Below are 57671 nucleotides of genomic sequence, written 5' to 3'. Positions count from 1 at the left end.
GGTCTGGTTGTTCCGGTCGTGCGTGACGCGGACCGCCTGAGCTTCGCAGAGATCGAGAAATCGATCGTATCCCTGGCTAAAAAAGCGCGCGACAACTCGCTGTCGCTGGATGAACTGCAAGGCGGTACATTCACGATCACGAACGGCGGTACATTCGGATCGCTCTTGTCGACGCCAATCCTGAACGCTCCGCAAGTCGGCATCCTGGGAATGCACAAAATCCAGCTTCGTCCGGTAGCAATCGACGCAGAACGTTCGGAGAACCGTCCGATGATGTACATCGCCCTCACTTACGATCACCGTATCGTTGACGGCTCGGAAGCCGTACGCTTCCTTGTAAAAGTAAAAGAAATGCTTGAAGATCCGGAAACCCTGTTGCTCGAAGGCTAAGAGAAGACGGGCCGTACCTGGTCATTATGACTTGGGTACGGCCCTTTTTTATTTTCTATTTTGGATAACCGTTTTTCAATTTCGCTGTCCAGGTAAGCAGCGCCATGATATCCTTACTAAATCCCGTTATCCTGTTCTCCTTTAAATCCTCCTCGATTACATATCTCACGCGATCGTCTTTCAGATTCCTGTATGCATAGGTAACTTCCCTATTTTCGAAAACCATTTTTTCTACCTGCTCGAGCTCCTCCGATTTTAACCCCTGCTTCTCTTGAAGGAACTTATCTATCGTACTTGAATCAAGCTCGATCGTTTTCAGGTCGGACAATCCATTCGCCTGATTTGGATTCGAGATTTTTAATACTCCACCGGTTCCCGCATTCAATACAAGCTCGTATCTTTGGTTGCTTGTCGAGGTAATGGTCAAATAAAACAAACCCTCGGGTACCTCTTTAAGCATCGCTTCTGCATCTTTTCTTTCATCCGATTGTATATTCTGCTCAACGAGCCCCTTAAGCGCGTTTATATCCACCACCTTCACTTCGAATTGAGCCTGATCGGCCGAAAGCCGCACTCCGAAATACTTTTCAAGCGCATTCAGCCCAAGTGACTTTGTGGATTCCACGGCAAGGACTCCCCTCGGCATAGCAATTTCATTATTTTTATTGTTTTCCTCGATTCTCTTAACCATTACGACATTCTTGGGGACGGGATTCATAAGGGATCCACAGCCGGTCATCAGAAGCAGCAGTGCAAACGCTAAGAAAAAACAGGCTAACTTGTTCATAGTGCTGCTCCTCTCCGGCTGAACGTGATACTAAACGTGGTTCCCTGTTCCGGTACACTTCTCACGCTTATTGCGGCATTGTGCAGCGTCGCTATGCTCTGGCAAAGCGAAAGCCCCAGGCCGGCGCCGTTGTTTCTCCTGGTTCGGGCTTTATCCGTCATATAGAACGGTTCGAATATGCGATCCAGATGCTCGCTTTCAATCCCTATCCCTTCATCTTCGATTTCCAGGATACAATTTGCGCCCTGACGGAATGTACGGATCACGATGCTTTGGCATTCCGACGAAGCTTTGATCGCATTGTCAACGAGATTAAAGATTAGAATCTTCATCAAATCTTTCTCCAGCGGCAGACGGGCTGACTCACAGCAAGTCTTTATCGCTATTCGTTTTTCCCTTGCTTTCATTTCCATTGCGGGTTTTATCTCCGCAAGGATCGAGCATATATCCGTATCCTCCATCGGATACTCGGTTCCTTCGAGCATGATTAAATTCATCAGCTTAAAGGAAAGGGATTCAAGCCGCTTTCCCTCGGCTAAGATCACATTTAATCCATCCAGCAGCTGGGCAGCATCTGTTTTTGCCGTTCGAAGGTAGTCCGCATAACCGATAATCGATGTTAATGGCGTTCTTAGCTCATGTGTAAAATTATCGATAAACAATTGCTTTTCCCGGTTGAGTCTCTCCAAATCTTTGATTTTATCCTCTATTACCGATGCCATAGTATTGAAATTGTTGGCTAATACGCCGATTTCATCCTTCGATCCTGATTCCGCGCGCTCGGAAAAAGCTCCGGCTGCGATAAACTGAGCCGTGCGAATTAGACGGTGTATAGGAGTGGTCAGCCTTCTGCTGACGATAAACATGATCATCATGTAAGCGGAACAAGCGACAATATCGACCTTTAGGTAAAATTGATACTGATCCATACGCTCCCGGTAAACGGATGTGATATCTTCCATATACGTAAATGTATATATTTTCCGATTTATTTCCGTAAGGTTGGACGTAAACAGGATGGTTCGGTTTCCGACATCCCGCAAAATATACCTGATTTCATCTGTATTCAGCTTTTCTGTTTCTGCCCGATTCATGGGCATTTCAAAGTCAATGTTGTTATAGACGCTTTTTCCTTTATCATCCTTAATCGTCATATAGACGCCTTCGTCACCAACCTTTCCAACGAATGCTTTAGCAATATTCGCAAGCACGTTTTCCTCGTACTGCTCGGAATCGTAAATAAGGACGACCGGCAATATGGCGTCTACGCTTGAATGAATATTCATATTCTGGCTTAACGCATTATTGATTTCGCGAGTGAGTATCTTCCCGTGATTTCGTTCAATGACGATAACGGAGGTGACATTGAAGATAAGGAAAAATACCAGAATCGAATACGTGAAAATCTTTAGCCAAAACCTCATGGCTAATCCTCCAGCCGGTAACCGATTTTGAAGACGGTTTTGATTCGGTCTTGCAATCCAAGCTTTTTGCGCAGCGACTTGATATGCATGTCTACCGTTCTTGTATCGCCGTAGTAGTCAATGCCCCATACTTTATCAAGAAACTGCTCCCTGGAAAGAGCGAGATTTTTGTTCTTAATCAGAACGAGAAGCAGGTCAAATTCCTTGGGTGTCAGCTCCACCGGCTCATCCTTTAAAGTCGCTATTCTTTTATTCGGATACACACGGACGTCATCAATGATAATCTCCGCATCTTCCTTGCCGTATCGGCGCAGCACGGTTTCAATCCGGGCAAGCAGTTCTATTCCCTCAAATGGTTTGACCATATAGTCGTCGGCTCCCAGCTTGAGGCCGTTTACTTTATCGAATACGGTATTTTTCGCAGTCAAGAAGATAACGGGTATCCCCTTTGGTCTGATTCTTTCCATTAGAGCAAAGCCATCCAGCTTTGGGATCATAACATCCAAAAGAACAAGATCTATTCCCCCTCCCTCAATCGCCTCTAGCGCCGCGATTCCGTCAAAGACCTGTACCGTTTCATAATGAACAAGAACGAGATTCATCTTAATAATATTTGAAATGTTCATATCGTCTTCGACGATCAGAATCCTTTTATCCATGACCAGCATCCCCACTTCTTCCGATTATCCGTTAATCCGGGCATTACTTATTGTAAATGCCAATTCTTAAAAAAAACGAAATATCCGGAATACAACATAATCCAATAATTAGGGAACGGTGCTTTTATCGAATCGCCTCCTCAATGAGTCCCGCGTAGGCTTCTGCTCCTTTCGGCTGCAAATGAACGCCGTCTTTCGTAAACCATTCCGTCTTGCCTTTGCTGAATGAATGCCAATCAATCAATTTCACATTGGAATGCTCATCGGCCGCTTCCGCCAGCGTCTTGTTCACCGTATCCTGCCAATCTCTCGGCACGCGGGAGTTCACCACATAGATTTGCTTGTCCTCTCCGATTGCATCCAGTAGCTCATCCAGCTTATTCGAACGAAACGGTCCATTCGTACCCAGCTCGATGACAATTGTACTTCCCAGTTGATGATCAGCCTTTAATGTATTTACTACATCAATTGCGTCTGATAATTGCCGGCTTACCTTGCCGTCGACCACGATGTTTGGAATAAGCTTTTCCAAATTTGGTTTTACGCCAACGATTACGGAATCACCAATCACCGTTACGCCTCCCGATTGTCCCTCATGCGTTGCTGATGAATGACTTGGTGCCTGTGTCGGTGTCGCCGTATCAGGAGTATTCGCAAAAGTTTCTTCAGTTGTTTCGCTTGGAAGGGCCAGTTTATTCTTTCCGGCACCTTCGCATGCTGTGTTTAGAAGCATAATCACAATTGCCATGCCCAAAGTGATTGTCCGATAAGCATTTTTCATTTTTTTAGAATTCATCGACTTTCTCTCCTTCTTCTTGTTTTTAAACCATGTGCCGTTACGAATCGGATTCTCGAGATAGCGGTAAGATAAGGAAGAAATAATTAGGATTATGACTAATTGAACAAGCTGGTACGGCAGGTTTGACTCCGCGCCGGGTTCCTTGGGGCCAGCCAGCACCTGCACCGGATAATGCCATAAATAAATGCCGTAGGAACGAACCCCGATCCAGCGAAGCGGCTTCCATGCCAATAACCTTCCTATTTTGCTGAACGGGCTCGCTGAAGCGACAATAACTAATCCGGAAGCAACGGATAAAACAAGCATACCGCCTCTGTACAGCGAATCGTCATATTTGTCTATGCTCGCTATCATCCAAATCGAGACGCAAAGTCCAATTGCCCCTATGACATCCAGCAAAACGCTTCCCTTTCGTAGGGGCTCGACAAGGCTGCGGCTAGGAATAAAAATCGCGAATGCTGCACCAATCAATAGCCCAAATGCACGCGTATCGGTACCGTAGTAGACTCTACTCGGATCAGTCCCGGGAATGTATAAGAACGCCATGGCTATAAGTGAAGCAGCCGCAACAGTCAATGTTGCTGCCAACAGCTTGCCTCGCGTCGGGAAAGGAATGAAACGGATCATCCCCCATATGAATAGAGGCCATAGCAGGTAAAACTGCTCCTCCACCGCCAGTGACCATAGATGGCCTATAGGTGATAACGGACTAAAGCTATCGAAATATGAAACTTGCCGATAAATCAGATACCAGTTGCTTGTATAGGTCAGGGCAGATAACAACTCCCTGTGAATACCGGATAATCGCCCGGGGTCGGTAAGCGCCAGATAGACGGTTACGGCAAGAAGCATGAACAGCATGGCCGGAAGCAGCCTTAAGGCTCGTCTGATCCAGAATCGGCCAAGGTTGAACCTTCCGGTGCATCTTCTTTCTTCAAGAAGCAAATCGGTAATGAGGTAGCCGGATAAGACGAAAAAAACTCCAACGCCAAGCAATCCCCCTGAAGCGGCAGGCCAGCCGAAATGATAAGCGATTACCGCGAATACGGCAATGGCACGCAGACCATCCAGACCAGGCATGTATCGGTTTTTCGTTTGCGGCATATTATTCCCCTCCGTCTCCAGCTTTTGCTCCGGTGGTATCCGCATTCGAACCAGATTGTTCGGTGTTATCACTATAATTCATGTCCTTGTCTACATCTAAGTTTATACCGCCAAATGCGTCGATCAACGATTTGAAACCCTGGAAATCCGTATAGACATAATATTGGATATGATTATCCCCTCCCATCAGCAGGATGTTAACGGGCTCTGTTCCGGTCCACTCGACGGGTTTCATGGATTCATCCTCTTGATGCGCGCCGATTTGAAGTTCATTCTTCGATGAGCCAAGATTATCGAGCGCCCGGTATACCCCCATGCTTTGATAACCGAAATAGCCTGAAGGAATTAGAACCAAGACAACGATACTAATCGAAATCATCCATTTCCTTCGAGCACTTGGTGCTTGCTTGTTGCTCACTTTATTCTCCTCCTTGTCTTACCTGATGCAGATACAGTATAGGACAGGGATGTATTCGCGATATGGAGGAGTTGTGATGAAGTTGTAAAGTCGCAAGATAAAATAAGACGTTCCTTAAGTCATTGAAATGACCAAGGAACGTCCCCTGTTTCTATGATGTTGGCCGCTTATGCCTGAACGACCTATAAAAAGAAAGGACTGCTGAGTCATCAGCAGTCCAGCCCTTCCAAATAACTCACGCGGAAAATCATGTCCTGATTGTAATTCCCGAAGCCTTTGCCGAACAACGTCAGACCGCCGACATGGGCGGCGTTGTCTTCGACGGCAATCCTGAAAACCCACTGATTGCGGTTCAAGCCAATCTGGTCGATTCCGACATCCGAAATTTTCTGACCATCGATGAAAGTACCGTTTTTCTGGACGCGGATAATTTTGAGCAGGCCGTACTGATTAACGAAATCCTGCCACCAGGTTGGCGTGTATTTCCCTTTTACGGCTCCGTAATCGCCAGGACTGGTCCACATGCCGATCCGAACACCGTTCAAGGTAAATACGATATCCGATGGCCAGTTCTCGTTGTAACCCGGCGCCTCGGAGCTGATCTCCAGCACAATCTCGAGCTCCTCTGGGCGCTGGCCCGGCAGCAGATAATTCGGGATCCGATATTCCACGTACCCTTTGCCGAACCATAGAATGCCGGCATTCATCCGCTCCGGCTCAAGGAAATACCTCGGGTCATCGAATTGGCCAATGACTTTCTCCGTTGTTGCGATACCGCAGGTCGGATACACCTCAAATTCGGTATAATGGCCGACCGGTATACTGATCTCGTGGGTTTTCTTCGGAGTAAAGCCGGGCTGCGGCAAATCAATCTGGATGCGAGAGGCCGCGATTTCGCAAATTTTATGCGTGCCACCCTGTTTTCTGACCATCTTCGTCTGGATAATTCCCGCCTGCTCGAGCTTGCGGACATGCATCGTTACGATGGCACTGCTCAGCCCAAGAGCGGCAGCCAGATCTTTGACATTCATCGGCTCAGCTGCAGCGGCGAGAAGATCCAGAATATTTAATCGCACAGGACTAGCCAGCGCTTCATAAAGCGGAAGCCAGGCTTGATCGGTATCCGCTTTGATTAACATGTTTCACATCCTGTTACTGAAGTTTAATTCGAATGACGTTCCAGGAAGCTTTGCTGAGAGAAGCTTCAATCGTGCCGTTTTGTTCAAGCTTTGCATTGCCGTTCGCATGCGGTTTCACGTTATCCGGATTTGCTGCCGTATTAACGGCTTGCAAGTCGTCATTCTCAAGGACAATATGCTCGATGACGCGGAACGAGCCAAAGCTGCGAAGATCGATGTCAAACGTTCTCGCATTGTCCAAATCGCGGTTAACCGCAAATACGGTTACTTCTCCAAGCTCCTCGTTATGAACGGCTACCGCTTCCACATAAGGTACATCGGTGTAATCCTTGGAGTCGTATTTATCCGATTTGAGCAAAGGAACCAATACCGTGCCGCGGCCGAACAGGCTTGCATGCATATACGGATAATAGATCGATTGCTTCCATGCGGCTCCGCCGTTCTCCGTCATAATTGGCGCAATAACGTTAACGAGCTGCGCGAGACAAGCCATTTTCACCCGGTCGGCGCGTTTCAGCAAGCTGATCAGCATGCAGCCAACCACAAGCGCGTCCTCATGCGTATAAATATCCTCCAGCTGCGGCGGCGCGATGGACCAAGGCTCGATCTTGCGGTCGCTCTCGTTGGAGTGGAACCAGACATTCCATTCATCGAAGCTGAGGTTAATGTTTTTCTTGCTGCGCTTCTTCGCTTTCACATAGTCGGCCGTGGAAATAACCGTCTGAATAAAGGAATCCATTCCTAACGATTGAGCCAGGAAGTTCTTCGTATCCTTGTCTCTATTTCCATAATACTGATGCAGCGAAATGTAATCAACGTTATCGTACGTCAGATCAAGCACGGTTGCTTCCCAATCCGGGAAGGTTGGCATGCCAAGGCCCGAGCTGCCGCAGGCCACGAGCTCAATCGTTGGATCCACCCAACGCATGATTTTAGCCGTTTCATTGGCAATGCGGCCGTATTCCACGGCTGTCTTTGCGCCAATCTGCCAAGGGCCGTCCATCTCGTTGCCAAGGCACCAGGTTTTAATATTATGCGGGTCTTTGTAGCCATGCTTAATGCGAAGATCGGACCAATACGAGCCGGAAGCATGGTTGGAGTATTCGATCAGATTGCGGGCTTCTTCCGGCCCGCGGGTGCCGAGGTTAACAGCCATCATCGCTTCGGTGTTTGCTTTTTTGCACCAGTCCACAAACTCGTTAAAGCCTACCAGGTTAGGCTCGATTGTCCGCCATGCCAGCTCAAGACGGCTAGGGCGGTCCGCAACCGGACCAACGCCGTCCTCCCAGTTGTAACCGGATACAAAATTGCCGCCAGGGTAACGGACGATAGGTACGTCTAATCCTTTTACAAGCTCAAGCACGTCCGAACGGAAGCCTTGCTCGTCTGCGGACGGATGATCAGGCTCGTAAATACCGCCGTATACCGCACGTCCCAAATGCTCAATAAAGGAGCCGTAAATTCGTTTATCTACTTCGCCTACGATAAAATCTTTGTCAACGATCATCTTTGCACGGTTCGTCATTAAAGAATCACCTCATGATAAATGTATAAATCAATATCTTTATTAAACATCAGCCAATGAAATAATTCAATAACGAATTCTTATATAGTTGAATTAACAAAATTATTAATTATATAGATTAGTTTCATTTTGAAATACCCATTATTAAGAAGTTCTATGTTGAGTCCGCAGCCGGTTTCGACTAAACTGGAATCAGAAGGTAATTTTTCGATATGGTTCGCCATTCTTGCAGGAGATGAAATACGCAATGCCCAGCAAAATTCGCTCATTCGACGATGCAGCCGGACATGTTCTACAGCTTTTGACCTCGTTTCTTCATGTCGACACTCTCTTTATCGCGGTTCAGGAAAGATCAAACCACCGGATCATAGCTGCTTATAACCGCAGAGACACCCTCGTGCAAGCCGGAATGACTTTTCAATCCGATATCAGCGTAATTATTGGACAACGTTCCCACTATATAGTTCCGATATCAACAAGCGATTGCGTTGTTCATGGCGCTCTTTATCTGGTTGACCGGGATTCCTTGTCCCTCAGCAAAGAGGAGCAGTCGCATCTGAATTCCCTAGCCGCATTGCTTGGTTACACCATAGATTTGGAGTTCGCAACCGTTACCGACAGTTTAACCGGGTTGTACAATCGAAGGTTTCTGGACGAGCTGTTCCAGCGGAACGTTGAGGCACCTCTAGGGGTCCTGTTTATCGATCTGAACGACTTCAAGCAGATTAACGATCAATTCGGCCATGAGTTTGGAGACCTGTTGCTCATTGAAATCGCCAAACGCCTGAAGCAGCAAATCCGGCACAGCGACCGGATCGTCAGGTACGGAGGCGATGAGTTTATTATCTGCTTCCAGAACTTAAGCGAGGATAACGGCGTTCGGACGGTACACGACAAGATCAACGCAGCTTTCCTGGATCCGTTTCTTGTTCAAGGCAAGCCCATTAGCCTATCGGCCAGCATTGGCATAAGCTCCAATCAAGACCGGTATACCAGTCTCAAGCAGCTGATTACCGACGCTGACCAAGCGATGTATCGAATGAAGCAGTTAAGAAAAAAACCTTGAAGGGAAAGCGCCATACCTAGGCGCCACACCTTCAAGGTTTTTTGTTTTGCTGCTAGCCGATGAGTCCGCCCACCGCTGTCCATATCCCGGTAATCAGGATGAGCCAAAGCGCGATTGTTTTGAACAGCTTGTCATTAAGCCGTCCAACCGCCTTGATTCCCATAATAACCCCGGCAATAAGCGCCGGAACCGCCCAGCCTACCGTCTTCATAGCCGTCTCGTTAAGCAGTCCTTCATACCTATACGTCCCTATCGTAATGATATTCAAGATCAGGGCGTAAGCCGTAATGTTCGCCCGGAAGGTCATCTTGTCGAGGCCTTGGTTAGTCAAAAATAGCGCCACCGGAGGCCCGCTCATCGAGATGCTCCCGTTCAAAAAGCCGCTTACCGCACCAACCGGCGCATAAGCCAGCCGGCCAAGCGGAAAGCTTTTTCCGCTCAGCATCAGGATGGATACGACGGCGACAAGCAGGCCTGCCCCAAGCTTCAGCGCATTCGCCGGAACATATAGCAAGGCATAGGTTCCAAGCGGTGCCGCGAGCAAACTTGCGGCCATAAGCGGCCAAATCTGCCTGATCCGGATATGCTTCCGGCTGCTGTACAGCACGGCAATGTTGGTTAATAGACTTAAGACAACAACGACGGGGACGGCCTGCTGCATCGGCATCAGCTTTACAAGCAGCGGCATAGCTATTAGAGCAAAGCCAAAGCTTGTTAATCCCTGCACAAAGCCTGCAAGCAGGACAATCATAAAAACAAATAGCAGTTCATCTAGATGCATAACGGAAGGAAAACTCCTGATTCTATTTAAGCAAGCGATAGACGACTTCAGCTGCCTCCGCGCGTGTCATCGATGCTGCCGGGGCAAACCGGTCACCGCTCCGTCCTTTTAACAGCCCTTGCTCATAAGCCCATTGTACAGAAGGCATAGCCCAATCCGCAATTGACGATTTGTCCAGGAACGGAAGTTCCTTGTCGGCATTAGAAGAAGCTGAGGCTGTTTTATGGAAAATTGCATAGGCTTTGGCCAGCATAACGGCCATCTCCTGGCGTGTAATCGAGCCGTATGGCACAAACAGCTCTGCCGAACGTCCTTTTACAAGACCCGCTTCATAAGCCGCCGATACGGCTTCGGCATACCAGGCGGCTGCCGGAACATCGCTAAAGCGCGAATCTTGACCGCCGGTACCGGACAGCTTTAATGCACGAACAAGGATGGCGGTGAACTCGGCACGGCTGATCGCGCGCTCCGGTTCAAAGCTTGCGGCAGCAGTCCCGTTAATAAACTGCTTCGCCGAGAGGGATCCGATCGCAAGCGCTGCCCAATGCGCGGCCGGCACATCCTTATAGGACTTTTTCACTTCAAGCAAACCATAGCTGCTGAAATGCGCAACCTCTGCCTGCCATACGCCATTTGCGAATTGCCCGCCAACATAATGGATGGATCCGTCTTCAGCGATATAATAAATGCCCGTCAATTCCGCGTTCCCGCTTTGCGAAGCCTTCATGCGAAGAGTCAACGGACTGCTGAACTTGGTCAGCTTCTCCACATTGCCGGCCGAATCGGTTACCGACAACTCAAAGTTATAAACGGTGCCAAGCGCTCGGACATCCGCGCCGGTGACGGCAAGCCTTGTATCCGCAGCCTCCCCTGTCACGGGCACGAGGCTTAAAGTAATCTTGCTGCCCGCCTCCGTCTTCAGCTTGCCAAGCAGCTCGGTTACGACCGCCGAAGGAATCGTGAGGGACAGGTCTGCGGCAGACAAAGTAACAGGCCCTTTCTTCAATTGATCATACAAGCCGGCTGGTAAAACGGCCTGCGTTGTTCCCGTCGGCAACTCTACCGTATAACCGCCCTTGCCGTCCGCAGCCAATTGGGAGGAAGTAACGGTAGCAACACCGTTCATGTTATCGCTTGATCCACCGCTATTGCCGCTGCTTGTTCCGCCGTTGCCGTTATTATCGCCGCCGGAGGGCAGATCTCCTACTCTCACCAGCGCAATATCGTCCACGTAGCCCCATGCACCAGCCGGAGCATCCACATCAAAACCAATGGATGCTTTGCCGTCACGAACTGCAATGATGCTTACCTTATAAGAATGCCAATCGTTCCAGCCGGTATTTACAACATCGGTGCTGTACGTTAATCCGCCGGATTTGGCGAACAAGCTTATCTTCTGCTCGTCGTATACGCCGCCGGAAGCCGATGCGCGGAGCTCGTAAATGCCGTTTTCAAGGTTCTCGAAAGACTGCGTAACCGTATGCTTAAATGCCGTGCCCAGCCAATAATTAAGCGCGTACTCGCCGGACTTGGCATTAGCCGCATTATGCTCGACCTTAACCGCTCCGCTATCCCCCGTAACCGTCCAAGGTACAAGAGCGCCGGTTTCGAAGCCTGGATTTTGCACGACGTTAACTTCTGCCGCTTCCACTTTTACCAGCTCAAGCTTGTCAAAATACCCCCATGCTCCTGCCGGTCCGTTTACGTGAATACCGACCTTTACTTGGCCGTCCGTAACCCGAATCTCTCCAATCGTATATTGCTTCCAGACGTTGTATCCGGCATTCGTTACCGGAGTGGAAAGCGTCTGTTCGCCGGTCTCAGCCGTCAGCGAGATCGTCTGGTCCGCATATTCGCCCCCGGAAGCATAGCCGCGAAGCTCATACGTTCCGTTCTCAAGACCCGTTACCGTCTGAGATACCTGATAAGCAAAAGCCGAGCCCGACCAATAATTCAAAGCGTATTCGCCAGCTTTTGCGTTGCCCGCGTTATGTTCGATTTTCACCGCGCCCGTATCGCCGGAAACCGTCCAATCCGCCAGCGTACCGCTCTCAAAGCCGCCATTTTTCAACAGATTCGGACTTCCCGTCACCGTCACTTCTACCGAGGTACGAAGATTCGTGCCCGCCACATTCCCTTGAACCGTAAACGTTCCCGGCGTACTCAACAGCTCCGGGTTATATTCCTCCCATTCAACCGATGCCGCCGTAATGGTCCCTTCGTTATAAAGCACCTTTGTATCTGCCGGCAGTATCAAGGCATCTCCCGTTGCAATCGTAACCGGTGTCGCCGGGTACACGAGGATCGGATCTACGCTTGCGATGCTCCCCGGTACATATTGGAATGCGTTAAGCGAGTCAAGCGCATTGCCGTCATAATCAAACATCGCCTGATTCTCCCATGCATTGCCTTCGCCTTGCTTCCAGCCAACGCCCGGCAGCCAAGCCGGCTCCCAGTAAAAGACCCCGAGTCCCAGTCCGCCTTGCACATGGGCAACGGTGTTCAGCACCGTCTCGGTGACAAGCTTCTGGTTCGCCACGGATGCTTCAAAGCCAACCAGCTTCGTTTCGTTCTCGCCAACCGTATTGGGATGATCATCGCCATTCTCAAGCGTATTGGCATACGACGTTTCCGCCACAACAATCGGCTTGCCGTATCTTGCGGCGATATCGTCCATATTGGATTTCAGCTGCTGGAACGTGCCGTGCCAGAACGGATAATACGACATGCCGATAACGTCATAGTCTACATTCCGCGCTTCCATTGCGTCAAAAAAGCTGCGGAACTTGCCGTTATTGCCGCCTTCCGCCAAATGCAGCATGATTTGCGTCGTTTGACCGTTTGGCGTAGTATCCCGTACCGCTTTAACGCCTTCGCCGATCAACCCGGCAAGGTTATCCATATTGCCGGTCGATCCGTCGGGCAGCAGCATGCCGCTGTTAATTTCGTTGCCAATCTGCACCATGTCCGGATAAGCATCCGCATCCGCCAGATCGCTCATGACATCCGCCGTATAATCATAGACAGCTAACTTCAGATCCGCAAAGCTGAGGTCCTTCCACGCCGCCGGCTTTACCTGCTGACCGGGATCCGCCCAGAAGTCCGAATAATGGAAATCCAGAAGCAGCTTCATTCCTGCCGCCTTCACCCGCTCCGCCATCGCTAGCACATGAGCCTTGTCATTGTAGCCATCCGCTTGCACCGGGTCATTCCAAAGGCGAAGACGGACGTAATTGACGCCATGATTTTTCATGATGGTCAATAGATCCTGCTGGATTCCTCCATCGTAAAACTTCACATTCTTATCCTCGAGCGCCTGCAAAGTCGAAATATCGACGCCTTTAATAAACGTATCGGGATCAGACAAATTGCTCTCCGCCGCCTCCGCTTTTTTCACCGGCCCAACGGCCAGCATCGATGTAAGCGCTAACGTAAATGTGAAAAATAAAAGAATGCTTTTTCTAGTAAGTAATTTCATTTATTTTCCTCCTTTAAAGGTTTTAAAAAAGGAGGAGACATTAGTCCCCTCCTACTACCGGTAAGAAGTGTCATAATAGAGAATATTTTTACGTAAGGAAAAGGGGTGTCCCCTGAGGAGCGTTAGCGTCCGCCTTTGTCTGCGGGAAATCTCCATTGGAGAGTAAATTCGAATTTCCTGCAGACAACAGTGGCCGAAGGGGATACCCCGTTCCGTCGTAAACGGATTCTCTTCAGTTTATTGAGCCGCCAAAAACGCATCGATCTGAGATTGCAGCTCTTTCTGCACCTTCTCGATACCCGCTGCTTTCAGCTGCGCGATCAGATCCGCTTGGCCTTTGTCGATGTCCTTGATCAGGCCGTACTCGAGCGGAATCGCGTAACGAAGCATCACGTTGCCTACGTTAGCTACTTCGTTCTTCACGTTGGCGTCATTGAATACAAAGGTCTCAAGCTTGAAATGGTAAACCTTCTTTTCCCAATCCGTTGCAATCGCGTCTGCTTCCGCCGGATACGATGCGTCTTTGCGGTTCAGAGGGGAGTTCGAGCCCCAGTTGGAGAAGCCGGTGTAGTTCGGCGTGCCAGGCAAAGCGTTAAACTTGTCATCGCCTACTGGCTCATAGTTCGTGCCCGCAATGCCGTACATGAACAGGTCATGGATTTCTTTATCGTTTTGCAGCAGGTCAAGCACCATGAGCGAGCGATCCGCTTTCTTCGACGTCGCATGGATCGCAAAGCCGTTTTGCGTCGAGATTGCCGCGATTTTCTTGCTGTTAGGCGTCAGATCCGCGATGGCCAGCTCAACATTCGGCTGCTCGCGTTTCAGTTCAGCAAGGTTCATCGCTACCGTACCCAGGTTTTGAGCGTAGGAAGCGGTTTTGCCGGCTTTAATATCCTGCCATACGTCGTTTTTGTTGGACACGATATTTTTGGACCATGCGCCGTTGTCAGCCAGATCTTTATAATAAGCAAGAAGGGATTTGAATTCCGGTGTGTCGTAAATGTTGAATACTTTGCCTGTTGCATCGTCCAGCTTGTAAGCAAGCGGCATGCTGTAGTCGACCAGGTTGAAATCATTCGCCTGCTCGAGCAGGATCTGGTCAAGCTCATGCCATTTCCAGCCGTCGGCGCCTTTGGCGTTAAAGCCGTTAATGCCTTTTTCGTTAGCCGCAATCGCCTTCAGGTAAGCCGCGTAAGTCTCAGGGCTGTTAACCGGCTCCAGGTTATATTTCTTGCGCAGATCTTCGCGGATCAGCACCGCTTTGTCCGTTACTTCCGGGTTGTTGTTCGGCACCATGAACTGCTTGCCGTTCACCTTGGACTGCTCCCATGCTACCGCAGGCATAGCTTTCATCGTTTGCGGCATAAACTTGCTGAGCATATCGTCGGTCAACTCCATGAAGCCGCCTTTGAGTGCTTGGTCGTTATAGAACGCCCAGTTAGCCGTATACGCAATATCGAAATCTTCGTTTGCCGCGAATTTCAGCGGGTACTTCTGCGTCCAGTCCGCCCAATCGAGGAACTCGGCATCGATGGTTGCGTTAACCTTTTCTTTCAGCTTTTTATTGATCTCCGCGAATACCGCGTCGTAATCAACAGGCTTGCCGCCAACCATCAGCATTTTGATCTTTAGCTCTTGCGAGGTGTCAACCGCGCCGGCATCAGCCGATGCCGCAGGAGATTGCGATTCCGCGGCAGGCGACCCTGTCGCTCCCGCATTTGTTCCGCCGTTATTACCATTGTTGCTGCCGCATGCACCAAGAACCGTAGCAGATAGGGCAAACGTTGCTGCCAGCATCATGACCGTTTTTTTGTTTTGCATGTGTGTATCCCCCTAAATAATGGTAGTCCTATATGATAACCAGGTCGCCCTGAGGTCATCCTAACCTTTTACTGCGCCAAGCGTGAGGCCTTGCACGAAATAACGCTGAATGAACGGATAAGCAAGCAGGATCGGCCCGGTAGCGACAATCGTCATCGCCATTTTCAGGCTTTCCGTCGGAATGTTGGTCGTAACGACAGCTCCCGAGGCAACCATCGCCTTGCGCATGCCATCCATATTGCCAAGCATTTTGTACAGATAATACTGAAGCGGCATGAGCTTCTCATCGCTCACGAACAGCAGCGCATTGTACCAGTCATTCCAGTAAGCCAAAGCGATGAACAAACCGATGGTGGCAAGTACAGGCTTGGACAGGGGCAGGATCAGCTGGACGAAAATGCGGAAATCCCCCGCTCCGTCGATCTTGGCCGATTCGGTAATCGCCTCCGGAATGCTGCTCATGAACGTCTTCATGACGATAATGTAGAACACGTTCAGCAGCATCGGGAGAATAAGGACGATCAACTTGTCTTTCAAATCCAGATACGTAACGATCAGCATATACCATGGTACAAGACCTCCGCTGAACAATGTCGTAAAGAAGAAGAAGAAAGCAAACTGGTTGCGCCACCTGAAATCTTTGCGCTGAAGGACGTAAGCCGTCATCGCGGTTATGAATAAACCGACTAGCGTCCCGGCTGCCGTCACCGCAATGGTGACCCCATACGCCCGGAGCATTTGCTCCGGATATTTAAACAGAATGCTGTAAGCATCCGTGGACCACACCGCCGGTATGAGCTGATAACCTTTCTCCACAATGGAGCTTTCCTGCGATAATGAGGATGATACTACAAGCAGGAACGGTATGAAGCAGATAACAGCCAAGAGCGATATAAAGTTGTATCCGATGACTCTCAGCAGCATGATGTCCGCCTGACGTTTAACCCCGCTTTTCCCCGTTTGGGCAATTGCACTCATCTATAATCCCTCCTAAAAAGAATTGTCACACAAATAGCCTCTATCTGCTGTTTGTGAGAATTCTTGCTTCGTAAGCATATGCTTTAGAACAAAGCATGATCTTTGTCGTATTTGCGTACCGCATAGTTAGCCAGCAAGATCGTTGCAAAGCCAAGCACGGATTGATAGAAGCCTGCAGCAGCCGATAAGCCGATTTCGTTCGAGGTCGTCAGCGACCGGAAGACGAAGGTATCGATAACGTCGGTTGAAGAGAACAAGAGGCCGTTGTTGCCGACCATGTTGTAGAACATCCCGAAATCTCCTCTGAAAATATTGCCGACGGCAAGCAGGACCAGAATGATCACGGTTGGGAACAGATTCGGCAGCGTAATGCGCCAGATCCGCTGGAACACGTTTGCTCCGTCAATTTCCGCCGCTTCGTACATCTCGTTGTCGATCCCCGTAATGGCCGCCAGATACATAACCGAACCGTAGCCAAGCGTTTTCCAAGCGGATACGAGCACGAGAATGACCGGCCAATAGGAAGGCGTGTTGTAAATATCAACCGGTTGCATGCCTACAGCCTTCAGCAGCACGTTCAGCGTACCCACGTCGTAGTTGAAGAGGTTGTAAGCAATAGCGCCTACGACAACCCACGAAATAAAGTAAGGAAGGAACAGCATCGTCTGCGTTAACTTGCGGAACCATTTGCCCACCGCTTCGAACAGGAAGATCGCCGCCGCGATTTGCAGCACGTTGTTGACGATGATAAAGGCGATGTTATACAGCGCCGTATTCCTCGTAACCATCCAGGCATTGCCCGATTCGAAGAAAAAGCGGAAGTTGCTGATTCCGTTCCACGGACTTCCGAATATGCCGCCCGTGTTGTTGTATTGTTTGAATGCAAGCACAATGCCGGCCATCGGGACGTAAGCGAACAGTATAAAAAAGAATACCGCCGGCGCCAGCATGAGCAGCAGCGTCTTGTTCTGAAAGGCGTAACCCCAAAATCCGCGTTGCTTCATTCGTTTTCTCCTCCTGTACAATCTCTCTGTCTTATACGTTAATTATATAAACCTCGCGGCCCCTCCAAAATTAAGCAAAACTACAAAAAGTAATACTTAATCTACGATTTTGGCCGGAAAGTTTAGTTTATAAGGGGATGAAAAACAAAAGCCCGCAGGCTTGGAAAAACAGCCGCAGGCTTATGAATGAAGGTCAATCGGGCTAGATTTTATGCTTCTTTCGGTATTCGCCTGGTGTCATGCCGGTAAACTGCTTGAACTGCCGGTTGAAATAAATGATGTTCTTGTAGCCGACCCTCTCCGCTATTTCGTATACCTTCAGACAAGGATCCGCAAGCAGCTCCCTGACGCGGTCCATGCGCCGTTCATTCAGCCAGTCGCTGAATAAGGTACCGGTCTCTTCCTTGAACAAGGTGCTCAAATAATTGGGCGTAAAATCAAAAAACGCCGCTACTTCCTTCAGCGTAATCTTCTGCTCCAGCCGCTCGTCCACAAACGCCATAATGTTATCGAACAGCTTGCGCTTCTGCTTCTGGCGCTTTACGTACAGCAGCTCGGACAGCTCGAAAAACCTTCTTCGCAGCCAGGACAGGATATCGTCGATCGTCTCGAACTGGAACAGTACGGCCGCCTTTTGCGCATCCCATTTCAGCAGCTCGTACAGATTTTCGTTTTGCTGCAGCAGATCGGCATGCAGCTTCGACGTTACCCGGATAATCAGGTCGTACGCATATTGCTTCTGGGATACGTTTTCGTTCTTGTCGAACAGCTTCAGCAGCCGGTCGTCTATCGCTACCAGATCGTAATCGAGAATGGCGTTCAGCATCTCTTCGACGTTCTCTTCGACATTGTTCTCCAGCTTGTCTTCTCTTGCCGTGCCGGATACGTCCTTGATTAGCCGGTTTTTGCCCAGCAGCCACTTCGCGCTAAGGGCCGCCTGCGCCTGCCGGTACGATTCGCGAAGCTCCTCCGTGTCCCGTGCGGAGCTGCCGGCTCCTGCCGTGATCGTTACGGGGAAGCTCTGGCGGACCTCGCCAACCAACTCCTCCAGCATGGCGTTAAACCGGTCATCGGAAATGGGAGAGAGAATAACGATCCGCTGATCATGGCTGACCAGCACCGTACCTCCGTCATGGTCGCCAACGAACTGCTCGATAAAGGAGGAGATGCTGCGGACCTGGCTGCGCCGCTCCTGTTCGGGAATTTTCCACTCCACGTCGTCGATCTCGATAACCGCTGCGGCTGCCCCGTATTGCAGGAGCGAGTTCAGGAACGGAGCGATATGCTCCCGCTCATGCTCTTCTGTTGCATCGGCCAGCCACTTAAGCATCAGCTCCCTATTCACCAGCGATAAGGCCTCCGTTACGATCGAATGCCGCTTCCGCTCGCTCTCCACCTGCGTATACACCGTTTCCAGCATCTCATGCAGCTCCTGGTCCTTGACCGGCTTCAGCAGGTAGCCCGAAGCATTCATCTGAATCGCTTCCTTCGCGTATTGAAAGTCCTCGTGACCGCTTATAAAAACAACCTGCACATGCGGATTCCGTTCCTTCGCCTTCCGCGCGAATTCCGTCCCCGACATAATCGGCATCCGGATATCGGACAGAATGACATCGATCCGCTCGTCTTCCATCAGCCTCAGAGCTTCAAAGCCGCTGCTTGCCGTCCCCACCACCTGCAAGGGCAGCGGGCTGCCCGTTACCCTGCGCCGCATCCATTCCAGATCTATCGCTTCGTCATCTACTAGTAATACTGTAATCATGCCAGCAGTCTCCTTTGCTCTTCCTCGTCCACGTTGCCCTGCCGGTCGATCGGCAGCAGAATCCGTACGGTCGTCCCTCCGCCAAACACGCTTCCGATCTCAATGCCGTACTCGTCGCCATACCGCAGCTTGATGCGGTCATCCACGTTGCGGATGCCGTATCCGCCCGATTGCCCCGGCTGTGCCATTACGGCCTTCAAAGCATCCGGCTTCATCCCGATCCCGGTGTCAATGACCTTCAGCTCCACCTTATTCCCTACCGCTCTGCCGCTGATCCGGATCGCGATATGGCTGCCAAACCAGGCATGCTTGAAAATATTTTCTACAAAAGGCTGCAGGATCAGCTTAATCACCTTGCAGTCCCCAAGTCCCCGTTCCATATCGATATGAACATCAAATTTCCCCGCGTATTTTATACGCTGAATGTCCAGATAAGCTTCAACCTGCTCAAGCTCCTTCGCCAGCGGAATAAACACCTGGCCATCGTTCAGCGTAAGCCGGTAAAACTTCGCCAGCCCTTCCACCATGCCCGTCACCTTCTCCGTCTCCGACAAATTCGCAAGGCTGCCTATCGTCGACAACGTATTGTACAGGAAATGCGGATTAATCTGCGCCTGCAGCGCTTCGAGCTCCGCCTGTTTTTTCTGAATGCCTTCCACGTATACCTTTTTGATCAGGTCCTGAATGTTCTCCGCCATATCGTTAAACGCGCCGGCAATATGAACGAACTCGTCATTGCCGCTGAAGCGCAGTCGCTTCTGGAAGCTTCCCTGCTGGAAGGAACGGAGGAACGTGACGATACGCCTCATTTTTCGTCCGGACAATCTGGCTACGAGGAACCCGATAATCGACATCACAAGGAAGCTGATCAGGCATACGTAGAAAATAACGCTCCCCAGCTTGCCCGCATCCTTTCTCAGGTATTCGTTCGGAACCAGCGTCTCTATTACGAAGCTGGTGTTCGGAATCTTATTTTGCATAACGAGATAAGTGCCGTTATCCTCCTCTGGCATCGTGCTTGCAGCAGCTGCCCCGTCCGTATCCCCATTGTCTCCCCGTTGATAGAGAACCGTATCGCTGCCCGTGTCCACCAGGCGAAGAATAAGCCCCTCCTCGGTTGGAAACGCTTTAAAATCCCCAAGCAAATCATCCAGCCGCGTCGTAATTCGGACGTAGCCGATAATCGTCTTATAATCGTTGTAAGAGACCAGCTTCCGGAAATGCGAAATATTGTTCAGGGTCCGGTCGGTGTCGACCTGCAGCCATATATTATCCTTGTCCGAATCCTGAATTGCATTGAACCACGACTTATTCGTAATCTCGCTGTACGGCAAAATGTAATAATCGCTGTCCTTAATCTCCTCGTACATGCTGTCTCCGTCAACCTCGTTCAAATAGCCGTTGGTCGTATAAACTAGCAGCCGGATATGATTGCCGTACAAGTGAAGCGGCGCCTGGATCTGAGGCACGATCTCATCCAGCATCGTCAGATACGTCTGGAGCGGATCTCCTTTCTTCTGCAGCGCCCGCTGAAAGGATAAGCTGCCGAACAGCGTATCGGACATCCGCTGAATCTCGCCCAGCTGGTAGCTCAGGTTATTTTCCGTCTGCTCCATGGCCGTCTTAATGTTGGTTTCTGCCATTTCCGTACGGGATTGCACCAGCATTGTATACGAGACATAACCGATGACAACGTCCGTAACCAAGACCAGCAGCAGGTAGGAAATCATCATTTTATACGTAAACGGCATGAAGGTTCTCATCCGCTTCTCCATATTGCTGCGCCCTCCTAGGTCCTATCGTTCATGAATAGGGAAATCATATACGAATTTGTCTAATAAATAAATAGGAGATTACTTGAACGCTAAAGGGCATATCCAACCGCCGCGGCGGCATACACATGGTATGAACGGTATTTATCAAGTACGGGGGGATAGCGGAATGAATCAGGATGAGATCCGTGCACTGGAATATGCCATCGATGAAATTACGGAAATCGCGACAGGTTTCGGTCTAGATTTTTACCCGATGCGTTATGAGATTTGTCCGGCGGACATCATTTACACCTTTGGCGCTTACGGGATGCCGACGCGCTTCAGCCACTGGAGCTTCGGCAAAACGTTCAACAAGATGAAGATGCAATACGACTTCGGTCTAAGCAAAATATACGAGCTTGTGATCAACTCGAATCCGTGTTACGCCTTCCTGCTCGAGGGCAACTCGCTGATTCAGAATAAGCTTATTGTCGCGCACGTTCTGGCCCACTGCGATTTCTTCAAGAACAATGCCCGCTTCAGCCAAACCAACCGCAACATGGTGGAGAGCATGTCCGCTACCGCCGACCGCATTCATCAATACGAGATGGACCACGGCACGGAAGCCGTCGAGAAGTTTATTGACGCCGTTCTGGCCATTCAGGAGCATGTGGATCCGACCATTATTAAGCCTTACCAGCTGGATAAGACCCGGTATATCGAGCTGCTGACGAAGGAAAAATCGCGTTCCTCGAAGCAGTCGGCAAAGTCGGAATACGAGGATTTGTGGTCACTCGAGGAGATCGCCGAGTCGGCTGGAGCAGCCCCTCCGGCGTCCAATCACTTCCCTCCGGAACCGGAGAAGGATCTGGTCTGGTTCATCGAGGAATATTCGCCAAAGCTTGAGCCTTGGCAGCGCGACATCATGTCGATGCTCCGCGACGAGATGCTGTACTTCTGGCCGCAAATCGAGACGAAGATCATGAACGAAGGCTGGGCTTCGTATTGGCATCAGCGCATTATCCGCGAGTTATCGCTTACAAGCGACGAGACGATCGAGTTCGCCAAGCTGAACTCCTCCGTCGTTGTCCCTTCCCGACACAGCCTCAACCCGTATTATCTCGGGCTGAAGATCTTCGAGGATATCGAGAAGCGCTGGGATAAACCAACGAAGGAAGAGCAGGCGCGGTTCGGACGCGTGCCGGGCAAAGGCCGGGAGAAAATTTTCGAGGTCCGGGAAGAAGATTCCGACATCTCCTTCCTGCGCAACTACTTAACGAAGAATCTGACCGACGAGCTCGATCTTTACATCTTCGAGAAGAAAGGCCCGGAATGGAAAATTACCGATAAATCCTGGGAAAATATCCGCGATCAGCTCGTCTATTCCAAGGTAAACGGCGGCTTCCCAAGCATCGTTGTCACCGACGGAGACTTCAACCGCATCGGCGAGCTGTACCTGAAGCATAACTACGAGGGAACCGAGCTGGACCTGAAATACGTCGAGCGTACCCTCCCTTATGTCGTGCAGCTTTGGGGCAAGAATGTCCACCTCGAGACCGTCGTTGAGGACAAAAAAATCGTGTTCAGCTGCGACGGGAAGAAGACCAGCCGGAAGTTTGTGTAGAGTTTCGAAGTTAAAAAAAGCCGCAATTCAATTGCCTTTATCTAGGCATTGAATTGCGGCCTTTCCTTATTATGCGTCCTTCCGCCCGTAACTCCTCGCGAACTCTTTCATCTTCTTGTACGCCTTTGGGTCAAGTCGCTTCACCGGGTAAAACTGCGGGTGATTGGAGTTGACTTCTATGACCCAAAGGCGCTGCTTCTTGTCATAAGCAAAATCGATGCCCAGCTCATGCATGCCTTTGCGTTTGCCGCTGAGATGCTTAGCTATTTTTAGCGATTTCGATTTTAGCTGCGAGATCCGCTTCTCTGTTTTCTTTGGCGAGAGGCCTTGCTTCTTCCCAAGCTTCTCCATCGTATACAGCTTGCCGCCTTGATAATAATTCGTAACAATCTTCTTTGGAGCCCCAACCTTCACTATACAGCCGTTTACGGCCCAGGAGCCGCCCGGCTTGCGCTGTACCATTACCCGGATGTCATACGCTCTGCCCTCCACGCGGTCGAGTGAAATGCCTTCCTGAATAATTAACCTTTTCTCAGACCTCTTGCTGATATGGTCATACACGGCTGAAGTCGTAGTCAACCGCCGGCTAAGCTGCTTTTTGTTCACAATATGCTTGACCGTATAGCCGGAGCTCTTCGCTTTCTTGACTTTAAAAATCCCCACTCCGAGCGAGCCCGTATCCGGCTTTACATAGACCGAGGAGTGCTCTGCCAGCATCGATGCCATATGTTTCCGGCTGAACGATACGGTGTGAGGGACAACCTTCTTCAAGCTTTTGTGAGAAAGTAAATAGCGGCACACCTTAAGCTTTCCGTAGATGTTTCGGCTTTTGTATTTTTTTACGTACATGGAATTCACCCTCCAATCCCAGTGTATGTTCCGTCGCTTAACGCCACTTGTGCTGAAGTGGATAGGCCTCCATACAACTGCTGCTGCAACTATTCGGCTCATGCTCCCGTTAAGTAATTATTAGGAGAGTGGTGTCTCGTGCAAAAAAATGAGGTTATCCTCTGTTCAAGCCTGCTGCTTATTCTAGGATTGGGCGCAATCACCTATTGGGCGCTGGCAAGGGATCATTCCCAATCGATTAAAGGAAATGCCGAAATCGACTGAAGTCTCCTGATAACCAAACTAAACAAAGGGCTGTTCCCTCTGCCAAAATCGGCTTAAGGGAACAACCCTTTTTTTGTGCTGAGCTAAAGATCCTCTTCCTTCTATCGGCTGCTTCGCGCTTGTCCATGGAGCCCTTCCCAAAGCACCAGCTATAGCGCGAAGCTACGTCTTAAGGAACAGCTTCCCTATTTCAACTTCTATTCCGTAATCGTCTTCGTATAAGTACTGTTTGTTGTGATATAGACGGTTTTGCCGTTTACTTTAATCTGGTACCAGTAGCTGTTGGCTTTCTTGATCAGCTCGGCTTTTTGGCCAAGCTCCAGTCTGCCAACCGTGGACGAGCTCGAGCTCGCAGCCGATTTCAGGCTAACCCAGCCCTTGACCGTTACCACATATGTAGTCTTCTCATTGGACGGATTCGACGGTGTCGGATCCGGAGTTGGCGTTGGTGCAGGCGTTGTAGAACCGCCGCCTGTTGATGGGCCCGTCCAAGCCGGAACCGGCTTTTGCGGCGGCAGCACATACGACTCAGGAATGGTAGGCGCTTTAATCGTTTTGCCTGCCATACCCGTGAATCCGGCTGCAGGGACTACGCGGCGGGCTTCCTTGAAGTTCTCGCCCCACCAATATTCCCAGCCGTCAACCGTGCCAAGCGCTGTTGGGTTGCCGTCCGAGCGGGTGCCGATAACAACCGGCTGACCATCGCGGTTAGTTCCCATGTAAATCGCTACGTGCATAATATGATCGGTTTCCTGCCAGGTCAGAATATCGCCAAGCTTCAGGTTCTCAATGCCGGTAAGCTTCCACTTGCCGTTCACCTTCTGTTTGCCGACACCGGCAACCTTTGTGCCAACCGTGTTGTAATTTGCGGATGTTCCTGTAACGTTAATGCCAAAGTCCCCGAATACGAAACGGACAAAGCCCGAGCAGTCCTCGTAGCCGTATTTGCCGTAAGCATCGGAACCGCTGCCATACACCATATAACCGTTTTCCATATACCAGATCGCCCGTTCGACGATTTGGTAAGCGAGAGTGTTCGACTGACTTCCGTATTTCGCCCGGAAATCCGCCACATTATAGAGCTCGTCCTTCACATAGCTATCCGCGTTTATGTACTCATTGTATTTCTTTACTGCGCTTGCCGTAGTCCAGGTCGTGCTTGCGTTTGCAATGCCGGCTGTCCCTAGTAAAGATCCGATAATAGCGAGGCTTAGTAATTGCTTTTTCATGCTTTTGTCATCCCTCCCACCCCTATTAAAATATATGCCAACTCTCACCGCAATGACCAAAAAGTACCACTATTGATAGACGGAGCCAATCTTATAGCCTTCTAATTTTCTAACCTTTACCAATGTTTTTTCTTAGTAAGCTTTAATGAAAATCCTCGTCAAACCTAGGCCGTGACTAGCTTTGACAGCATCCGCGAAGCCGCGTTTTTAGGCTATTTTCCGTCATTTCGCAGGATAAAAATCCCTGCAAAAATCATTTCCTCTGTTACCAATTATGAGAAAAAATTTAGGAAAACTCGCCCAATAAAGCAAGATACCCGCTTATAGCATTTTCTCTCTATCTTCACTATAATTTCTCTAGTACCTACTAACGCGCAAAAAGACTTCCGAGGTGATACCGTTGTCCAAAGATAAATTCATAGGCTACAGAGTTATGTTTAATGTGGGACCAAGGTTTATGGTTCATGTCTATATGAAAGAGGAGTATTACGAGCAATGGCGATATACGCGGGATCAGAGGATCACGGATGTTGTCATCGAAGAGGTTGAGGTTGAGCTCGATTATTTTCTTGATTAGCGATAAAAATAAAAAGGCTGCTTCCCTCGGTTCCGTCATTTGAACGAACCTGTGGATGCAGCCTTATTTTAACTTCCTATCCGTCATCGCATTAATCCTCGATTTTGCGTACATCTACCGTTACCTTCAGCTTCTGATGCCCGTTGCCCCGGTACACTCCTTTTACCGGCACAATATCCTTGTAGTCCCGGCCATGCCCCAGCTTGACATACCGCTCCCCAACCGGCGCTTCGTTCGTCGGATCAAAGCTGCACCAGCCAAGCTGCGGCACATACGCCTCTACCCAAGCATGGGAAGCCTGCTCGAAATCGGCGCTGCCGCCCTGCAGATCCCCCACGAAATGATACCCGCTTACGTAACGGGCGGGAATCTGATGAAACCGGCAGCAGGCAATCATGAGATGGGCGAAATCTTGGCATACCCCGCGTCTGCGCTCGATCAGATCGCTGGCTTTGGTCGTAACGGTCGTAGCTTCCGGGTCGTAAATAAACTCGGTTCTGATCTTGCTGGACAAGGAAATGAGCCAGCTCAATACGCTCATGTCTTCGCCTTCCTTCAAGGCAACACTCTCCGCATAGCGCTCCACATCGGTCGTTAAATCCGCGTAGCCGGTCGGCAGCAGAAACTCTGCGAAGCGGTTAGCCGCTTCCTCCGTCTCCAGCCAGGTCCATGCCTCCCTGGCAAGCTTGCCGTTCAGCAGAGCCGCCTGCTCCTCGGGACTAGGCGCATGTCTCGTTACGACCGTCATCTGCGTACGGATCGTCAAGCGCTTATGCGGCGGGTTCACCGAGAAAGAATGCACCCGGTTGCCGAAGAAATCCTCATAGCTGAAGAGCGAGGCATTCGGCTCTATGAAGATAGCCTGCTGATAGCAGGATTGACGTTCATTGGTGCTTGGCGTCAGCCGGATCTCATTGACACTGTCCGTTGCCGACTCCTCGTAATCGTATTGCGTCACGTGGGATATATTTAGCTTCATGCGCTTGCCTCCCCCATGCGAAAAAAGGTTTTAGCAAAAGAATGCCCAAGCATCTGGCACGCCTCCAGCAAATGACCTACGATCGATCCGTTCCGGTCGACAATCATATCGTCATGCTCCAGGCAAGCCAAGTCCGCCTTCACCTTCGCTACCTGGCGGATGATTCGATCATTGGCGGTACGCAGTTGATTATCCGACAGCTCAATCTGCTTCATATGCTCGTCGAGAGCATGGAAGGAGAAGTGAACGGAACGCGGAAACGATTGGTTCAAAATAACGAATTCCACGATGGACTCGACCGACATTCCATCGGCATAATAACGGCGGAACGACTGATGACCGCTCAGCGATTTCAGGACAGCTTGCAAGTACGGATAAGCGCCGGCATTGTTCCAGCCATCGCCAACGGCCGCATTGCCAACCGCTTTAATAATCCGCAGCGTATTCTCCGACCGCTCCAGGAATCGCCCGCATTCGATGAAATGCCATTCGTTCTCGCGCGGCATAACCGATTGGCACAAGCCCTGGAACAGAGCCGCCCATTCCTTGATCCGGCCATAGAACAGATGAGGCGATTCCTTCATCAGGTCTTCCGGCTGTTTCTCGCGCAGCCATAAGTAAAAGGCATTAATCGTGTCCCACAGCTCGCTTGGAACCTTCTCGCGCAGAGTACGCAGGTTGCCTCGGGCATGGCTCACGCAAGAGACCAGCGAGTTGCCGTTGTCCCGGTCAAGCGTAATGTAATGAAGCACGTCTTGTTCGGTATAATTTCCGTATTGCTGCTCGTAAGCGCTTCTGCTGCCCAAAGCGTCTACAATCCGGGTCCACTTGCATGGAACCCCTTTGCTCTCGCCGTCTTGACCGCAAGCTTCAACGCCTAATTCATCCTCTGCCTGCAGGTGATAATGGACATCAATTAATCTTGCATGGTTCTCCGCTCTTTCCATATAGCGGCCGATCCAAAACAATGCTTCAGCGTTTCGGTTAAGCACAGCGATACCTCCGTTTCTGGATTGAAGCTATTAACGATTTAACACCCATGTATCCTTCACTCCTCCGCCTTGCGAAGAGTTAACAACCAGAGAGCCTTCCCGCAAAGCAACGCGGGTAAGTCCGCCGGGAATAACATGAGTGGAATCTTCCCCCATTAGCGCAAATGCCCTCAGATCGATATGGCGAGGCGTCATTTGCCCGTCGACCATAACCGGCGCCCGCGACAGCTTCATCGTGGTCTGCGCGATGTAACGGCTCGGATCTTTTTTGATCTCCTCGGCGAACTCCTTGATTTCCTTGGGGGTAGCCGTAGGGCCGATCAGCATGCCGTACCCGCCTGAAAGCGAAGTTTCCTTTACGACCAGCTGGTCCAAATGTTCCAGAACGTAGTCTCGCTCTGCCTTCCGGGATAACAGATACGTCGGTACATTGTGCAGAATCGGCTCTTCTCCGAGATAATAACGAATCATATCCGGAACATAAGCATACACTGCCTTATCGTCCGCAACACCCGTACCCGGCGCATTCGCTATGGCGATATTGCCTGCCCGGTAAGCGTTCATCAGCCCCGGAACCCCCAGCAGCGAATCCGGCTGGAAAGCAAGCGGATCAAGGAAATCATCGTCTATACGGCGGTAAATGACGTCCACCTGACGAAGGCCTCTCAGATCGCGCAAATAAATTTTGTGATCTTTATAGACCAGGTCGCGGCCTTCAACCAAATGAATGCCGAGCTGCTGCGCGAGGAAGGTATGCTCATAATACGCCGAATTGTACGAGCCGGGAGTAAGAAGCGCAATTAACGGATCCTTCTTCCCGTTAGGCGCGAGAGAACGCAAAGAACGAAGGAAATAGTTCAGGCTGCGCTCAATGCTTTGAACGGAAGAGGACAAGTATAAATCATGGAACAGCTCGCTCATGATGGTACGGCCTTTGAACAAATAGGAGTAACCGGAAGGCGAACGGAGATTATCCTCGAGGACAAAATAACGGCCCTTCTCGTCTCTAATTAAATCTATGCCGGAGGACGTAATATACACGCCTCCCGGAACGTCTAAACCCATCATTTCCGGGCGAAAATATACGTTGGATACGATCATTCGTCTTGGGATAACCCCGTCGGACACAATGCGCTGAGCGTGGTAAATATCGTGGATGAACATATTAAGCGCCTTTGTCCGCTGACGGACGCCTCGGTCCACTGCTTCCCATTCATGCTTAGGGATAACGCGAGGGATGTAGTCAAAGGGAATGGTTCTTTCCAGAGGCTCGCTTTGGTTGGGACTGTTCAGGGTAAAGGTGATTCCTTCCTCCATCATGCGTTGATTAAGAGCATGCTGCCGCATCGTCAATTCCGACGGCTTCATTCTTGCGAACAGCCGATGGATATTGTCATAGTGGGGACGAACCGAAAAGTCTTTCTCGAACATTTCATCGTAAAATGATTGCGAATCGTAATAATGCGACTGCGACTGTTTGGCCGTCGACATGCCAACCGCCTCCTCCATGATGGTACAGCACCTTCCCTGATGCCTGCATTGATGACTACCAAAGTTGGCTTAGAACCTTTAAATGTTAACTTAATTTACATTTATACCATGAAAATCTTTATGAAAGTAAATTTTTGTTAGAACTATCATACAAGAAATGGATTTTCATGTCAACTTATATAGCACGAAAGCAGGGCTTCTGCGCTGGCGAAGAAACCCTGCTTTATATCATATGCCTATTCTCTTGTTATGTATTCAATTGACGCAAATCTTTTGTAACGGCATCCACGGTTTGAACGAAAACGGCAAGCTCCTGCGATCTCGCCGCCTGATTGCGGGCTTCAACCGAGGTTTTCTCCGATTCCATTTGAACCAAATGGATCTTCTTGTGAATCTCGTCCAGGTTCGTTTGGATCGTCTCCAGCGCTGTACGCGAGGATGCCGCAAGCTTGCGAACCTCGTTGGCCACAACCTCGAAGCCTCGTCCCATTTCGCCGGCGCGCGCTGCCTCAATAGCGGCATTCAGACCAAGAAGATGCGTCTGGTCGGCAATCCCGCGGATCAACAGCCCCATCTCCGTAATACCCGCCAGCTCCTCCTGCAGATCTCCAAGCAGCTCATGCGAGTGGTCTTGCGACTGCGAAGTGGATACGGCCGCCTCGGCAATCGACTTGGCGCCTTGGTCAAGCTCCGTCATCAATCCCGACAGCTGCTGCACCGATTCCGTAATCGTTGTGAGCATAACCGATCTTTGGTCAGCCAGCTCCTGAATCAAAGACTGCTCGGCGCGGTTATACGCTTCAAGCACCAGCTGCGAGTCCAGATTAAACATTTTGGACAGGGAGTGCAGAACGGAAGTCCATTTCTCCGGAATCGCAAGCTGCAGCACGGTTGCGGCGATATCGAGATAGGTCATGTAGCTTCCCAAGTACCAGTCAGTCGTGAGTCCAATCCGGGAATGGACAAGCCCGATCGTAATGCGGTTCTCGATGTACTCCTGGTCAATGACTCCTGAAGCCAGAGACAGCCAATAACCGCGTTGTGTCTGTTTAAGCCGTTCAATGGTGCTTACATTCGAGATAATGCGCATCAGATGCGGCTGTTGTCCAATGTTGTCATAGAAGCGGTTCACAACCTCTTCGACGACTTGTTCGAATATAGGCTTGCATGCCGCGAGCCGTTTCAAATCTTCTTCCGTAATACGGGTATATTCCAGCTGTTTGCGGCGTTCTTCCGAGACTTTAATCATAGTTCCGATCTCCCCCTAAAAAGTCAAAAGTCTTATAACGATTATATCGGAAAATAAGGAACCCACTTGTATGCATTCTTGTATTCTTCATGACAAGGGCATAGTTAAACAGCATACTACGCATTTGAATGTTCTTCCGATCGCCATTGCTCGGGGATTCCTTCGGAACTATTCCAATAGGATTGGAATCCCCTCACAAAAGCGACCACTTCGTTTCTCCAGAATCATTCAAAATGCTCCGTATGTATTTAACTATTTAACAAACCAAAAGCGGCTGTGCGAGGGGTTACCCCGCACAGCCGCTTTTTAGTTGAGAACTTAACGATTCAAGAGGCTTCCCACGTACCGCAGCAGCTCGTTTGCGCACACCGGGCAGTAGCCGTGTTCGTCAATCAACCGTTTGGTCACTTCGTTAATGCGCTTCAGTTGGCTTTCATCCGGCGTTTTGGTCGAAGTCGTAATTTTCACGATGTCCTTCAGGTCGGCGAACAGCTTTTTCTCAACGGCCTCGCGCAGACGTTCATGGCTTGTGAAATCGAACTTCTTCCCTTTTCTCGAGTACGAAGAGATCCGGATCAGAATTTCTTCGCGGAACGCTTTTTTCGCATTCTCGGAAACGCCGATCTGCTCCTCAATCGACCGCATCAGGCGCTCATCGGGATCCATTTCTTCGCCGGTAAGCGGATCTTTGATTTTGGACCAATTGCAATACGATTCAATGTTGTCGAGATAGTTCTCGAATAAAGTCCGGGCGGACTCTTCAAAGGAATAAACAAATGCCTTTTGAATTTCCTTTTTCGCCAGTCCATCATACTCTTTGCGCGCTACCGAGATGAAGTTCAGGTATCTTTCCCGCTCCTCCTTCGTAATCGAAGGATGCTGGTCAAGACCGTCCTTCAGTGCCCGCAGCACATCGAGAGCGTTAATGCATTGCATATCCTGCTTGATGAGTGCGCTCGATATCCGGTTAATGACGTAACGAGGGTCAATACCGGTCATCCCTTCTTCAATGTACTCGTTTTGCATTTCCTTCAGGTCGGCTTCCTTGAAGCCTTCAACCTCTTCGCCGTCGTACATTCTCATCTTCTTCACAAGGTCCATGCCTTGCTTCTTCGTTTCCTTCAGGCGGGTAAGTATGGAGAAGATGGCTGCCGATTTCAGGGAATGCGGCGAAATATGAATATGCTTCATGTCGCTTTGGCCGATCAGCTTCGTATAAATCTTCTCTTCCTCGGATACTTTGAGGTTGTACGGAATCGGCATGACAATCATACGAGATTGCAGCGCCTCGTTCTTCTTGTTGCTGATAAACGACTTGTACTCGGATTCGTTCGTATGCGCGATAATCAGCTCGTCGGCCGATATAAGCGCAAACCTGCCCGCCTTGAAATTCCCCTCCTGCGTCAGCGAGAGCAGGTTCCATAAGAACTTCTCGTCGCACTTGAGCATCTCCTGGAATTCCATGAGACCGCGGTTCGCCTTGTTCAGCTCGCCGTCGAAGCGGTACGCGCGCGGATCGGATTCCGAACCAAACTCCGTAATCGTCGAGAAGTCGATACTGCCTGTCAAGTCGGCAATATCCTGCGACTTCGGATCGGAAGGGCTGAACGTACCGATACCCACCCTGTTTTCCTCCGATACGAGCACGCGTTCAACAATGACATTCTCTATATCTCCATCGTATTCAACCCGAAGCCTCATTTGGCAGGAAGGGCACAAGTTGCCTTCAATGCGGACACCAAGCTCCTTCTCAATTTCCGGACGAAGCTCATGCGGGATCAAGTGCAGCGGCTCTTCGTGCATCGGGCAGCCTTTAATGGCGTAAGTAGCTCCTTTCTCCGTTCTGGAGAAACGCTCCAGCCCTTTCTTCAGCATCGTTACTATGGTTGATTTGCCGCCGCTGACCGGCCCCATTAAGAGCAGGATCCGTTTACGGACATCCAGCCTTCTGGCCGCCGAGTGGAAGTATTCCTCCACCAGCTTCTCCACGGCGCGGTCTAGACCGAAAATTTCCTGTTCGAAGAACTTATAACGCTTCCTTCCGTTATCGTCCTCTACCCCAAAAGATTCAATCATCTCATAGACGCGCGCGTGCGCAGTCATGGCCGGGGTCGGGTCCTCTCTAAGCAGTTCGATATATTCTCTGAAAGATCCCGTCCACGCAAGCTTTTCACTCTCTGTCTGATACTCCGATATTCGCTTGAAAATGTCCATGCCGTGCCTCCTCCCATCGCTTCCGCAATCCGCTAGTTTTCATTCCGCCCGGGATTATCTCTACATCATTGATCGTGTGGACCAACTTTTTACTGAAGTATTACAATCCTATGCTTAGTTATGTAGGAAATTGACCACTATTTTAGTCGGCAATCCGGCAAATAACGACAAGCATTTGCTATAATGATGGGAGAAAGAGGGGAATTAACATGGCAGTTAACAAGGAAGAGGAGCTGTACAGCCCCATCAAGGCCTACTACGAAAAGCTAGGTTTTACTGTAAAAAGCGAGGTTCTCCACTGCGATTTGGTTGCGATGAAACCGGATGGCAGCGAGGCGGTTGTTGTCGAAATGAAAAAAACGTTCAATCTCGCTTTGCTGCTGCAAGGGATTGAACGTTTACGCATAAATGATCATGTTGTACTGGCTGTTGAGCGCAACCGCAAGAAAAGCGGCGCCCACAACCAGCGCTTCAGCGATATTACGGAGCTGTGCCGGATGCTGGGTCTTGGCCTGATGACGGTCACCTTCTTCAAGACCAAAGCGCCTCTGATCGAAATGCTGTGCGAGCCGGGCGAAATGCCGAAGCGCGGGATCCGAAGAACCCGCCAGGCACGGCTCCTCAGGGAGTTCCGCGAACGGAGCGGCGATTACAACGTGGGCGGCAGCACCGGCCGCAAGCTGGTCACCGCCTATCGGGAGAAGGCCCTTCGGGCCGCATACGCCATGCAGCAAGCCGGCATCCTGTCGCCAAGTCAGCTGGCATCTCTGACGGGCAATCCGCAAAGCGCCTCCATGCTGCGAAGCAATTATTATAGTTGGTTCGAGAAGGTGGGGCGCGGCCAATACCGGCTAACGCCAGCCGGAGCCTTGGCTTTGGCGGAGTATGCCGAGGTGATCGCCGAATGGAAAGAGACCTTTACCCTTCCGCCGGCACCGGAGCCCAAACCCGCCAAAGCGCCAAGAACGAAAGCTCCCAAAGCAGCTTCCGAGGGCAAAACGTCCAAACGCGCAAAGGAGACTCCCTTTAGCTACGAGCGGTAAACTCGCGGATCGCTTCCGCCAGGCGCGCAACGCCAAGCACCGTTTTTTCTCCTTTATTATGGGTGAAATTAAGCCGGGCTGTGTTGCGTTTTGGATCGTAAGCATAAAAAGCGATGCCCGGAACAAAAGCTACGCCCTTCGATACCGCTACCCGCAGCAGCGCTTCCGCATCCAGACCCTCGGGAAGTTCAACCCATAGGAACATGCCGCCCTTCGGCTCGATCCAATGAAGTCCTTCGATTTTTTGCGCTTTGATCAGGCTTTGCATTTCCCGCATCCGGTCCCCGTAGGATTCCGAAATGATGCGGATATGTTCGTCGAGCGGGAAATGCGCAAGCAGCTGGCTCAAGATCTGCTGATCCATCGTGCTGGACTGCAGGTCGGCCGCTTGCTTCGCTTTTGCAAGCATCTTGATCACCCGGGTATCGCCGATCGCCCAGCCTGTGCGGAGCGCGGGAGCTACGATTTTCGAGAAGGTGCTTGTATATATAACAACGCCGCTTCCAAACTGCTGCTGGTCAAGCGCAAACAGCGTTGGGTAAGCCGCATTTTCATCGTATTTCAGCTCGCCGTACGGATCGTCCTCAATAATAGGCACTTGATGGCCGGCGCAGATCTGCAGAATTTCCTGCCTTCTTTCCAGACTCCACACATTGCCTGTCGGATTGCCAAAGGTCGGAACGGCATAAATAAACTTGGGCTTATGCTCGCGGACCAGTCGTTCCACATCCTCCGGAATCATGCCATGCTCATCGCTTTCCGCGGCAACCACCTTTAGACCATGCAGTTCAAACACTTGCAGGCAAGCTAAATAGGTAGGCCGCTCAACAAGCACCGTGTCCCCCGGCTCGGTGAGAACTTGAACAAGCAGGCTGATCGCCTGTTGGGAGCCTGTCGTAATAATCATTTCCTCCGGCTGCACGTTCATCCCCTTCTGAGCCATTCGGACGCATAGCTGCTCGCGCAGGGGCAAGTAACCTTCAGTAAGCCCGTACTGCAATGCGCTTGTACCCGCCGAAATCGCGCGGTCCGCGGCTTCCCTGACAGCCTGTACAGGAAAAAGCTCTTCCGCCGGCAGGCCGCCCGCAAAGGATACGATGTCATTGCCTTGCGTAAGCTTCAGAATATCCCTTACGACGGAAGACTTAACCTGCGTCATTCTTGATGCAAAGCGAAATTCCATATTTTCCTTCTCCTCCCGCAATGAAAAACCATGATTTGTACTGTCATTATTGTCGCATAATAAAAAGAATCCATGCAAACTTAAACGTTTTCTTTTCCCTAATACTTGGTTATAATGAAGCTAGCATATCGGAGGTGCACAAAATGTCTATTACTTTCGTTATTGTTATGACAGTCTTTATTTTGTTCCTGACTGCCATCTTGACGTCTTCGTACAACGACGACAAGACCAAAGGCCTTTAATAAAGGCTCGGTGAAACGGCTTTGCCGCCTTTGGCTGCGAGGCGCGTTTTCATTCCGGAGAATTCTAAGACATTGTAATAAATGGCTTGGAATTCAAAAAAAGAAGCTTCCCTCGTTTGCGTGAGGAGCTTCTTTTTTTTATCTTCGTATGTTTGTAGTATTGCTTGGATGATTATCCGATTAACGGTTTTGAAGTTGTCCCATTTCAATCATGCACGGTTCGCATAAATAACGGTCCTTGAATTCCTTCACATCTTCCATTGATCCGCAGAACACGCATCTTGGGCGGTAGCGCTCCAAAATAATATGGTCGCCTTGCACTAAAATCTCTACAGGGTCCCCCTCATTCATTTGATACCTTTTACGAAGTGATTTAGGAAGAACGATTCGTCCGAGTTGGTCCACCTTTCTAACCACACCTGCTGGTTTCATCTTTTCACCTCTTTTTATGACTGGATTTGCAAGCTAACGTTGTGTAAACATAGCACAGTAGACTTTCGATGGTCCCTAACGAATTCCTTCCTATGTTAGGATAGTCCTTAATATTATGTAAATTCAGTCCATTCCCGGGAACTTATTTTGGCGCAACGCCTCGTACACAATAATCGCCGCCGAATTGGAAAGATTCAGCGACCGGACATCTCCCGTCATCGGCATCCGCATGCAAGTATCCAGATTCGCATCAATCAGCTCTTGCGGCAGTCCTTTTGTTTCCTTCCCGAACACGAAGAAATCCCCGTCCTGAAAGTCAAACTCCGTATACACTTTGGTAGCTCTCGTGCTTGCATAAAAGAATCTTCCGTTTGGATTCGCATCCTGCAGCTCCTTGAAGGAATCATGGTATTCCACATGAACCGCATGCCAATAATCCAGTCCGGCGCGTTTGAGAGTGCGGTCATCGGTCTGGAATCCAAGGGGGCGTACAAGATGAAGATGCGCGCCTGTTGCGGCGCAAGTCCGGGCAATATTACCCGTATTTGCAGGAATTTCAGGTTCAACCAAAACAATATGAAAAGCCATAACTGTACCAACCTCACATTCTATGTCATTATACACGAAACAGTGCGTTCTCGCACCAGTGCCAAAGAGGCAATTTTTACATTAGGTTAACGTACTCTTAATCTCCGCATAAATGTCTCCCCTCATAATGAAAACATCATGTAGGAGGCAAAAGGAGAATAGATACGATGAAAAAGAAAATATTGGTCGTTGATGACGAGCCGTCCATCTCCATGCTTATCGAATTTAATTTGAAACTCGCCGGTTACGATGTCCGGTGTGTAAGCGATGGCGAGGCCGTATTCGAGATGTTAAAGCCATTCCGTCCTGACCTGATCGTACTCGACTTGATGCTTCCGAAGATGGATGGCATCCAAGTATGCCGTGAGCTGCGCAAGCAGAGCAATGCGGTACCAATCGTTATGCTAACCGCCTTGCAGGACGTCACGGACAAAATCGCCGGGCTTGATAACGGGGCCGACGATTATATGACGAAGCCGTTTAGCCCGCAAGAGCTGATCTCGCGTATTCAGGCCATTTTCCGCCGAATTCAGTCCCTTCCGGGTCAAGCTGAATCAACAACATTCGATATTGGCCGGTTGACGGTACGCGCCGAACAGCGCGAAGTGCTGATTGATGGCCGGACCATTGAATTGACACCGAAGGAATTCGAGCTTCTTCTCTTCTTATGCAAGCATAGAGGCAAAGTATTAAGCCGTCAGCAGCTGCTTCACGGGGTATGGGACTACCACTTCCTCGGCGATACGCGAATTGTTGACGTTCATATCAGCCATCTTCGAGATAAAATCGAGCAAAACGCAAGAACGCCGGAGTACATTATGACGGTCCGCAATGTCGGCTACAAGCTTCACGCCCCTAATATGGCCGATTCGTCACTGGCATAAACACTTCTAACAATGAAGACCGCCTTTCCGATTACGGAAATGGCGGTCTTTGTCAACTTTCTTAACCGTTGCGGCGCTGGAAGTCAGCCATAAATTCAGCAAGCGCTTTGCAGCTCTCGTGCGGTACGGCGTTGTACGTCGAAGCGCGCAGACCGCCAACATCGCGGTGGCCCTTCAGGCCAACAAAACCGTTTTGCTCCGATTCCTTCACGAATTGCTTCTCCAGCTCTTCGCTTTGCATACGGAAAGTGATGTTCATAAGCGAACGGCTGTCCGGATGAGCGCATCCCACGTAATAGCCGTTGCTTTGGTCGATCGCGTCATAGATCAGCTTTGTTTTATCGCGGTTGAGCTGCTCCATCGCGGCAACCCCGCCGTTACCCTTGATCCATTTCAGAACCAGGTTAACCATATATACCGAGAAGGATGGCGGCGTATTGTAAAGCGATTTGTTCTTCGCATGCGTGTCGTAGCGGAAGATTGCCGGAATGTTTTTCGGGCTTTCTTGGACCAGGTCATCGCGTACGATAACAACCGTAACACCGGATGGACCAAGATTTTTTTGCGCGCCGGCATAGATGAGGCCAAATTTGCTAATATCAATAGGACGGCTTAAAATATCGCTGGACATATCGGCTATAAGCGGTACATGGCCAAGGTTCGTCGGGAACTCCTGGAACTGTACGCCTCCGATTGTCTCATTAGATGTCAGATGAAGGTAAGCTGCATTCTCCGGCACAACGATTTCGTTAATGCTTGGCATACGCATGAAATTGTCGTTTTCTGACGAAGCAGCAATAACCGTCTCGCCGATCAGCTTCGCTTCCTTAATGGCTTTGTCAGCCCAAGCGCCCGTTTTAACGTAAGCGGCTGGACGGCCCGCGGAAAGCAGGTTCATAGGAATCATGGCAAATTGCTGGCTTGCGCCGCCTTGCAGGAAAAGGACATGATAGTTATCCGGAATACCGAACAATTCGCGCATGAGGGCTTGTGATTCGTTGTTCACTTGCTCATAAAGTGCGCTACGGTGGGACATTTCCATGATGGACATCCCCGCGCCCTGATATTCGACAAATTGCTCTTGCGCCTGCTGCAGCACCTCGAGCGGTAAAGCGGCCGGTCCTGCATTGAAATTATAGGCTCGTTTCATTTCCGTTACCCACCTTTTGTTTTTGTTAAGCATCTCACATGATATTGATTATGATAGCAATTTTACCGGCTCTCTTCAAGTACATTTACATAATGTTAGTGACAAAAAGTCGAACGGAGATTATTCACATGGCAGATAATATTCGGATTTTCACCGCATTATCCATTCCAGCAAACATTAGCGGACAAATCGTTAGTCATTTGCCCGATTGGCAGGATCAGCTCTCTTTCCAGAAATGGGTGGATCCCCGGGACCTGCACATAACGCTCCACTTCATCGGGGACATGCCCGTTTCCTCCATTCCCGCCATACAGACTGCCATGCAGGAAGCCGTTTCCCGAACAGCATCCTTCTCGTTAGAACTGTCGAAACTTGGCAGCTTCGGACGCGAGGAACGCCCCTCCGTCTTATGGCTTGGCTTAAAGCAATTGCCCGCTGAGCTAACCAGGCTTCATCAATCGCTTGGCCAGTCGCTTCATTCGGGTATTGGCTATACGCCGGAGACCCGTCCTTACCGGCCTCACGTGACCTTAGCGCGGAAATATTCCGCCGATGAACCATGCACAGCCGAAAAGCTTGAGAAGCTCTCAAGCCCCTTTCTGCAGCATCAGACAGCCTTCGACATCGCCGGCATTACGCTATACCGTACCCGGTTAGGCGAAAGACCTATGTACGAACCCATTGCAGTCGCACAATTCGACAAATAAAAAGCGGACTCCCGCCAAGGGAGTCCGCTTGAATAAGTGCGTTTCGAATTAGCAGCCGAAGTACAGGCTGTACTCGTGTGGATGAATACGAATCGATACCGCTTTTGCTTCGCTGCGTTTAACGGCAACATAGTTAGCGATGAATTCTTCCGTGAATACGCCGCCTTCAGTCAAGAATTCGGAATCCGCTTCGAGAGCGTCAAGCGCTTCGTCGAGTGTACCAGGTACGCTGCGGATTTCTTTTTTCTCTTCTTCTGGCAGTTCGTAAATGTTTTTGTCGAATGGACCATAGCCCAGAGCAACAGGGTCCAGTTTACGTTTTACGCCGTCAAGACCAGCAAGCAGCATAGCCGCGAATGCCAAGTAAGGGTTAGCTGTGGAGTCCGGAGTACGGAACTCGATACGGCAGCCTTTTGGCGTTACCGAAGCGATTGGAATACGTACTGCAGCGGAACGGTTACCTTTCGAGAATACGAGGTTAACCGGAGCTTCGTAACCAGGAACCAGACGTTTGAACGAGTTTGTCGAAGGGTTCGTCAAAGCGATCAGAGCTGGTGCGTGGTGCAGAATACCGCCAATGTAGTGCATAGCGAGTTGGCTCAGGTTGCCGTAAGCGCCTTTCTCATAGAACAGCGGAGTGTCGCCGTCGAAGATCGAGGAGTGAACGTGCATACCGGAACCGTTGTCGCCGAACAGCGGTTTTGGCATGAAAGTAGCCACTTTGCCGTATTGGCGAGCTGTGTTGTGAACGATATATTTGTACAGCATGAGGTTGTCAGCTGTCTTAGTCAAAGTGCTGAAACGGAAGTTGATTTCTGCTTGGCCGGCAGTTGCAACTTCGTGGTGATGACGCTCAACGCGAAGGCCAACTTCTTGCATCAGGCGAACCATTTCGCTGCGGATGTCTTGTTGTTGGTCAACCGGAGCAACTGGCACGTAGCCGCCTTTTACAGGAACTTTAAAGCCAAGGTTGCCGCCTTCTTCTTTACGGTTCGTGTTCCAGCCTGCTTCTTCGGAATCCACGTAGAAGGAAGAAGAATTCATTGTGCTTTCGTAGCGAACTTCGTCGAAGATGAAGAATTCGGACTCAGGCGCGAAGAATGCAGTCGTACCGATACCGGTTGTTTGCAGGTATTCTTCCGCTTTTTGAGCGATGCTGCGTGGGTCACGCTCATAACGCTCGCCGTCCGGTGTATGGATGTTACACATAATGTTCAGTGTAGGATGATCTGTGAAAGGATCAACGAATACTGCATCAGTATCTGGCATCATTACCATGTCAGATTCTTCAATACCGCGGAAACCTGGGATCGAGGAACCGTCAAAAGCTACACCGTTTACGAAAGTATCAGCGTCAACTTCTGTCGAAGGAAGAGTAATGTGGTGCGCGCGACCAGCAAGATCCACGAAGCGGAAATCTACAAACTGGATGTTGTTTTCTTGAATTTGTTCCAAAACTTTTTGAACTGACATCAGATATTTCCTCCATTTCCGAACATTTGCATAGTGGTGAACAGTTATTGTTCAAGTTTCTCGTTAAACTATGAGGTAATTATAAGACTACGTTTTGGCATCGTCAATACTTATGTCAGGTATTTTTTATTCATATGTAAGGTATACTTACAAGTTTAAACATTTGTTCACAATTAAGCCTTTACATTCGATCAGAAAAGCCGGGAGGCCTTGTGTATCAAGGCTTCCCGGCTTTTCACATTTTAAAACTGGATTAAATTTTCCATTCCGCAAAAGCGGCTGCGGGTTCTTTTGGAGTGTTGAATTGCTTTCCGACGATTGGCGCCAGCTTTTCTAAATCCTTTAATAAATTAGCGAATTGGTCAGGGAATAAGGATTGTACGCCGTCACCTGTCATCGAATTATCCGGATCCGTGTGCATTTCGACAATCAGACCGTTCGCCCCTGCCGCAACGGATGCTTTGGACATCGGCTCTACCAATTCGCGGCGGCCCGTACCGTGGCTCGGGTCCGAAATGACTGGTAGATGGCTAAGCCCTTGCAGAACCGGAATCGCGGACAAGTCCAGCGTATTTCTCGTGTAAGTTTCGAACGTTCGGATTCCGCGCTCGCACAACATAACATTCGGATTTCCGCCCGCGAGGATGTATTCCGCCGCGTTCAGGAACTCGTCGTACGTTGCGCTGAAGCCGCGCTTCAGCAATACAGGAGTCTGAATGGTACCGAGCTTGCGGAGCAGATCGAAGTTCTGCATGTTGCGTGTACCGACCTGAAGGATATCGGCATATTCGGCGCATACATCAACATACTCCGGAGTCATGACTTCCGTAATCGTGAGCAGGCCATGCTTCTTGCCCGCTTCCGCCATCATGATCAAACCTTCGACGCCAACGCCCTGGAAGCTGTATGGACCCGTGCGGGGCTTAAACGCGCCGCCGCGAAGCACCTGTCCGCCGGCTGCTTTGACAAGGCGTGCGATCTCATCGATCTGCTCCGGGGATTCAACCGCGCAAGGGCCGCCCATAATAACAAGGTTCTCGCCGCCGATCTTAACGCCTTTAATATCGATGACGGTATCATCCGGATGGAAATCCCGGCTCGCCAGCTTGTAGGACTTCGAAATTTTGATCACGTTCTCTACGCCTTTCATTTGACGGAGATGCTCCGCAAGCGTTGGCTCCGCCTTGCCGATAATCCCGATAACCGTACGGTCCGTCCCTCTGGATACATGGGCTTGCACGCCTGCTCTTTCGATATGATTCACAATTTCTTGAATACGCTCTTCGGCAATATGTGGGCTAGTAATTACGATCATGTCCATCTCTCCTTTTTCACTTCAACGCTTATACGCTTTTATGCTTTGTGGCTTTTATGCTTTGTGGCTTTTATGCTTTTACTTGTTAAAGCAAATATACACGATGGACTTTGGGTTCGTCAATTATTATTTTTCTTAAACCAGCTGCTAAGCAGCTACGTAAGTGAATATTCTTACAATCGCTGTGCTATTCGGATTTCCCTGAACTAGTCTTATCCGTTGAAATCCGAATAGCAAGGCGTGCTACAAGCTTTCCAAAGGAAAGCTGCTTCGAAAGCATAATCTCCGTTTCTCCAGTATATTCACTTCCTCAGCCGCAGTCTGCTTGAGGAAAACAATAACACACCCAACCCTAAAGTCCGGGAGAACCGGACCTTCACACCTTATCGGTGTCCATCCAAAATTCCTGTCACCGAAAAAATGATCAAATCATTAGCTACGATGTCAGGATAGCTGGGCTCTGCCCAGCTTAATCTCATGCCACTCTTAACGATGCGCGGCATCGTTAAGCTCCACCAATTAGGACAGACTAGCCTCCTAACGATGCCGCAACGTTAAGGCACAGCTAAACCAGGCAAACGGCCGCCTTTTCACGACTTTCACGCTGCTTAACGATGCGCGGCATCGTTAACAATCACCATTTAGCGCAGACCAGTCATCTTAACGATGTGCGCATCGTTAAGATACGACTAAACCATGGAAATAGCCGCCTTTTCACGGCTTTCGCATTCTTGACGATATACCCCATCGTCGAGCACTTGCATAAAACAAAAAATGCGGTGCAAGGGAGCACCGCATTTACTTGATCTTCTATTAAGCTTCGGCTGCGCCGGAAGCCGATTTGGTACGAATGGTCGGAAGGAGCTTGTTCTTGTTGACCGTACGCTTGATCTCCCACGTGGAGGGGTCGTTATGGTCGTATTGCTCCAAATACGCGATAACTTCTTTTGTAATCGGAGTCGGAGTCGAAGCGCCCGAAGTTACGGCAACGCGGTCAACACCTTTTAACCATTCCTGCTCGATCTCCGATACGTCGGATACGCGATAAGCCGGTACGCCCGCGATCTCCTGGGATACCTGGGCAAGGCGGTTGGAGTTGTTGCTGCGCGGATCGCCAACAACAATGCACAGCTGCGCCTGTCCGGCTTGCTCCGCTACAGCCTCTTGGCGTACTTGCGTAGCCAAGCAGATCTCGTTATGAATCTCCGCATTCGGATACGTCTCCAGAAGCTTGCTCATAATATGACGGATGTCCCATTGCGACATTGTCGTCTGATTCGTAATGATAATGCGGCCCTCAGGCACGTTAAGCTTGGCAATATCCTCAACGCGTTCAATCAAGTGAACGCGGTCCGGTGCCACGCCAATAGCGCCTTCCGGCTCCGGATGGCCTTTTTTGCCAATATAAATAATATGATAATCCTCGGCGACTTTCTCCCGGATCAAGTCATGCGTCTTGGTAACATCCGGACAAGTGGCGTCCACGATGGTCAGGCCTTTCTCGCGCGCACGGTTGCGGACTTCGGGAGATACGCCGTGAGCCGTAAAGATAACGGTTCCGCTCTCCACCTGCTCCAGAATCTCCAGACGGTTCTCGCCGTCAAGCGTAATGACGCCCTCTTGCTCGAAAGCTTCCGTTACATGCGCATTATGAACAATCATGCCAAGAATATAAATCGGACGCGGAAGGTCCAGGTTTTTGGCGGTTTGCAGCGCGAGCACCATGGCATCCACAACGCCATAGCAATAGCCTCGCGGCGATATTTTAACAATTTCCACTTATTGCACCTGCTTTCTGAATAACGAAGGTTAGTCTTCGATTCGATCGGTTCCTTCTATTATAATCGAAGCAGGCTGGGGGGAAAAGTCTATTGGCAGCCAAATGACAAACGTGGACCCTTCTTCCTCCATCGTCGTCACCTCAATCGAGCCGCGGTGCTCATCGATAATCCATTTGGCAATGGACAGACCAAGCCCCGTGCCAACGGTCTTGCCGCGCGATTCGTCCGCCCGGTAGAACCGGTCGAAAATATGAGGAACCTCCTTCGGATTCATGCCGATTCCCGTATCCTTAATAATAATGCCAAGCTGGTTCTCCCGGCGTGTCGCCGACATCTCGATCCAGCCGCTTGGCGTATATTTGAACGCATTCTCTATGAAGATAAACAGCAGCTGCTGCAAATAATCCGCATTCCCGTGTACCTGGTATCCGTCCAGCGCGGTCAAATCGCCAATCCGCCACTCCGCATTGCGAGGCAAGAGGCCCGCTCTCCGTCCTACTTCTTCCACGATCGGCAGCATAGGCTGCGTTGTTTTTTCCATCTCGTACCCCGCATCCGCTCTTGCCAGAGCTAGAAGGTCGTTAACGAGAGTGGACATCCGCCGCGCCTCCGCCGCAATATCCTGCATGGCTTCGTTAGACAGCTCATAGCGCTGGGAATCGAGCGCCAGTACGATATCTCCCGCTTCATCCGGCTCAAGCGTCTTGGACCACATCCGCTGCAGCAGTTCAATATTGCCGCGAATCGTCGTCAGCGGAGTACGAAGCTCATGCGACGCGTCCGAAACAAACCGTCGCTGCGCTTTATACGATTCGTCCAGTCCGTTATACGCCATTTCGATGCGGGATAGCATAATATTCAGAGTATAGACCAAATGGCCAATCTCATCCTTCGGACCCTCAATCGGAATCCGCACGCTCAAATCGGAACCGCTCTGAATTTTTTCGGTAGCGTGGACGACCCGTTCGATTGGCTGAAGAGCTTTGCGCGCCATAAAAAGACCAACAGTAAAGGCAATTATAAGGCATATCAAAGAGGACAATATAAGAATAACCCGAAGTCCGGCCAGATAGTTCTCTTCGCTGGCTACAACAGTACCAACCTGAAGCAGGCCAATTAACGTTCCGTCCGTATTGTTGGAAATTGGTTTTTGATAGATTAGAAAAGCAACTTCACCTGCATTTGTGTTCAGAACCGCTTTTTTATAGCCATAATCCGGATTGGTCTTGGCTTCTGGGATTGGGAACTTAATTCCATTTATTTGAAGCTCACCAGAGGTTTTTATGACGCCTTCTTTATAGTTGACTAATTGCACGTAAAAATCTTTCTCGTAAAAAGGGGAATTCCTCTTAATGTTCAGGTCAATCTGATTTAATCCGTTCTCGTATTTCACGATATCATAGGAATCGGCCTGATCTCGAAGCTGCGTCTTTGTATCAGCGTACGTATTCATGTTTACGAAAAAATAAATCGCTACGCATAACACGATTAGCGCTGCCGCAAGAATACCGGAAAACCATAAGGTCAGACGAAGCCTGATCGTCATGTGAAATCAACCCTCTCCCCGCAGTACATAGCCGGTTCCGCGTACGGTCTGGATAATCCGCTTGGCCCCGCCTTCCTCCAGCTTCTGGCGCAGCATCGCTATGTACACTTCAAGTACATTGGACTCGCCGCTGAAATCATAGCCCCAGATCTTCTCCATAATGGCATCTCGCGTCAATACGCGACGCGGATTCTGCATGAATAAGAGCAATAAATCGTATTCCTTCGCGGTCAGCTCGATTCTTCTGCCGGAACGGATGGCTTCGCGGGAATCCAGATCCAAGGCCAGATCGTCAAATACGATCTTGTTGCTGCTGGATTCGTCAATCTTGTCCGATTTGCGGCGCAGCAAAGCACGGACCCTGGCCAGAAGCTCCTCCAACGCAAAAGGTTTGATCAAATAATCGTCCGCGCCCGCATCAAGCCCTTTTACCCGGTCCGAAATATCGTCTTTCGCGGTCAGCATAAGAATAGGCACGGTGCTTCCGCCTTCCCGCACGCGGCGGCATACTTCCCAGCCATCTACCTGCGGCATCATGACATCCAATATCAGCATGTCCGGATCAGCTGTTAAAAGAAGCTTCAAGCCTTCCATTCCGTTACCGGCCGTTGATACTTCATAACCTTCAAACGCAAGGCTTCTTCTAAGCAACGAAGTGATTTTCTCGTCGTCGTCTACGACCATGATGTGTTGTCTCATTTTCTACTCTCCCCTTGTATAGCTTATCTTTTCTAGAAAAGAAGCGCAGAGACTTTCCTCTGCGCTTACTTTATCGCTTACTCGGCGTTAAATTTGTTTTTGTCGCCAATTTCGACCTGCAGATCCATTTTTTCGCCTCTGCGGATAATGTTCAGTACGGCTTTATCACCGACTTTATGTTTCTTGATCTCGTCAATCAGCGCCTGCGTGCCATTAAACGTTTTGCCGTCAATGCCTACGATGACGTCGAATTGCTTCAGATCGGCGATGTAGGCCGGAGAGTTGTAGTATACGTTGCTGACAATCGAGCCTTGCGCTTTATCCATGCCAAGCTGCTTCGCAATCGCATCCGTTACGTCGCCAAGCTCTGCGCCGATGAACGGAACCGGCTCTTTCGGTACTTCCTTATTGTTTTTGAGCGTATCCAGTACTTCCTTGATGGTGCTTGTCGGAATCGCAAAGCCAATGCCTTGCGCCTGCGAGCTGACTGCGGTGTTAATCCCAACAACCTCGCCATTCACATTCAGGAGCGGACCGCCGGAGTTGCCCGGGTTAATGGAAGCATCGGTTTGGAGCAAGTGTTTGTACTCCCGTGTACCGTCCGTATCCTGAATATCGATTGGACGTTCCTTCGCGCTAAGCACGCCTACGGTTACGGTATGGTCAAATCCGTACGGGTTGCCGATCGCAACGACCCAGTCGCCGATGTTGATTTTGTCCGAGCTGCCAAGCGGCAGTGTAGGGAACGCTTTTTCGCCCGTAACCTTCAGTACGGCAAGGTCGAGATCAAAGCTGGAGCCCAGAAGCTCTGCCGTAAACGGCTTGTCGTAGCCTTGCACCGTCACTTCGATTTTATCGGAATCCGCAACAACGTGCTGGTTCGTCAGAATGTAACCGTCGGATTCAAAGAAGAAGCCTGTACCGATTCCCGAAGCCTGCAGATTGCTGTCGTCTTTCTTGTTATTATCCTGCTGCTGATTCGCGTCCGGTGCATCCTCGCCGAAGAACTGACGGAAGAACGGATCGTCCAAAATACTGCCGCCGCCGCTGCTGCTGCGTGTTTGCGGCTTCACGTACGTCTCGATCTTTACAACAGCAGGGCTCGCTTTCTCGAATAGAGAAGCAATGTTGTCCGGTCTTGCCGCCGCTACGGAAGCGCCTCCGTTGCCGCTAGGCGAACCGGATGCCGTTGAACCAGAGCCCGCGTTAGCCGTGCTGTCCTGCTTGGAGGAAAATACCGAGTTGCTGGTAAACCAGTTATTCGTATCCGAAGCGTACATCAATCCGCCCATCAAGCCGCCAACCACCACAACGCCGGCGAGGAAAGAAACAAACATTCCTTTAATCGGGCTTTTCTTGCGCGGTTCGCGGTTCTGCCAACCGCTTTTGCCGGATTGCTGATTATAAGTAAAAGGTCTCATCGGCACCGGAGGCGTTACTTCAACCTTTGGCTGTTCCAGCTCAGGCTCGCTGTCGCCGGATGCCGCCGTGTAATAATCCTGAGGATTAGACCGGGACGGAACGTTCGCTCCGTTATCGTCTTGCGCCGAAGATTTGAAAGGCCCGTATGAATAATAGTAGGAAGTTTTACCCGGAGCTTCCGATCCTTCAGCCGTTGATGCCGTGTTGTCTTCTTCGCGCGGATTGTTGTCATCATCACCATTAGCACGATTTTGAAAGAAATCGTCGTATTTTTTGTTCTGATCGTCCATTTCCGTTCTCCTCCTTGATCTATTCCGTTAAAGCAGCCGAATCTTTCATTCATCGGCGCTTAATTCCTGTATTCCTATCATGCACATTCTACCTTAAAACAAACTTAAAATGAATTAAAACGAACATAAAAAAAACGCCTGACGACGTTATTTCTATGCACTTTTCGTATGACTCTACCAAACTCCCCATTTCTCAATAGGGAGTTTGGCGTGCGATATTTTATTGGGGGAACAGTCTTTCGACCTCTTTCAGAACTTCCTTCGCCTTGCCTATCCACTTCTGGTCGACATGGGCATCCGGATCGGAAGGCGCCTGGAACTGGTCGAATAACGCTCCTACTACGCGGGCGCTTGCCTCCGGATCATTGCCCTCTTGATACTCATGCCTTAGCACATAGGGCTGCGCAAACGTAATAACGGCATTCGTATCCGCGTTTATATCCACTACGCTGCCATTCGTCACTTGAAACGGCAAACGAAGCCAGACTTTATTCTCTTCGTCAAGCGCCCGGTCAAAGGAACCGTTCGTGTAGTCCCAGTTGCCCCCGAGCGAGAATTGATGCTGCTCCAGCCAGTCTCTGGAATCGGTAAATGCTTGCTGACGGGCTTCCAGCGATGAGGATAATGGAATCATGACCGTTCATCTCTCCTTTGGCGTGTAGAGTGTGAATAACTCTCATGCATATATAACCACTAAAGGATAATATGTCCCACCGTTTGACCGTTTATGTGTTTTTTACCCAGCCTTTGCGATGGGCGAGCACCGCCAGCTGCGTCCGGTCCTCCAGCTCGCATTTCATCAGCAGATTGCTGACATGGGTTTTGACGGTTTTTACGCTGATATGAAGCTCTTCGCCAATCTCTTTGTTGGAGCGTCCTTCCGCGATTAGCAAAAGCACTTCCTTCTCCCGCTCCGTCAGCTCCTCATCCCCTGATTGGGCCGTACGCTGGCGAAGCCCCCTTGTAAGAGCTTGCGACACATCCGCCGTCATAACCGGCATGCCTTTGACTGCCCCGTGAAGCGCATAGATCAACTCTTCCGCCGATACGGTCTTCAGGACATAGCTTACCGCTCCCGCTTCAATGGCCCCGTATACCTTGTCGTCTTCCAGGAAGCTTGTAAGCATGATAATCTTCAGATTCGGATACTTGGCAATCAGCTGCCTGGTCGTCTCGATTCCGTCCATGCCCGGCATCATCAAATCCATCAGGACAACATCCGGTATGCCGGAAGGCAGACCCGCCTCCAGCAGCGAAATCGCTGCCTGCCCGCTGCCCGCTTCAGCTACGACTTCAAATTTGGGTTCCAGCATTAAATACGTGCGCAAGCCCGTTCTCACCATGTCATGGTCGTCCACAATCATAACTTTTAACGTATTAGTCCCGCTCATCGTTTTCATTCCTCCGCCACATTTTCGGTATCGTAACCTTCACTCTGGTGCCGCTGCCCGGCTTGCTTATAATTTCGGCAAGACCGCCCAGCTGCTGGGCCCGTTCCTGCATCGTAGACAATCCGTACGATCCGCGTCTTACCTGATCGGCCCGGAAGCCCGCTCCGTCGTCCTGCAGACTAAGCACAACCTGCCGCTCATTCTCCGTCAGACTTAGCGAGCAGCTCTGCGCACCGGAATGTTTTACGACATTCGCCATTGCCTCTTGAACGATCAGGAACAACTGATGCTCCTTGGCTTCCGTAAGCGGTTCTGTCAACCGCCAGTCGAATACGCCCTGCAGACCGTTCTGCCGGCAATAATCCGGAAACCATTTATCAAGCGCCTCCAGCAGCGTACGCCCTTCAAGCTCCATCGGCCTAAGCTGCGCGATAAAGATGCGCATCTGCTTCTGCGCGAGCGTTGACATCTGAATAAGCTGCTCCAGAACGGAAGCAGCCCGCTCCCTGTCGATTTCCTGAAGCTTCGGCAGCGAGGAAGCGCACATATGCATGGCGAACAGCTGCTGGCTGACCGTATCGTGCAAATCCCGGGCAAGCCGTTTGCGTTCCTCCTGAACGGCAGCTTCATTGGAAGCCGCTTGCGACATCACCTGTTCTTCGCCGGTCATCTGGAGACGTTTCATTCTCTCCTCCATCAGCTCGGCAAGATCGTTAAATTCACGGTACAGCTCCGAAAAGGAAAAATCGCCGGATTCCGTAATCCGAACCTGGAAATTCCCGTTGACCGCTTGCTTAAGCGCAAGCTGAAGCGTATCGATCCGCCTCTGAATATGCTGGCCCGTCCAGTACCCGAAGCCTGCGCTGACAAGCAGAAAGACGGACACTGCGCCATAGCGCACTTCCGTCTGCACATTGTCTCCGTCTGCCAATCCAACCCACACGGCGATTCCAAGCAGCAGCGCGGTTACGGAAGAAGCCACAAACATCGTGAGCAGCTGCCATTTGCCGCCGCGGAACAATCGTACGATCATAACCGTCTATCCCACCTTCGTCACACGAACATCGCCGACGAACGTGCTTACGACGAGTTTGATTTTTTTATCCGTCTCCTCATAGTAAGGGGAATGAATATGGATGCTCTTGAACATTCCGCCTTCCTTCTGGCCCAGAATCTTTACGTCTCCCACAAAAGCACTCGACACGACCTGAACGCCCACCTCGTAATCATTCGGCACATAGACTTTGACATCGCCTATAAAGGAAGAGATGCAAATCTTCGTCTCGCCAAGCGGTATCTGAGCTTTCGTTAAATCTACAATGGTATCGCCGATAAAATGCGAAATATTAAGCGGCTTCAGCTCCCAATAATCCTGGCCGATGTGAATATCCCCGATAAATCCCGATCTAGATTGCGCATGCGGATCGTGGTTCCAGTATTCAAAAGAGCCATGCTTCGCCCGGTGACGATGCTCGCGGATATGCTCCCTTACTTGCTGCTTATGCTCCCGGATATGACGCTTTTGTTCATGAAGCTGACGGCGAAATTGCTGTCTCATGTCATGATGCCTCATGCGATGCAGCGGTTCTTCGCGGAAATCCCCGGCCGGCTCGCCGTGTTCCTTCCTTCCATTAAAAGCAGAGGAATCTTCTTCGCCGGCGGAATCCTGGCTTCCGTCCGCGCTGCCCGGTTTCGTAGGATCCGGATGAAGCGGAGGAGCCGACGGCACTTCGCCTTTATAATCCGTATAAGCATTGTACGATTTCCACTCATCTTCGTATTGCGGAGGTTCCTGGTGACGGTGCCGCGGACGGCGCAAGAAGCTAATGCCCACCAGGATGATGATGATCGGCCATGCATAGGAAATGATATCGCTGAACGACCAGGCGAACCATTCCAGATTATGACCCAGGAACAGAAAGCCGAGTATGATCATTATCCCTGCCCACCAGCCCGAGCCGTGACCCTGACGGCCCGCAAGCAGTCCGTGCAATCCGATCCAGAGCAGCACGACCGGCCAATAATTGGAGATAATCTCGCCAATACTAATGTCGTAATCAATCATGCCCAGTTGTTTCAATAAGAAGAATACGCCAACGGAAATGATGACAAGACCAGAAAACAGCCGGTTTAGAAAGCTTCCATTCAATTTAGTCAACTCCCTGCCTGTACTTCAAAATGTCTTATTGCTACTTAGTATAGCTAATGAAAGAAGGGATATAAAGGGACGGCCGATTGAACTTGGCATCGGTCTCGAGACGGAGTTCAAAAAGGTTTGTCAGGTCATTTGCCAACTTTTCGAGTCCGAATTCTATAAATCTGTAAAAAAAAGTTAGACTGCGTCATAAAACATCACGCTAATACGTTGACATTACTTACTTCGGCTATTTATAATGGTTAGCGGATTCATAGAGACAGAGAAACCTTACATCAAATTAGACTATGAACAACGGGAGTTGAATCAATGGATGTAGCAGAACTGTCGAGAGGGCTGGATACCATATGGGTTGTCTTGACAGCAGCAATGATTTTGCTGATGGAAGGCGGATTTGCCCTGCTTGAGGCCGGATTTGTCCGGCAGAAGAATGCGGTTAGCATTATTATGAAGGTATTTGTCGACATTGTATTTGGTGCACTTGTCTTTTACTTCTTCGGTTTTGCCATCATGTATGGCAAAGACGTCGGCGGCTTGTTCGGCTCTTCCGGTTTCATGCTTAACGGAGACTTGTCTCACATCAATCTGAATATTTCCCACGAAACCTACTGGCTGTTCCAATGCGCCTTTGTTATCGCCGTTATTTCCATCGTATCCGGAGCCGTTGCGGAACGAATCCATTTCCGGGCTTATATTTTGCTTACCATCGCCATGACCGGGCTGATCTACCCCTTGTCCGGACATTGGGTATGGGCGGTGAACGGCTGGTTAGGCAAGCTGGGCATGATCGATTTTGCCGGATCGGCGGCAATCCATGCTCTGGGCGGATTCGCTGCGCTTGCCGCAACCTTGTTTATCGGCCCGCGGATCGGCAAGTTTTCGCCTGACGGCAAAGTAAATATCGTATCTCCATCTAATCTGCCGCTCGCATCGGTTGGCGCTTTTATTCTCTGGTTCGGCTGGTTCGGCTTTAATGCAGGCAGTACGCTTAGCGCAACCAACGCGGCAATCGGCCACATTGCCATAACAACCATGCTGTCCGCGGCATCGGGCGGCGCAATCTGTATTTTGTTTACGATGTTCCGTTACCGCAAAGCGGATCCGCCAATGGTGATTAACGGCTCTCTCGCCGGCCTTGTCGGAATTACGGCGGGCTGCGCCTTTGTATCCGACGGCGCTGCCATCTGGATCGGCTCTATTTGCGGGATTGCCATGGTTCTGGTTACGGAATACATGGAACGCAAACAAATCGATGATCCGGTCGGAGCTTTCGCCGTGCATGGCATAAGCGGCAGCATCGGCACCCTGGCCGTTGGATTATGCGCGATTCCCGAGCTGACCAAAGGCGTCGGCAACGGCTACTACGGCCTTTTGTACGGCGGCGGCTGGCATCTGCTTGGCGCGCAAGCCCTTGGACTTGTCGTGATCGCGATTTGGGGATTTGGCCTGACATGGGCTGTATTATGGCTGATCCGCAAAGCGATGCCCGTTCGCGTATCCAAGGACGAAGAGCTTGTGGGCCTTGATGTCGGGATCCACGGCGTCCCTGCATACAGCCAGGAGAATGATTTTATCGATGTAGACCATATCACGAGAAAACCATAAAAATAACGGCGTTCCTCCGAAGGGGAACGCCGTTTATTTATAAGTATAAGGATTATCGATATAGTTCATTAACCAGGTCTCCGGAGACTGCTACGATATCTGTAGGCGACGATACCTGAATAGACCTTGCATGCTCAATCTCTAGCCGAAGCGCGCGAACCTGCTCCATCGGTTTTTTCACGAAATGGATGTATTCAACGGCCAAATGATGATCCGGCTTCCGGCCATGCAATAACCGGCGCAACGTGGACATCGACTGGTAAGCCCGTTCTTCCTTCAGACGCCGCTTCTCATAACGTTCAACCATTTGCTCGATTTCCGCGATTTCCTGCTCCTTCTTCGTTACATACGCATCGATAAAGGGCAGCACTTCAGCTGCTTTGCGATGATGGGTCGAAGAATGATTCGTATGGATAATTGGATCGGTCATGTCAACTCACCTGTCTTCATTGCGTGATTATTTATTACATACCTAATCATACAACAAAGATTCGCTCTTGAAAACTCAATTTATGTAACATTAGAAAAATTGACATAAACAATATTTTCAAATCAACAACCTTTCGTTACACTTGCGGCAATCTTGGAAATTGAAGAAAAGAGGAACCAGAGACGGTTCCTCTTGTTGATTGATTTAAGTAGTTACTTCTGTGCTTTTTGAGTTGCTTGGTTAGCTGCTTTACCAGCTGTAGCGTTCTGGTTTTGGTTGAATTCTTCAGCGAATTCTGCATTGTACTGGTTGTTTTGAGCTTTGTTGTTTTTGTTCTTAGCCATGGTAGTCATTCACCTCCCCGTACAACCTTAGTATGGCTGTGTGAAGGCGTATTATGCAGGTACGAAAGCAGAGGGATCACGACTCCAAATAGGTTTGCGGGATTGGTTTTCCCGCTTCCACGGCGCGGTTAATCTGGTTCAGCCAGGACTGGGACAGCTTGCCGTTGCCTTTGCGGAGCACCTGGACATCAACCGTTCTTTTCCCCCACTGCTTGTATACATCTTTTATCGTCTCAAAGTATAAGTCGAGCCTGTGGCCTTTGATGGCCGAACCTGTATCCGCCACTACGCCGTAGCCATAGCCCGGGATATAGAGCAGCGTACCAATCGGGAACAGCTTTGTATCCGCCGCGACGGTCGATACTTGCCCCCTTCTGACTTTTACTCCGGAATAAGTGATTCCGTATTGCGGATGACCCGGACGCTTGCCGGTTGACTCATAACCAGCCGTATAACCGGTAGCTACGACCTGAACCGTTGACAAGGCCTGTTCCGCAATGGCTTCGACTGCTGCATTGCCGTTCTTGTTCTTCTTTGTTCCTTCATGAATTTCTTGCTTGGCTGCGGGTGCTGCTGCAAGGCTTGGAGCAGCAACTCCTCCTGTCAGCACGGCGGCTATAGCCAGGCTTGAAATTGTTTTTGTGCAAGTAAAAAAGCTTGTGACCATTTGGGCAGCTTCCTCCTCAGAAGAATATTTCCCAAACGGTCCAAGCTTTATGCATGAGACTTAGATTGTTTTTGTTGCGATTTCGTTTTGCAGCAGCTCAACCAGCTCTGCTACAGGCTTAGCGCCGATATCGCCTTCGCCGCGCTTACGGACCGATACGGAGCCCGATTGCGCTTCGTTCTCGCCTACGACAAGCATGTAAGGCAGCTTCTCCAGCTGAGCTTCGCGGATCTTATAGCCAAGCTTCTCGTTGCGCAGATCGCTCTCAACGCGGATACCAGCCAGCTGCAGCTTCTCTTCCACTTCGCGCGCGTAAGCTTCGTACGCCGTGGATACCGGAATAACCTTCGCTTGAACCGGCGACAGCCACAGCGGCAGCGCGCCCGCAAAGTTCTCGAGCAGGAAGGCAGTCATCCGTTCCATTGTACTGATGATACCGCGGTGGATAACGACCGGACGATGCTTTTTGCCGTCCTCGCCGATGTATTCAAGCTCGAAGCGGTCAGGCAGCAGGAAATCGAGCTGAGCAGTCGACAAAGTCTCTTCCTTGCCAAGCGCCGTTTTGATCTGAACGTCAAGCTTAGGACCGTAGAAAGCCGCTTCGCCTTCCGCTTCGAAGAATGGCAGGCCAAGCTCTTCGACTACCTCGCGCAGCATGCGCTGCGACATTTCCCACATCTCGTCGTTCTGGAAGTACTTCTCCGTATCCTGCGGATCACGGTACGACAAGCGGAAACGGTATTCCTTGATGCCGAAGTCCTCGTAGACTTTACGGATCAGGTTAACAACGCGAGCGAATTCCTCCTTGATCTGATCCGGACGGCAGAAGATATGCGCGTCATTCAGCGTCATCGCGCGTACGCGGTGCAAACCTGTCAAAGCGCCGGACATCTCATAGCGGTGCATAGTGCCCATCTCGGCAATACGAACCGGCAGATCGCGGTAGCTTCTCATATCGCTCTTATAGACCATCATGTGATGCGGGCAGTTCATCGGACGAAGAACAAGCTCTTCGTTATCGAGTGCCATAAGCGGGAACATGTCCTCGCTGTAATGCTCCCAGTGACCGGAAATTTTATAAAGCTCCACGTTGGCGAGAACCGGCGTATACACATGCTCGTAGCCAAGGCGCTCCTCGAGATCAACGATATAACGTTCCAGCGTACGGCGAACCTTCGCACCGTTCGGCAGCCACAGCGGCAGGCCTTGACCAACCTCGCGGGAGAAGGTGAACATTTTCAGCTCTTTGCCCAGCTTGCGGTGGTCGCGCTTCTTCGCTTCCTCCAGGAAATGCAGATGCTCGTCCAATTCAGCTTTCTTCGCGAAAGCTGTTCCGTAAATACGCTGCAGCATTTTGTTCTTGGAGTCGCCGCGCCAGTATGCACCAGCCACGCTAAGCAGCTTAAACGCTTTGATACGGCCAGTGGATGGCAGATGCGGTCCGCGGCAAAGGTCAAAGAATTCGCCTTGGTCATACATCGTAATAACCGAATCCTCCGGCAGGTCGCGAATCAATTCAAGCTTCAGGTTATCGTCAAGCTCGGTAAAAATCGCAAGCGCCTCTTCGCGGCTGACAACGCGGCGGCGAATATCGAGGTTCTCGTTAACGATGCGCTGCATTTCTTTCTCGATCTTGGTCAGATCCTCCGGAGTCAGAGACTGGTCCATATCGATATCGTAATAGAAGCCGTCCTCGATCACGGGACCGATGCCAAGCTTCACTTTGGCGTTGCCATACAGGCGTTTGATGGCTTGGGCCATCAAATGGGCCGTACTGTGACGGTACACTTCAAGGCCGTCCGCCGAATCAACGGTAACGATCTCGATTGCCGCATCGGATTCGATTGGCGAGTATACGTCAACGACTTTGCCGTTGATTTTACCTGCAATTGCATTTTTGCGCAGACCCGGACTGATCGAGCCTGCTACTTCTTCGATTGTTGTTCCAGCCGCATACTCGCGAACCGCGCCGTCTGGAAAAGTAACTTTGATAGACATGGATTTCCCTCCTGAGAAAGTTGAGATAGCAGGCGGGATGAACGCAAAAAAAGCACGCATCCCGCAAAGGGACGAGTGCTTGATTACCCGTGGTTCCACCCTACTTCGACTGCTCTCTTGCATCTGAATTCAGACCATGAGCAATCCTTGTATTGATCTGATAACGGAGACATCCGGTGCGGCTTAATAGGGGCCTATTCGTCATAACCCACGTTCAACGGCACAGCTACAAAGGGGTATATTTGCTTATGTCACGAAGGAAATTGCAGCCGAGTTTCCTCTCTCTGAACCGACATTGCGGGGCAAATACATGGCTTTGTCATTGCTTTTTGCATAGTTATGAGAAAATTATAACCGCTTTGTCCCCCATTGGTCAATAGATGCGGCTGTCAGGCTGGATGGTTCCGTTTCCTTCAAAGCATGGGCTGCACGCCGGACATTGGGTGCAAATCGATACCCGGTTGTCAAAAATCGTCTCGATCGTCCGGATGACCTGCATATCATCCTGTCTCGTGTGGATCATAATATGCTTAGGCGAGACGGCAATGAGCGAACTGATCACCATATCTTCGATATTCATCTCGGTCTCCAGCATCTCGGCCACTAACTTGTCCGAGTGGGGCTTCGGTTCAAAAGGCTGAAATTTCTCGTTGAAAAGGACAAAATCATGGCTGCCTTTATGCACGAGATGGACAATCGGCACCTTGGATTCCTGCAAACCCACAAAATATTTCAGCAGCGAAATAAACTCCTGGTACTGTTTATCCAGTACGTATTCGTCCAAAGCGTAGTCTACGATTTCGGCTAATTCCGTCCGGTAGGGCAACAACCGGAAAGACGTTAAGCCATCCAAATGCAAAACAGAATTTTCCTGCAGGTAACGGTCGATCTCCTCGGCTACCTTCGTTTTGCGTCGCTGCCGGTCCGCATCCAGAAATCTCGTTCCCAGACCATCCCATTCGGTTCCGTGAAGCAGCTCGTGGCAATATTTTTCGATGACAGGCGCATCGATGGCGTGGTTGTTCCTGTATTTTCTCCGAATGATGGCTGCCAGTATGAGCGGTTCCATATCGGTTACGATGAATTCGGCAAGCGCTTTGGATGCCGCTTGAAGCACCGATTGGCTATGGTTAGCCAGCTGAAAATACGGCAGGATTGCTTGGCAGCTGATTTCCTTGTCGGAAAGCAGCGTGTACTGTATAGCGTCTTCTTCGATGTGTGCGATATGTAGATCATTGGTAGTGTATTCCGCCATCAACGCCGCTAATTGGGCAGCGGATTGCTCCATGTTCGAAGGCAGCGTTACGGTAAACAGCTCCATGAGCTCACCCCTTTCATTCCCCTTATAAGTATATGGCTGGGGGGTTGGGTATATACGAATGGAGTAGTGGGAGATGATGGGGAGTGCCGTTGGTGCGTGCTGGTTTGTTTTTGGCGGATGTTGTTGACAAGTGATGGCGGTGGTGGCGGTGGTGGTCGCTGCGCGAAAGTAACGTCCTTCCGATCGCTGTTGTTCCCGGATTTCTTCGATTCAAGCCGCTCTGCGGTTGAAATCCGGGGAACAAAGGCGCACGCTGCGCTTCTCCAGTACGTTACTTTCGCTCCGCTCACGCCAGCCAACTCTTCACAAACCAAAGCCAGGCCTCACCCCGCCACTCCTGGTGGGTGAGGCTTGGTGTGCTGCCCGGTTTCCTCGGGCAGCATTATTCAATATACTTCGCTCTGTTCGATACAAGTGACTCGACATAGGACGGGATACACTGAAGCCTTGCATCGCGGCTACATTGGAGTTAGTCCAACGAAGAAGGCCTTTAACAGGCTCATTTCGAGTTTACGTTGAATTCCCTCCAGCGTAATTGTCGATTTTGCGCGCAAATGGATTAAATTGGAACATTATACTGGAGCGAATCCAACGTAGCATAAATTATGGAGCTACTCCGTTGGCTGATGGAGATAAGTTTTTTTGTGG

At 50.3% G+C, this 57671-nt stretch carries 49 protein-coding genes and 2 pseudogenes (2 of these 51 running past the window's edge); 9 read left to right on the top strand and 42 right to left on the bottom strand.

Translation table 11 applies throughout. The features are described 5' to 3' along the window. Positions 1-390: the end of a 2-oxoglutarate dehydrogenase complex dihydrolipoyllysine-residue succinyltransferase gene (odhB, locus tag CFI03_RS28100; RefSeq protein ID WP_248762433.1), read on the top strand. 858 nt of this gene lie to the left of the window's left edge; 390 of the gene's 1248 nt are visible here — the last part of the coding sequence; the start codon falls outside the window, past its left edge; its stop codon occupies positions 388-390. Positions 391-445: 55 nt separating this feature from the next. Here the strand turns inward: odhB and CFI03_RS28095 are convergent, their stop codons facing one another. The 7 genes from CFI03_RS28095 to arfA form a co-directional block, all read right to left on the bottom strand. Further along, positions 446-1177, bottom strand: coding sequence for a hypothetical protein (locus CFI03_RS28095; protein WP_248762432.1), 732 nt, complete (start codon positions 1175-1177; stop codon positions 446-448). Beyond that, complete coding sequence (locus CFI03_RS28090) at positions 1174-2601, bottom strand: sensor histidine kinase (protein WP_248762431.1); 1428 nt, start codon at positions 2599-2601, stop codon at positions 1174-1176. The genes CFI03_RS28095 and CFI03_RS28090 overlap by 4 nt, the downstream gene beginning before the upstream one ends. Positions 2602-2603: 2 nt before the next feature. After that, positions 2604-3260 carry a response regulator transcription factor gene (locus CFI03_RS28085; RefSeq protein ID WP_248762429.1) on the bottom strand — a complete coding sequence of 219 codons (657 nt, stop codon included), beginning with the start codon at positions 3258-3260 and terminating at the stop codon, positions 2604-2606. 124 nt (positions 3261-3384) lie between these two features. Next, positions 3385-5163 (bottom strand): acyltransferase family protein, encoded by a 1779-nt coding sequence (locus tag CFI03_RS28080; protein WP_248762427.1) that lies wholly within the window; start codon positions 5161-5163, stop codon positions 3385-3387. Between the two features lies 1 nt (position 5164). Further along, the gene (locus CFI03_RS28075; RefSeq protein ID WP_481857717.1) at positions 5165-5581 is read right to left on the bottom strand and encodes an LCP family glycopolymer transferase; all 417 of its coding nucleotides are present in this window, start codon (positions 5579-5581) and stop codon (positions 5165-5167) included. A gap of 209 nt (positions 5582-5790) precedes the next feature. After that, positions 5791-6720, bottom strand: a complete 930-nt coding sequence (locus tag CFI03_RS28070; RefSeq protein ID WP_248762424.1) for an ArsR/SmtB family transcription factor — start codon at positions 6718-6720, stop codon at positions 5791-5793. Between the two features lie 13 nt (positions 6721-6733). Further along, positions 6734-8245 carry an arabinosylfuranosidase ArfA gene (gene arfA / locus CFI03_RS28065; protein WP_248762423.1) on the bottom strand — a complete coding sequence of 504 codons (1512 nt, stop codon included), beginning with the start codon at positions 8243-8245 and terminating at the stop codon, positions 6734-6736. A 247-nt stretch (positions 8246-8492) separates the two neighbouring features. Between arfA and CFI03_RS28060 the strand changes: the two genes are divergently transcribed. Further along, positions 8493-9311 carry a GGDEF domain-containing protein gene (locus CFI03_RS28060; RefSeq protein WP_248762422.1) on the top strand — a complete coding sequence of 273 codons (819 nt, stop codon included), beginning with the start codon at positions 8493-8495 and terminating at the stop codon, positions 9309-9311. A gap of 52 nt (positions 9312-9363) precedes the next feature. Here CFI03_RS28060 and CFI03_RS28055 read toward each other — a convergent pair whose 3' ends face one another. The 7 genes from CFI03_RS28055 to CFI03_RS28025 all read right to left on the bottom strand — a co-directional run bounded on the left by CFI03_RS28055 (position 9364) and on the right by CFI03_RS28025 (position 20910). Continuing rightward, the gene (locus CFI03_RS28055; protein WP_248762421.1) at positions 9364-10092 is read right to left on the bottom strand and encodes a sulfite exporter TauE/SafE family protein; all 729 of its coding nucleotides are present in this window, start codon (positions 10090-10092) and stop codon (positions 9364-9366) included. 22 nt (positions 10093-10114) lie between these two features. After that, complete coding sequence (locus CFI03_RS28050) at positions 10115-13570, bottom strand: glycosyl hydrolase 53 family protein (RefSeq protein WP_248762420.1); 3456 nt, start codon at positions 13568-13570, stop codon at positions 10115-10117. Positions 13571-13807: 237 nt separating this feature from the next. Next, positions 13808-15391: a DUF3502 domain-containing protein gene (locus tag CFI03_RS28045; protein ID WP_248762419.1), complete on the bottom strand. Its 1584-nt coding sequence runs from the start codon at positions 15389-15391 to the stop codon at positions 13808-13810. A gap of 60 nt (positions 15392-15451) precedes the next feature. Beyond that, a complete protein-coding gene (locus CFI03_RS28040; RefSeq protein ID WP_248762418.1) occupies positions 15452-16369 on the bottom strand; it encodes a carbohydrate ABC transporter permease in 918 nt (305 codons plus the stop codon). A gap of 83 nt (positions 16370-16452) precedes the next feature. Beyond that, a complete protein-coding gene (locus CFI03_RS28035) occupies positions 16453-17373 on the bottom strand; it encodes an ABC transporter permease (protein WP_248762417.1) in 921 nt (306 codons plus the stop codon). A 202-nt stretch (positions 17374-17575) separates the two neighbouring features. Further along, positions 17576-19135: a response regulator gene (locus tag CFI03_RS28030; protein ID WP_248762416.1), complete on the bottom strand. Its 1560-nt coding sequence runs from the start codon at positions 19133-19135 to the stop codon at positions 17576-17578. Continuing rightward, entirely contained in the window at positions 19132-20910 is a 1779-nt protein-coding gene (locus tag CFI03_RS28025) for a sensor histidine kinase (protein WP_248762415.1), read from the bottom strand. Before CFI03_RS28025 ends, CFI03_RS28030 begins: the two co-directional genes overlap by 4 nt. A gap of 166 nt (positions 20911-21076) precedes the next feature. Between CFI03_RS28025 and CFI03_RS28020 the strand changes: the two genes are divergently transcribed. Then, complete coding sequence (locus CFI03_RS28020) at positions 21077-22513, top strand: SpoVR family protein (protein ID WP_248762414.1); 1437 nt, start codon at positions 21077-21079, stop codon at positions 22511-22513. A 69-nt stretch (positions 22514-22582) separates the two neighbouring features. Here the strand turns inward: CFI03_RS28020 and CFI03_RS28015 are convergent, their stop codons facing one another. Continuing rightward, the gene (locus CFI03_RS28015) at positions 22583-23362 is read right to left on the bottom strand and encodes a YheC/YheD family protein (RefSeq protein ID WP_248762413.1); all 780 of its coding nucleotides are present in this window, start codon (positions 23360-23362) and stop codon (positions 22583-22585) included. A gap of 138 nt (positions 23363-23500) precedes the next feature. Between CFI03_RS28015 and CFI03_RS31210 the strand changes: the two genes are divergently transcribed. Then, a complete protein-coding gene (locus CFI03_RS31210) occupies positions 23501-23626 on the top strand; it encodes a hypothetical protein (protein ID WP_283094711.1) in 126 nt (41 codons plus the stop codon). Between the two features lie 197 nt (positions 23627-23823). Here the strand turns inward: CFI03_RS31210 and CFI03_RS28010 are convergent, their stop codons facing one another. Further along, positions 23824-24855: a C40 family peptidase gene (locus CFI03_RS28010; protein ID WP_248762412.1), complete on the bottom strand. Its 1032-nt coding sequence runs from the start codon at positions 24853-24855 to the stop codon at positions 23824-23826. Positions 24856-25255: 400 nt separating this feature from the next. Here CFI03_RS28010 and CFI03_RS28005 point away from each other — a divergent pair, with 400 nt between their 5' ends. After that, complete coding sequence (locus tag CFI03_RS28005) at positions 25256-25432, top strand: hypothetical protein (protein ID WP_248762411.1); 177 nt, start codon at positions 25256-25258, stop codon at positions 25430-25432. 91 nt (positions 25433-25523) lie between these two features. Here the strand turns inward: CFI03_RS28005 and CFI03_RS28000 are convergent, their stop codons facing one another. The 6 genes and pseudogenes from CFI03_RS28000 to CFI03_RS27980 all read right to left on the bottom strand — a co-directional run bounded on the left by CFI03_RS28000 (position 25524) and on the right by CFI03_RS27980 (position 32357). Beyond that, a complete protein-coding gene (locus CFI03_RS28000; RefSeq protein ID WP_248762410.1) occupies positions 25524-26411 on the bottom strand; it encodes a transglutaminase family protein in 888 nt (295 codons plus the stop codon). Then, on the bottom strand, positions 26408-27403 hold the full coding sequence (locus CFI03_RS27995; RefSeq protein WP_127493038.1) for an alpha-E domain-containing protein: 996 nt from the start codon (positions 27401-27403) through the stop codon (positions 26408-26410). The genes CFI03_RS28000 and CFI03_RS27995 overlap by 4 nt, the downstream gene beginning before the upstream one ends. Positions 27404-27433: 30 nt before the next feature. Beyond that, positions 27434-28894 (bottom strand): circularly permuted type 2 ATP-grasp protein, encoded by a 1461-nt coding sequence (locus tag CFI03_RS27990; RefSeq protein WP_127493041.1) that lies wholly within the window; start codon positions 28892-28894, stop codon positions 27434-27436. A gap of 247 nt (positions 28895-29141) precedes the next feature. After that, a pseudogene (locus CFI03_RS31485) lies at positions 29142-29456 on the bottom strand (methyl-accepting chemotaxis protein); the annotation flags it as partial. Positions 29457-29684: 228 nt separating this feature from the next. Next, positions 29685-30143, bottom strand: a pseudogene (locus tag CFI03_RS31480) (protoglobin domain-containing protein); the annotation flags it as partial. A 318-nt stretch (positions 30144-30461) separates the two neighbouring features. Continuing rightward, complete coding sequence (locus tag CFI03_RS27980) at positions 30462-32357, bottom strand: PrkA family serine protein kinase (RefSeq protein WP_248762409.1); 1896 nt, start codon at positions 32355-32357, stop codon at positions 30462-30464. 209 nt (positions 32358-32566) lie between these two features. On the opposite strand from CFI03_RS27980, the gene CFI03_RS27975 reads away from it, so the two are divergent. Further along, complete coding sequence (locus tag CFI03_RS27975; RefSeq protein WP_248762408.1) at positions 32567-33400, top strand: DUF2161 domain-containing phosphodiesterase; 834 nt, start codon at positions 32567-32569, stop codon at positions 33398-33400. Here CFI03_RS27975 and CFI03_RS27970 read toward each other — a convergent pair. From CFI03_RS27970 to trmL, 3 genes are all read right to left on the bottom strand, one after another. Beyond that, entirely contained in the window at positions 33384-34583 is a 1200-nt protein-coding gene (locus CFI03_RS27970; protein ID WP_248762407.1) for an aminotransferase-like domain-containing protein, read from the bottom strand. The genes CFI03_RS27975 and CFI03_RS27970 overlap by 17 nt on opposite strands. Before the next feature lie 422 nt (positions 34584-35005). After that, entirely contained in the window at positions 35006-35257 is a 252-nt protein-coding gene (locus CFI03_RS27965; protein ID WP_127493051.1) for an AbrB/MazE/SpoVT family DNA-binding domain-containing protein, read from the bottom strand. A gap of 123 nt (positions 35258-35380) precedes the next feature. Further along, positions 35381-35845: a tRNA (uridine(34)/cytosine(34)/5-carboxymethylaminomethyluridine(34)-2'-O)-methyltransferase TrmL gene (gene trmL, locus CFI03_RS27960; RefSeq protein ID WP_248762405.1), complete on the bottom strand. Its 465-nt coding sequence runs from the start codon at positions 35843-35845 to the stop codon at positions 35381-35383. Positions 35846-36012: 167 nt separating this feature from the next. Here trmL and CFI03_RS27955 point away from each other — a divergent pair, with 167 nt between their 5' ends. After that, on the top strand, positions 36013-36729 hold the full coding sequence (locus CFI03_RS27955; RefSeq protein ID WP_127493053.1) for a response regulator transcription factor: 717 nt from the start codon (positions 36013-36015) through the stop codon (positions 36727-36729). Between the two features lie 61 nt (positions 36730-36790). On the opposite strand, the gene serC is transcribed toward CFI03_RS27955, so the two are convergent. After that, positions 36791-37879 (bottom strand): 3-phosphoserine/phosphohydroxythreonine transaminase, encoded by a 1089-nt coding sequence (serC, locus tag CFI03_RS27950; RefSeq protein WP_248762404.1) that lies wholly within the window; start codon positions 37877-37879, stop codon positions 36791-36793. A 128-nt stretch (positions 37880-38007) separates the two neighbouring features. On the opposite strand from serC, the gene thpR reads away from it, so the two are divergent. Further along, positions 38008-38586: an RNA 2',3'-cyclic phosphodiesterase gene (gene thpR / locus CFI03_RS27945; RefSeq protein WP_248762403.1), complete on the top strand. Its 579-nt coding sequence runs from the start codon at positions 38008-38010 to the stop codon at positions 38584-38586. Between the two features lie 48 nt (positions 38587-38634). Here thpR and glnA read toward each other — a convergent pair whose 3' ends face one another. The 10 genes from glnA to liaF form a co-directional block, all read right to left on the bottom strand. Continuing rightward, a complete protein-coding gene (glnA, locus tag CFI03_RS27940) occupies positions 38635-40059 on the bottom strand; it encodes a type I glutamate--ammonia ligase (protein WP_127493059.1) in 1425 nt (474 codons plus the stop codon). A 253-nt stretch (positions 40060-40312) separates the two neighbouring features. Further along, the gene (gene aroF, locus CFI03_RS27935) at positions 40313-41374 is read right to left on the bottom strand and encodes a 3-deoxy-7-phosphoheptulonate synthase (protein ID WP_127493061.1); all 1062 of its coding nucleotides are present in this window, start codon (positions 41372-41374) and stop codon (positions 40313-40315) included. A gap of 813 nt (positions 41375-42187) precedes the next feature. Then, on the bottom strand, positions 42188-43153 hold the full coding sequence (locus CFI03_RS27930; RefSeq protein ID WP_248762402.1) for a 4-hydroxy-3-methylbut-2-enyl diphosphate reductase: 966 nt from the start codon (positions 43151-43153) through the stop codon (positions 42188-42190). 30 nt (positions 43154-43183) lie between these two features. Further along, the gene (locus tag CFI03_RS27925) at positions 43184-44701 is read right to left on the bottom strand and encodes a sensor histidine kinase (protein WP_248762401.1); all 1518 of its coding nucleotides are present in this window, start codon (positions 44699-44701) and stop codon (positions 43184-43186) included. A 6-nt stretch (positions 44702-44707) separates the two neighbouring features. Continuing rightward, positions 44708-45400: a response regulator transcription factor gene (locus tag CFI03_RS27920; protein WP_127493068.1), complete on the bottom strand. Its 693-nt coding sequence runs from the start codon at positions 45398-45400 to the stop codon at positions 44708-44710. A gap of 77 nt (positions 45401-45477) precedes the next feature. After that, positions 45478-47112, bottom strand: coding sequence for a S1C family serine protease (locus tag CFI03_RS27915; protein WP_248762400.1), 1635 nt, complete (start codon positions 47110-47112; stop codon positions 45478-45480). Between the two features lie 220 nt (positions 47113-47332). After that, on the bottom strand, positions 47333-47746 hold the full coding sequence (locus CFI03_RS27910; RefSeq protein ID WP_127493072.1) for a YugN-like family protein: 414 nt from the start codon (positions 47744-47746) through the stop codon (positions 47333-47335). Positions 47747-47837: 91 nt separating this feature from the next. Continuing rightward, positions 47838-48503 carry a response regulator gene (locus CFI03_RS27905; protein WP_127493074.1) on the bottom strand — a complete coding sequence of 222 codons (666 nt, stop codon included), beginning with the start codon at positions 48501-48503 and terminating at the stop codon, positions 47838-47840. Then, a complete protein-coding gene (locus CFI03_RS27900) occupies positions 48490-49536 on the bottom strand; it encodes a sensor histidine kinase (RefSeq protein WP_127493076.1) in 1047 nt (348 codons plus the stop codon). Before CFI03_RS27900 ends, CFI03_RS27905 begins: the two co-directional genes overlap by 14 nt. 6 nt (positions 49537-49542) lie before the next feature. Continuing rightward, the gene (gene liaF, locus CFI03_RS27895; RefSeq protein ID WP_248762399.1) at positions 49543-50652 is read right to left on the bottom strand and encodes a cell wall-active antibiotics response protein LiaF; all 1110 of its coding nucleotides are present in this window, start codon (positions 50650-50652) and stop codon (positions 49543-49545) included. Between the two features lie 315 nt (positions 50653-50967). On the opposite strand from liaF, the gene CFI03_RS27890 reads away from it, so the two are divergent. After that, positions 50968-52263, top strand: a complete 1296-nt coding sequence (locus CFI03_RS27890) for an ammonium transporter (protein ID WP_127493078.1) — start codon at positions 50968-50970, stop codon at positions 52261-52263. 52 nt (positions 52264-52315) lie between these two features. Here CFI03_RS27890 and CFI03_RS27885 read toward each other — a convergent pair whose 3' ends face one another. The 6 genes from CFI03_RS27885 to CFI03_RS27865 form a co-directional block, all read right to left on the bottom strand. Next, positions 52316-52693 (bottom strand): hypothetical protein, encoded by a 378-nt coding sequence (locus CFI03_RS27885; RefSeq protein WP_127493081.1) that lies wholly within the window; start codon positions 52691-52693, stop codon positions 52316-52318. Between the two features lie 212 nt (positions 52694-52905). Continuing rightward, positions 52906-53037 (bottom strand): hypothetical protein, encoded by a 132-nt coding sequence (locus tag CFI03_RS31205; protein ID WP_283094710.1) that lies wholly within the window; start codon positions 53035-53037, stop codon positions 52906-52908. 76 nt (positions 53038-53113) lie between these two features. After that, on the bottom strand, positions 53114-53704 hold the full coding sequence (locus CFI03_RS27880; RefSeq protein ID WP_201008699.1) for a 3D domain-containing protein: 591 nt from the start codon (positions 53702-53704) through the stop codon (positions 53114-53116). Positions 53705-53764: 60 nt separating this feature from the next. Beyond that, positions 53765-55702, bottom strand: a complete 1938-nt coding sequence (thrS, locus tag CFI03_RS27875) for a threonine--tRNA ligase (protein WP_248762398.1) — start codon at positions 55700-55702, stop codon at positions 53765-53767. Positions 55703-56075: 373 nt separating this feature from the next. Next, positions 56076-57023 (bottom strand): putative sporulation protein YtxC, encoded by a 948-nt coding sequence (locus CFI03_RS27870; protein WP_248762397.1) that lies wholly within the window; start codon positions 57021-57023, stop codon positions 56076-56078. Between the two features lie 611 nt (positions 57024-57634). Beyond that, positions 57635-57671, bottom strand: partial view of an FkbM family methyltransferase gene (locus CFI03_RS27865; protein WP_248762395.1) — the 3' end only. The gene runs 983 nt beyond the window's last position; only the last 37 of its 1020 coding nucleotides appear in the window; its start codon lies off the right edge, out of view — the gene reads right to left on this strand; its stop codon occupies positions 57635-57637.

It is taken from the genome of Paenibacillus sp. ATY16 (assembly GCF_003399985.2).
Classification (GTDB): domain Bacteria; phylum Bacillota; class Bacilli; order Paenibacillales; family Paenibacillaceae; genus Pristimantibacillus; species Pristimantibacillus glycanilyticus.
Note: the sequence above shows the minus strand (reverse complement) of the source record. Positions and strands in the feature narration are given on the sequence as shown.

What these genes read in the sequence shown, in the direction of transcription:
- CFI03_RS27870 (WP_248762397.1), bottom strand. Translation starts at nt 57,023, where the DNA reads ATGGAGCTGTTTACCGTAACGCTGCCTTCGAACATGGAGCAATCCGCT.
- CFI03_RS27925 (WP_248762401.1), bottom strand. Translation starts at nt 44,701, where the DNA reads ATGACGATCAGGCTTCGTCTGACCTTATGGTTTTCCGGTATTCTTGCG.
- CFI03_RS27905 (WP_127493074.1), bottom strand. Translation starts at nt 48,503, where the DNA reads ATGAGCGGGACTAATACGTTAAAAGTTATGATTGTGGACGACCATGAC.
- CFI03_RS27890 (WP_127493078.1), top strand. Translation starts at nt 50,968, where the DNA reads ATGGATGTAGCAGAACTGTCGAGAGGGCTGGATACCATATGGGTTGTC.
- trmL (WP_248762405.1), bottom strand. Translation starts at nt 35,845, where the DNA reads ATGGCTTTTCATATTGTTTTGGTTGAACCTGAAATTCCTGCAAATACG.
- CFI03_RS28090 (WP_248762431.1), bottom strand. Translation starts at nt 2,601, where the DNA reads ATGAGGTTTTGGCTAAAGATTTTCACGTATTCGATTCTGGTATTTTTC.
- glnA (WP_127493059.1), bottom strand. Translation starts at nt 40,059, where the DNA reads ATGTCAGTTCAAAAAGTTTTGGAACAAATTCAAGAAAACAACATCCAG.
- CFI03_RS27990 (WP_127493041.1), bottom strand. Translation starts at nt 28,894, where the DNA reads ATGTCGACGGCCAAACAGTCGCAGTCGCATTATTACGATTCGCAATCA.
- CFI03_RS28020 (WP_248762414.1), top strand. Translation starts at nt 21,077, where the DNA reads ATGAATCAGGATGAGATCCGTGCACTGGAATATGCCATCGATGAAATT.
- CFI03_RS28035 (WP_248762417.1), bottom strand. Translation starts at nt 17,373, where the DNA reads ATGAAGCAACGCGGATTTTGGGGTTACGCCTTTCAGAACAAGACGCTG.
- CFI03_RS27970 (WP_248762407.1), bottom strand. Translation starts at nt 34,583, where the DNA reads ATGGAATTTCGCTTTGCATCAAGAATGACGCAGGTTAAGTCTTCCGTC.
- CFI03_RS28000 (WP_248762410.1), bottom strand. Translation starts at nt 26,411, where the DNA reads ATGAAGCTAAATATATCCCACGTGACGCAATACGATTACGAGGAGTCG.
- CFI03_RS28085 (WP_248762429.1), bottom strand. Translation starts at nt 3,260, where the DNA reads ATGGATAAAAGGATTCTGATCGTCGAAGACGATATGAACATTTCAAAT.
- CFI03_RS28030 (WP_248762416.1), bottom strand. Translation starts at nt 19,135, where the DNA reads ATGATTACAGTATTACTAGTAGATGACGAAGCGATAGATCTGGAATGG.
- CFI03_RS28070 (WP_248762424.1), bottom strand. Translation starts at nt 6,720, where the DNA reads ATGTTAATCAAAGCGGATACCGATCAAGCCTGGCTTCCGCTTTATGAA.
- CFI03_RS27980 (WP_248762409.1), bottom strand. Translation starts at nt 32,357, where the DNA reads ATGGACATTTTCAAGCGAATATCGGAGTATCAGACAGAGAGTGAAAAG.
- CFI03_RS27900 (WP_127493076.1), bottom strand. Translation starts at nt 49,536, where the DNA reads ATGATCGTACGATTGTTCCGCGGCGGCAAATGGCAGCTGCTCACGATG.
- CFI03_RS28015 (WP_248762413.1), bottom strand. Translation starts at nt 23,362, where the DNA reads ATGTACGTAAAAAAATACAAAAGCCGAAACATCTACGGAAAGCTTAAG.
- CFI03_RS27910 (WP_127493072.1), bottom strand. Translation starts at nt 47,746, where the DNA reads ATGATTCCATTATCCTCATCGCTGGAAGCCCGTCAGCAAGCATTTACC.
- CFI03_RS28040 (WP_248762418.1), bottom strand. Translation starts at nt 16,369, where the DNA reads ATGAGTGCAATTGCCCAAACGGGGAAAAGCGGGGTTAAACGTCAGGCG.
- thpR (WP_248762403.1), top strand. Translation starts at nt 38,008, where the DNA reads ATGGCAGATAATATTCGGATTTTCACCGCATTATCCATTCCAGCAAAC.
- CFI03_RS27915 (WP_248762400.1), bottom strand. Translation starts at nt 47,112, where the DNA reads ATGGACGATCAGAACAAAAAATACGACGATTTCTTTCAAAATCGTGCT.
- CFI03_RS27920 (WP_127493068.1), bottom strand. Translation starts at nt 45,400, where the DNA reads ATGAGACAACACATCATGGTCGTAGACGACGACGAGAAAATCACTTCG.
- CFI03_RS27965 (WP_127493051.1), bottom strand. Translation starts at nt 35,257, where the DNA reads ATGAAACCAGCAGGTGTGGTTAGAAAGGTGGACCAACTCGGACGAATC.
- CFI03_RS27955 (WP_127493053.1), top strand. Translation starts at nt 36,013, where the DNA reads ATGAAAAAGAAAATATTGGTCGTTGATGACGAGCCGTCCATCTCCATG.
- serC (WP_248762404.1), bottom strand. Translation starts at nt 37,879, where the DNA reads ATGAAACGAGCCTATAATTTCAATGCAGGACCGGCCGCTTTACCGCTC.
- CFI03_RS28055 (WP_248762421.1), bottom strand. Translation starts at nt 10,092, where the DNA reads ATGCATCTAGATGAACTGCTATTTGTTTTTATGATTGTCCTGCTTGCA.
- arfA (WP_248762423.1), bottom strand. Translation starts at nt 8,245, where the DNA reads ATGACGAACCGTGCAAAGATGATCGTTGACAAAGATTTTATCGTAGGC.
- CFI03_RS28095 (WP_248762432.1), bottom strand. Translation starts at nt 1,177, where the DNA reads ATGAACAAGTTAGCCTGTTTTTTCTTAGCGTTTGCACTGCTGCTTCTG.
- CFI03_RS28060 (WP_248762422.1), top strand. Translation starts at nt 8,493, where the DNA reads ATGCCCAGCAAAATTCGCTCATTCGACGATGCAGCCGGACATGTTCTA.
- CFI03_RS28025 (WP_248762415.1), bottom strand. Translation starts at nt 20,910, where the DNA reads ATGGAGAAGCGGATGAGAACCTTCATGCCGTTTACGTATAAAATGATG.
- CFI03_RS28045 (WP_248762419.1), bottom strand. Translation starts at nt 15,391, where the DNA reads ATGCAAAACAAAAAAACGGTCATGATGCTGGCAGCAACGTTTGCCCTA.
- CFI03_RS27885 (WP_127493081.1), bottom strand. Translation starts at nt 52,693, where the DNA reads ATGACCGATCCAATTATCCATACGAATCATTCTTCGACCCATCATCGC.
- thrS (WP_248762398.1), bottom strand. Translation starts at nt 55,702, where the DNA reads ATGTCTATCAAAGTTACTTTTCCAGACGGCGCGGTTCGCGAGTATGCG.
- CFI03_RS28080 (WP_248762427.1), bottom strand. Translation starts at nt 5,163, where the DNA reads ATGCCGCAAACGAAAAACCGATACATGCCTGGTCTGGATGGTCTGCGT.
- aroF (WP_127493061.1), bottom strand. Translation starts at nt 41,374, where the DNA reads ATGATCGTAATTACTAGCCCACATATTGCCGAAGAGCGTATTCAAGAA.
- CFI03_RS27975 (WP_248762408.1), top strand. Translation starts at nt 32,567, where the DNA reads ATGGCAGTTAACAAGGAAGAGGAGCTGTACAGCCCCATCAAGGCCTAC.
- CFI03_RS27880 (WP_201008699.1), bottom strand. Translation starts at nt 53,704, where the DNA reads ATGGTCACAAGCTTTTTTACTTGCACAAAAACAATTTCAAGCCTGGCT.
- CFI03_RS31205 (WP_283094710.1), bottom strand. Translation starts at nt 53,037, where the DNA reads ATGGCTAAGAACAAAAACAACAAAGCTCAAAACAACCAGTACAATGCA.
- CFI03_RS28010 (WP_248762412.1), bottom strand. Translation starts at nt 24,855, where the DNA reads ATGAAAAAGCAATTACTAAGCCTCGCTATTATCGGATCTTTACTAGGG.
- CFI03_RS28050 (WP_248762420.1), bottom strand. Translation starts at nt 13,570, where the DNA reads ATGAAATTACTTACTAGAAAAAGCATTCTTTTATTTTTCACATTTACG.